Source organism: Rhodobaculum claviforme (assembly GCF_016653255.1).
GTDB classification, from domain to species: domain Bacteria; phylum Pseudomonadota; class Alphaproteobacteria; order Rhodobacterales; family Rhodobacteraceae; genus Rhodobaculum; species Rhodobaculum claviforme.
In genome coordinates this window covers 1-54479 of record NZ_NHSD01000299.1, presented here as the reverse complement: position 1 = coordinate 54479, position 54479 = coordinate 1, and the positions used below count along the sequence as shown (strand labels likewise).

General features: G+C 69.6%; 57 protein-coding genes (1 of these 57 running past the window's edge). 24 read left to right on the top strand and 33 right to left on the bottom strand.

The features are described 5' to 3' along the window. The 12 genes from CCR87_RS13810 to CCR87_RS13755 all read right to left on the bottom strand — a co-directional run. A protein-coding gene (locus CCR87_RS13810) for a hypothetical protein (protein ID WP_201158111.1) crosses the window boundary here: on the bottom strand, positions 1-204 show its 5' portion. It extends 51 nt beyond the left edge of the window; only the first 204 of its 255 coding nucleotides appear in the window; its start codon is at positions 202-204; its stop codon lies beyond the left edge, outside the window. A gap of 335 nt (positions 205-539) precedes the next feature. Further along, positions 540-1256, bottom strand: coding sequence for a hypothetical protein (locus CCR87_RS13805; RefSeq protein WP_201158110.1), 717 nt, complete (start codon positions 1254-1256; stop codon positions 540-542). Further along, a complete protein-coding gene (locus CCR87_RS13800; protein WP_201158109.1) occupies positions 1243-2028 on the bottom strand; it encodes a terminase large subunit in 786 nt (261 codons plus the stop codon). Before CCR87_RS13800 ends, CCR87_RS13805 begins: the two co-directional genes overlap by 14 nt. After that, the gene (locus CCR87_RS13795) at positions 2021-2632 is read right to left on the bottom strand and encodes a hypothetical protein (protein WP_201158108.1); all 612 of its coding nucleotides are present in this window, start codon (positions 2630-2632) and stop codon (positions 2021-2023) included. The genes CCR87_RS13800 and CCR87_RS13795 overlap by 8 nt, the downstream gene beginning before the upstream one ends. Continuing rightward, on the bottom strand, positions 2632-2853 hold the full coding sequence (locus CCR87_RS13790; protein ID WP_201158107.1) for a hypothetical protein: 222 nt from the start codon (positions 2851-2853) through the stop codon (positions 2632-2634). The genes CCR87_RS13795 and CCR87_RS13790 overlap by 1 nt, the downstream gene beginning before the upstream one ends. A gap of 2 nt (positions 2854-2855) precedes the next feature. Next, complete coding sequence (locus CCR87_RS13785; protein ID WP_040484839.1) at positions 2856-3236, bottom strand: hypothetical protein; 381 nt, start codon at positions 3234-3236, stop codon at positions 2856-2858. 142 nt (positions 3237-3378) lie between these two features. Further along, entirely contained in the window at positions 3379-3855 is a 477-nt protein-coding gene (locus CCR87_RS13780) for a hypothetical protein (protein WP_201158106.1), read from the bottom strand. Between the two features lies 1 nt (position 3856). Beyond that, the gene (locus tag CCR87_RS13775; protein WP_201158105.1) at positions 3857-5215 is read right to left on the bottom strand and encodes a DUF4055 domain-containing protein; all 1359 of its coding nucleotides are present in this window, start codon (positions 5213-5215) and stop codon (positions 3857-3859) included. A gap of 122 nt (positions 5216-5337) precedes the next feature. Beyond that, positions 5338-5562 (bottom strand): hypothetical protein, encoded by a 225-nt coding sequence (locus tag CCR87_RS13770; protein WP_201158104.1) that lies wholly within the window; start codon positions 5560-5562, stop codon positions 5338-5340. A gap of 736 nt (positions 5563-6298) precedes the next feature. Continuing rightward, positions 6299-8668: a DUF5906 domain-containing protein gene (locus tag CCR87_RS13765; protein WP_201158103.1), complete on the bottom strand. Its 2370-nt coding sequence runs from the start codon at positions 8666-8668 to the stop codon at positions 6299-6301. A 104-nt stretch (positions 8669-8772) separates the two neighbouring features. Then, positions 8773-9000 (bottom strand): helix-turn-helix transcriptional regulator, encoded by a 228-nt coding sequence (locus CCR87_RS13760; protein WP_201158102.1) that lies wholly within the window; start codon positions 8998-9000, stop codon positions 8773-8775. A 221-nt stretch (positions 9001-9221) separates the two neighbouring features. Beyond that, positions 9222-10349 (bottom strand): tyrosine-type recombinase/integrase, encoded by a 1128-nt coding sequence (locus CCR87_RS13755; protein ID WP_201158101.1) that lies wholly within the window; start codon positions 10347-10349, stop codon positions 9222-9224. Positions 10350-10638: 289 nt separating this feature from the next. Here CCR87_RS13755 and CCR87_RS13750 point away from each other — a divergent pair, with 289 nt between their 5' ends. From CCR87_RS13750 to CCR87_RS13735, 4 genes are all read left to right on the top strand, one after another. Beyond that, complete coding sequence (locus CCR87_RS13750) at positions 10639-11529, top strand: alpha/beta fold hydrolase (RefSeq protein WP_201158100.1); 891 nt, start codon at positions 10639-10641, stop codon at positions 11527-11529. Between the two features lie 49 nt (positions 11530-11578). After that, the gene (locus tag CCR87_RS13745) at positions 11579-13987 is read left to right on the top strand and encodes a ligase-associated DNA damage response DEXH box helicase (RefSeq protein ID WP_201158099.1); all 2409 of its coding nucleotides are present in this window, start codon (positions 11579-11581) and stop codon (positions 13985-13987) included. A gap of 128 nt (positions 13988-14115) precedes the next feature. Further along, on the top strand, positions 14116-14817 hold the full coding sequence (gene pdeM, locus CCR87_RS13740) for a ligase-associated DNA damage response endonuclease PdeM (RefSeq protein WP_201158098.1): 702 nt from the start codon (positions 14116-14118) through the stop codon (positions 14815-14817). Continuing rightward, positions 14814-15230: a PaaI family thioesterase gene (locus tag CCR87_RS13735; RefSeq protein ID WP_201158097.1), complete on the top strand. Its 417-nt coding sequence runs from the start codon at positions 14814-14816 to the stop codon at positions 15228-15230. The genes pdeM and CCR87_RS13735 overlap by 4 nt, the downstream gene beginning before the upstream one ends. Before the next feature lie 7 nt (positions 15231-15237). Here CCR87_RS13735 and CCR87_RS13730 read toward each other — a convergent pair whose 3' ends face one another. The 3 genes from CCR87_RS13730 to CCR87_RS13720 form a co-directional block, all read right to left on the bottom strand. Further along, the gene (locus CCR87_RS13730) at positions 15238-15567 is read right to left on the bottom strand and encodes an arsenate reductase family protein (protein WP_338048928.1); all 330 of its coding nucleotides are present in this window, start codon (positions 15565-15567) and stop codon (positions 15238-15240) included. After that, complete coding sequence (locus tag CCR87_RS13725) at positions 15564-15881, bottom strand: HPF/RaiA family ribosome-associated protein (protein ID WP_201158096.1); 318 nt, start codon at positions 15879-15881, stop codon at positions 15564-15566. Before CCR87_RS13725 ends, CCR87_RS13730 begins: the two co-directional genes overlap by 4 nt. Before the next feature lie 61 nt (positions 15882-15942). Continuing rightward, on the bottom strand, positions 15943-17523 hold the full coding sequence (locus CCR87_RS13720) for a lysine--tRNA ligase (protein WP_201158095.1): 1581 nt from the start codon (positions 17521-17523) through the stop codon (positions 15943-15945). An 86-nt stretch (positions 17524-17609) separates the two neighbouring features. Between CCR87_RS13720 and CCR87_RS13715 the strand changes: the two genes are divergently transcribed. Then, complete coding sequence (locus CCR87_RS13715) at positions 17610-18032, top strand: tellurite resistance TerB family protein (RefSeq protein WP_201158094.1); 423 nt, start codon at positions 17610-17612, stop codon at positions 18030-18032. Between the two features lie 10 nt (positions 18033-18042). Here CCR87_RS13715 and CCR87_RS13710 read toward each other — a convergent pair whose 3' ends face one another. The 8 genes from CCR87_RS13710 to CCR87_RS13675 all read right to left on the bottom strand — a co-directional run bounded on the left by CCR87_RS13710 (position 18043) and on the right by CCR87_RS13675 (position 26690). After that, positions 18043-19224, bottom strand: coding sequence for a trans-sulfuration enzyme family protein (locus CCR87_RS13710; RefSeq protein WP_201158093.1), 1182 nt, complete (start codon positions 19222-19224; stop codon positions 18043-18045). Positions 19225-19322: 98 nt separating this feature from the next. Next, positions 19323-19841: a gamma carbonic anhydrase family protein gene (locus CCR87_RS13705; protein WP_201158092.1), complete on the bottom strand. Its 519-nt coding sequence runs from the start codon at positions 19839-19841 to the stop codon at positions 19323-19325. Continuing rightward, complete coding sequence (gene gmk / locus CCR87_RS13700) at positions 19825-20484, bottom strand: guanylate kinase (protein WP_201158091.1); 660 nt, start codon at positions 20482-20484, stop codon at positions 19825-19827. The genes CCR87_RS13705 and gmk overlap by 17 nt, the downstream gene beginning before the upstream one ends. 21 nt (positions 20485-20505) lie before the next feature. Continuing rightward, entirely contained in the window at positions 20506-21396 is an 891-nt protein-coding gene (locus CCR87_RS13695; RefSeq protein WP_201158090.1) for a YicC/YloC family endoribonuclease, read from the bottom strand. Positions 21397-21459: 63 nt separating this feature from the next. Continuing rightward, the gene (locus CCR87_RS13690) at positions 21460-23079 is read right to left on the bottom strand and encodes an ABC transporter ATP-binding protein (protein ID WP_201158089.1); all 1620 of its coding nucleotides are present in this window, start codon (positions 23077-23079) and stop codon (positions 21460-21462) included. Between the two features lie 4 nt (positions 23080-23083). After that, positions 23084-24007, bottom strand: coding sequence for an ABC transporter permease (locus CCR87_RS13685; RefSeq protein WP_242512015.1), 924 nt, complete (start codon positions 24005-24007; stop codon positions 23084-23086). A gap of 3 nt (positions 24008-24010) precedes the next feature. Next, complete coding sequence (locus CCR87_RS13680) at positions 24011-24967, bottom strand: ABC transporter permease (RefSeq protein WP_420850177.1); 957 nt, start codon at positions 24965-24967, stop codon at positions 24011-24013. A gap of 157 nt (positions 24968-25124) precedes the next feature. Then, a complete protein-coding gene (locus CCR87_RS13675) occupies positions 25125-26690 on the bottom strand; it encodes an ABC transporter substrate-binding protein (RefSeq protein ID WP_201158088.1) in 1566 nt (521 codons plus the stop codon). A gap of 237 nt (positions 26691-26927) precedes the next feature. Between CCR87_RS13675 and rpiA the strand changes: the two genes are divergently transcribed. From rpiA to CCR87_RS13660, 3 genes are read left to right on the top strand one after another with little or no spacing between them, the layout of a single operon-like run. Further along, a complete protein-coding gene (gene rpiA, locus CCR87_RS13670; RefSeq protein ID WP_201158087.1) occupies positions 26928-27722 on the top strand; it encodes a ribose-5-phosphate isomerase RpiA in 795 nt (264 codons plus the stop codon). 37 nt (positions 27723-27759) lie between these two features. Further along, positions 27760-29133: a glutathione-disulfide reductase gene (gorA, locus tag CCR87_RS13665; protein WP_201158086.1), complete on the top strand. Its 1374-nt coding sequence runs from the start codon at positions 27760-27762 to the stop codon at positions 29131-29133. A 2-nt stretch (positions 29134-29135) separates the two neighbouring features. Further along, positions 29136-30293 carry an FAD-dependent monooxygenase gene (locus CCR87_RS13660; protein WP_201158085.1) on the top strand — a complete coding sequence of 386 codons (1158 nt, stop codon included), beginning with the start codon at positions 29136-29138 and terminating at the stop codon, positions 30291-30293. A 10-nt stretch (positions 30294-30303) separates the two neighbouring features. Here CCR87_RS13660 and CCR87_RS13655 read toward each other — a convergent pair whose 3' ends face one another. Then, positions 30304-31473: a geranylgeranyl reductase family protein gene (locus tag CCR87_RS13655; protein ID WP_201158084.1), complete on the bottom strand. Its 1170-nt coding sequence runs from the start codon at positions 31471-31473 to the stop codon at positions 30304-30306. A gap of 43 nt (positions 31474-31516) precedes the next feature. Further along, positions 31517-32515 (bottom strand): hypothetical protein, encoded by a 999-nt coding sequence (locus CCR87_RS13650; protein WP_201158083.1) that lies wholly within the window; start codon positions 32513-32515, stop codon positions 31517-31519. Between the two features lie 378 nt (positions 32516-32893). On the opposite strand from CCR87_RS13650, the gene CCR87_RS13645 reads away from it, so the two are divergent. From CCR87_RS13645 to CCR87_RS13625, 5 genes are all read left to right on the top strand, one after another. Further along, positions 32894-34114 carry an acyl-CoA dehydrogenase gene (locus CCR87_RS13645; RefSeq protein ID WP_201158082.1) on the top strand — a complete coding sequence of 407 codons (1221 nt, stop codon included), beginning with the start codon at positions 32894-32896 and terminating at the stop codon, positions 34112-34114. 103 nt (positions 34115-34217) lie between these two features. Then, positions 34218-35093 carry a phosphoadenosine phosphosulfate reductase gene (locus CCR87_RS13640; protein ID WP_201158081.1) on the top strand — a complete coding sequence of 292 codons (876 nt, stop codon included), beginning with the start codon at positions 34218-34220 and terminating at the stop codon, positions 35091-35093. Positions 35094-35233: 140 nt separating this feature from the next. Continuing rightward, positions 35234-35422 (top strand): RSP_7527 family protein, encoded by a 189-nt coding sequence (locus CCR87_RS13635; RefSeq protein ID WP_201158080.1) that lies wholly within the window; start codon positions 35234-35236, stop codon positions 35420-35422. A 58-nt stretch (positions 35423-35480) separates the two neighbouring features. Continuing rightward, positions 35481-36680 (top strand): RSP_2647 family RNA methyltransferase, encoded by a 1200-nt coding sequence (locus CCR87_RS13630; RefSeq protein ID WP_201158079.1) that lies wholly within the window; start codon positions 35481-35483, stop codon positions 36678-36680. Continuing rightward, positions 36673-37212 carry an RSP_2648 family PIN domain-containing protein gene (locus CCR87_RS13625; RefSeq protein ID WP_201158078.1) on the top strand — a complete coding sequence of 180 codons (540 nt, stop codon included), beginning with the start codon at positions 36673-36675 and terminating at the stop codon, positions 37210-37212. The genes CCR87_RS13630 and CCR87_RS13625 overlap by 8 nt, the downstream gene beginning before the upstream one ends. Here the strand turns inward: CCR87_RS13625 and CCR87_RS13620 are convergent. After that, positions 37209-37892, bottom strand: a complete 684-nt coding sequence (locus tag CCR87_RS13620; protein ID WP_201158077.1) for a M48 family metallopeptidase — start codon at positions 37890-37892, stop codon at positions 37209-37211. The two genes, CCR87_RS13625 and CCR87_RS13620, sit on opposite strands and share 4 nt — an antisense overlap. A gap of 277 nt (positions 37893-38169) precedes the next feature. On the opposite strand from CCR87_RS13620, the gene CCR87_RS13615 reads away from it, so the two are divergent. After that, complete coding sequence (locus CCR87_RS13615; protein ID WP_201158076.1) at positions 38170-38562, top strand: DUF4168 domain-containing protein; 393 nt, start codon at positions 38170-38172, stop codon at positions 38560-38562. A gap of 54 nt (positions 38563-38616) precedes the next feature. Here CCR87_RS13615 and preA read toward each other — a convergent pair whose 3' ends face one another. Together preA and CCR87_RS13605 are read right to left on the bottom strand one after the other, a co-directional pair. Further along, the gene (preA, locus tag CCR87_RS13610; protein WP_201158075.1) at positions 38617-39915 is read right to left on the bottom strand and encodes an NAD-dependent dihydropyrimidine dehydrogenase subunit PreA; all 1299 of its coding nucleotides are present in this window, start codon (positions 39913-39915) and stop codon (positions 38617-38619) included. Between the two features lie 52 nt (positions 39916-39967). Continuing rightward, a complete protein-coding gene (locus tag CCR87_RS13605) occupies positions 39968-41299 on the bottom strand; it encodes an NAD(P)-dependent oxidoreductase (protein ID WP_338048927.1) in 1332 nt (443 codons plus the stop codon). Between the two features lie 166 nt (positions 41300-41465). Here CCR87_RS13605 and CCR87_RS13600 point away from each other — a divergent pair, with 166 nt between their 5' ends. Continuing rightward, positions 41466-42548 carry a site-2 protease family protein gene (locus CCR87_RS13600; RefSeq protein WP_201158073.1) on the top strand — a complete coding sequence of 361 codons (1083 nt, stop codon included), beginning with the start codon at positions 41466-41468 and terminating at the stop codon, positions 42546-42548. Between the two features lie 25 nt (positions 42549-42573). Here the strand turns inward: CCR87_RS13600 and CCR87_RS13595 are convergent, their stop codons facing one another. Continuing rightward, positions 42574-43182, bottom strand: a complete 609-nt coding sequence (locus CCR87_RS13595) for a TetR family transcriptional regulator C-terminal domain-containing protein (RefSeq protein WP_201158072.1) — start codon at positions 43180-43182, stop codon at positions 42574-42576. A gap of 148 nt (positions 43183-43330) precedes the next feature. Here CCR87_RS13595 and aptA point away from each other — a divergent pair, with 148 nt between their 5' ends. Beyond that, entirely contained in the window at positions 43331-44656 is a 1326-nt protein-coding gene (gene aptA / locus CCR87_RS13590) for an omega-aminotransferase AptA (RefSeq protein ID WP_201158071.1), read from the top strand. A gap of 296 nt (positions 44657-44952) precedes the next feature. On the opposite strand, the gene CCR87_RS13585 is transcribed toward aptA, so the two are convergent. Then, complete coding sequence (locus tag CCR87_RS13585; protein WP_274609784.1) at positions 44953-45288, bottom strand: sulfotransferase family protein; 336 nt, start codon at positions 45286-45288, stop codon at positions 44953-44955. Between the two features lie 36 nt (positions 45289-45324). On the opposite strand from CCR87_RS13585, the gene CCR87_RS13580 reads away from it, so the two are divergent. The 8 genes from CCR87_RS13580 (at position 45325) to CCR87_RS13545 (ending at position 52606) form a co-directional block, all read left to right on the top strand. Further along, positions 45325-45621 carry a hypothetical protein gene (locus CCR87_RS13580; protein WP_201158069.1) on the top strand — a complete coding sequence of 99 codons (297 nt, stop codon included), beginning with the start codon at positions 45325-45327 and terminating at the stop codon, positions 45619-45621. Positions 45622-45728: 107 nt separating this feature from the next. Next, a complete protein-coding gene (locus CCR87_RS13575) occupies positions 45729-46982 on the top strand; it encodes a Zn-dependent hydrolase (protein WP_201158068.1) in 1254 nt (417 codons plus the stop codon). Positions 46983-47045: 63 nt separating this feature from the next. Beyond that, positions 47046-48497, top strand: a complete 1452-nt coding sequence (gene hydA / locus CCR87_RS13570) for a dihydropyrimidinase (RefSeq protein ID WP_201158067.1) — start codon at positions 47046-47048, stop codon at positions 48495-48497. Beyond that, a complete protein-coding gene (locus CCR87_RS13565; protein ID WP_201158066.1) occupies positions 48498-49295 on the top strand; it encodes an ABC transporter ATP-binding protein in 798 nt (265 codons plus the stop codon). An 8-nt stretch (positions 49296-49303) separates the two neighbouring features. Then, positions 49304-49528: a hypothetical protein gene (locus CCR87_RS13560; protein ID WP_201158065.1), complete on the top strand. Its 225-nt coding sequence runs from the start codon at positions 49304-49306 to the stop codon at positions 49526-49528. Beyond that, positions 49525-50424 (top strand): ABC transporter permease, encoded by a 900-nt coding sequence (locus CCR87_RS13555; RefSeq protein ID WP_201158064.1) that lies wholly within the window; start codon positions 49525-49527, stop codon positions 50422-50424. Before CCR87_RS13560 ends, CCR87_RS13555 begins: the two co-directional genes overlap by 4 nt. 335 nt (positions 50425-50759) lie before the next feature. Continuing rightward, positions 50760-51575 carry an ABC transporter permease gene (locus CCR87_RS13550; protein ID WP_242512017.1) on the top strand — a complete coding sequence of 272 codons (816 nt, stop codon included), beginning with the start codon at positions 50760-50762 and terminating at the stop codon, positions 51573-51575. 38 nt (positions 51576-51613) lie between these two features. Next, on the top strand, positions 51614-52606 hold the full coding sequence (locus tag CCR87_RS13545; RefSeq protein WP_201158063.1) for an ABC transporter substrate-binding protein: 993 nt from the start codon (positions 51614-51616) through the stop codon (positions 52604-52606). On the opposite strand, the gene CCR87_RS13540 is transcribed toward CCR87_RS13545, so the two are convergent. The 3 genes from CCR87_RS13540 to CCR87_RS13530 all read right to left on the bottom strand — a co-directional run. Continuing rightward, a complete protein-coding gene (locus CCR87_RS13540; protein WP_201158062.1) occupies positions 52584-52925 on the bottom strand; it encodes a DUF7742 family protein in 342 nt (113 codons plus the stop codon). The two genes, CCR87_RS13545 and CCR87_RS13540, sit on opposite strands and share 23 nt — an antisense overlap. Beyond that, positions 52925-53635, bottom strand: a complete 711-nt coding sequence (locus CCR87_RS13535; RefSeq protein ID WP_201158061.1) for a DUF2793 domain-containing protein — start codon at positions 53633-53635, stop codon at positions 52925-52927. Before CCR87_RS13535 ends, CCR87_RS13540 begins: the two co-directional genes overlap by 1 nt. After that, positions 53628-54479 (bottom strand): GTA baseplate fiber-binding domain-containing protein (locus CCR87_RS13530; RefSeq protein ID WP_476748501.1); only part of this gene is annotated, 852 nt, incomplete at its 5' end. The genes CCR87_RS13530 and CCR87_RS13535, both read right to left, overlap by 8 nt.

The window sequence follows — 54479 nt, the reverse complement described above, 5'->3', positions numbered from 1 at the left end:
GGGCTCGTACTCGAGGATGGTGTTCAGCATATCGCGCAGCTCTTCGAGGGAGGGACGCATCGGCGAAGCTGCGAGTAGCTTGACGACTTCTGCCTCATCCTCGTCGTAGAGATTAAGCGTGTCGTCTCCGACGGATACTCCCACTTCCGCGCATTCCATATACGCAACAATGTGCAGCGCCCTGCGAATGGTCTCGTCCACCATAGCCGTCTCCTTTCGTGGCTATGATCGAAGGAGAGGACACCGGCCACGAACGGAGCCCAATCCCATCCGGCCGCTGGCTGCGGCAGAATTGGTCATGTCTGGAACTCCGTTGATGATGCGCGTGGGCTCGACCCTTTGCGCACCATCCTTTTACCCTTGATTCGGGCCGGAAGTCAACGGCTAAGTGTCTGAATCTCCTGCCCGTTTAAACGGTCTGACCACCGCTCTCGGCCTCCCCGCAGAGCGACGCGCAGCGCTGGGTGGCGCGAGTTCGCCCTACCGGCATAGGGGCCAACACCGACGCCCCCAGCGCTCCGTCAGCTCTCCGCAGCGCTCTACCAGTAGCCCCGCAGCGGCACCTGCCCGACATGCGCGCCGACCGAGCGATGGTCGGACAGCCAGAGGGCCATGGCGGTCGCCATGGCCATGTCGAGGTGGCCGTCTGCCATGTCGCCGTCGATCCGCAGGCGGCCGGATGCCGAGACCGTCATCTCGAAGGCTTCGAGCTCGGCTTGCAAGTCCGCGCGGCGGGCGAACGACCCGATCTTGAGCTCGCCGACATGCAGCGCGGAGTTGAGGTTGCCGAGCAGCAGATTGCGGGAGACGTTGTTGAACGTGACGCCGCGCTCGCGGGTTTCGTTCTCGTTGTCGCCGCCGACGATCTGCATCCGCGTGTGCTGGACGTTCTTGGCGTTCAGCAGATCGCAGAATGCGCGCCCCGGCCCCCCGGCGTCCACCACCAGATAGGCGCAGTCGGCCAACGCACGCTCCTGCATCAGGTTGCGCACCACCACGGCGAGCTCCGTGTAGGCCATGAGGGGGATGAAATCCGCCTTCACCACGACGCGACGCCGTGGGGCGAGCTCCTGGGCGTAGCGGGTCCAGCGCGGCACGCGCTCGTCGAGGATGATCGCATAGGCGTTGCGGTCGCGGCTCTGGGCGATGTCCAGCCCGATCAGGAAGCGGCGGTAGCCGGGCACCACCGTCACCGCCGGATCGTCGCAGGGCAGGATGAGGCGGTCGCCCTTCTGGACCAGATCAGCGAGTTGCATAGATGTCTCCCAATTCGAGCTCCGGGGTGTCGGTGAAGGCGCTCTCGATGGTGCGGGGGTCGAAGAAGGGCGTGCCGCCGCCACCCAGCCAGCGAAGCTCGTGCTCGACGGCGAACTGGACGGGGGGCATGAACTTCCGGTCGAATGTGACCTTCTCGGCCATGCGCGGGATGTCGGTGGACCGCGCCGTGATCTTCTCGATCTCGTCGTTCTCGACCCAGAGGCGATGGGCGAAGCCGCCCTTCCGGCCGGGCGTGGTGATCATGAGTATGCGACCACCGTCTTCCCTAATGGGAAGAGTGGCGTCGTATACTGCGTCCGGGATGAAGGCGCCTTCCTCATAGACGAGGATGCCGCCGTTCTTCACGCCCCAGCCGCGCGCGGATTCGCCGTCCTGCCCTGCGGGCACGCAGACGACGGCCGAGCCGTTTTCCAGCTCCATCACCTGCTGCGTGAGCCGGGTCTTTTGGATCGGCAGCGCCATCGCCTGCCACGCCTGCAAGCACTTCTTGAACAGCAGTTGCGACTGCGACAGCGTGGGCGACAGGATCAACACCGTCCGCTCGGGTGCAGCGACCGTCTGAGCCGCGAGCACGCCGGTGGTCTGGCTCTTGCCGATGCGACGTGACGCAAGGACCATGGCGAAGGGAGAGCGCGAGCGCAGCATGTCGCTCTGCCACGGGTCGCAGGGTGCGCCCACGACGCGCCGGAACAGGGCGGTCGGGTCCACCCGTTCTTCCAGCGTCCGCAGATAGAGGGCGAGGTCACTCAAGCCGCAGCCTCCGCGCCTCCACAAGCTGGCGGAAGGTGTCGAAGGCGTCGGGGTGGGCCTCGAACACCTCGAACAGCACGCCTTGCAGCTTCGCCCACTCGGGCGACTCGTTGATGGACAGGACGATGGTCGTCTTCTCTTTCAGCGCCGTGTAGGATTTCAGCAGCCGCTCGAACGACTGGCCCTGATCGCGCAGAAGCTGCGAGAGGGCGGGCGCGAGGTCTTCCACGTCGCGCCCGTCACCGAGGCGGTTCTTGAGCTCCCGATAGAGGTCTTTCTGCTCCTTGATGACCTCGCGCAGCCCTTTCTGGATGTCGTCTTGGGCCGCGTTGATCTTCTCGTCCACCTCTTCGGATTCCACCCGTTGCGCCTCGGCCATGACCACGCGGGCGACATCCGGGGTGCAGAAGGCGTCCTTGAAGCGCTGGATGGTGCAGTAGGACACGCCGATGCGCCGCGCGATCTGGACCATCGAGCGGCGGCCCAGCACAATGTCGCAGACGATCTCGGCATAATCCGCGCGGTTGCGGATGACGTTCGGCCGACCGCCGCCCTTTTCCTGCGGGATCGCCCGCTTGATCACGTCCATCCGCAGCGCAGCCATCAGGAGAGGGACTCCACCCAGCGCTTGAACCGCCGCAGAATTGGCATGGCCCACGGCCACTGGACGAGAAACTCCCCGAAGAAGCGCTGCTCATGGGCGCCGAAGGCGTCGAGCACGACGCCGCGCGCGACCTTGCGCTCCGTGATGCGGTTCTCCGGGTGGCGGTAGCTGTCGCGGACGAACTGATCGGCGACCTGATCGGCCAGCGTGTCGAGGTCCATGGTCAGCCCTCCCGCACGATCTGCAACGGTACGCCCGCCTTCTCGGCCTGCGCCTTCGCCGCGCGATAGATGGCCGGGTCGCGGGCCTGTTCGCGGGTGAGCTGGATCGGCTTCTTCGCGGCCGGGGGCGTGAAGGTCTGCGGCATGGTCGGGGACGGCTTGCCGACCGCTTCGAGAACCTGCCGCATCTGGTCGAGCAGCTCGTCCTTCTCGGCCGAGGCGCGGCGATGGTCCTTCACCTCGTCGAGCAGCTTGGTCGCGTTGTCCTTGAGGCCCGCGATCTGGCCCTCGACGTGCGGGGCCAGCGCCTCCACCAGCTTCGGCAGCGCCTTCTCGATGAAGGCTTCCATCAGGCGGGTGTTCTGTTCGTCTGCGGTCGTCATGTTGCATCTCCAGAATGCGAAAGGGTCGGCGCAGGTGAGCACCGACCCCTCCTTCGTCACCCTGGAGTTGCGGCCCCGCCTGCGCCGACATGATCGGAAGCGCTGCGGGGGCGCTCAACCTCAGATTGAGGTGGCGAAACGGTTATCCGAGGTAGTTGGCGAGGATGTCCACGACCTCGTCACGGGTGGAGGGGCGCTGATCGGTGGCAAGCTGGCGCAGGCGGACCTCGCGCCGTGCCTGTTCCGCGCGGCGCTTCGCCTGTCTGCGGCGCTTCTCCGCAAGCATCTGCTCGCGGTGCCGTGCCTGCCTTTCGACCGCTTCCCGCCTGTCCGCGACGATCTGACGGGCGGCCGCCAGCCCGGCCGCATTGCCGACGTGATCGAGCGGCGCGCGACCGTCCATGATCGCCAGCACCTTGTCGCGGAGGTAGTCGGGATCGAGACCGGCGGCGACCGCGAACTCTTCGCGCCGCCGCGCCCACGGCCCTTCCGTAGCCGTCAGGAAGTCGAAAGCATCCTCTCGGTGCCGCCGCGTGTCCCACTCGCCCGGTATCGTCGGGGTCAGCAGGTCTTGCACGGCCCGCAGGATGATGGCCGCGAACAGCTCGCGCTCGGCCATGTCACGATGCGACGGGCAGCCGCAGCATCGTCGCGCCCATGTCGCCGCCCTCGTCGGCGATCATCTCGCGCTCTTGCTCGAACGTGCGGTCGGGCGAGGCGACCTCGCCAGCTTGCAGGTTCTCGTAGAGGGTGCGGTGGCTGATGCCGCCCGACTGCCAGAGCTTGACCAAGCCCTCGATCTGCCTGCCGTTCAGCGTGGCCTCGATGAAGTCGCGGCTCATCTCGACATGGGCCTCGGTGGGCGGCGCGCCCACCCATTCCGCCGCGATCCGAAGCAGCTTGTTGATACCCGCCTCGACCGACACCACCGTGCCATGCAGCAGCGACAGCTCGCCCCGTGTCCGCTGCGTGGCCGTCTCGATGCTCTCATTCCGGTTGACCGTGGTGGTCAGCATCCGCGCGCCGAGCTGCGCCATGACCTCGATCTTCTCCTCCATAAGCTCTTTCATGGCGGAGACGCCCGCGCCCGTGAACTCGAGCATCCCGACCTGCGCGCCCTCGGGCAGCACCCACAGCGCCCCCGCGCCGATGGCACGCGGGATGCGATCTTCGGTCAGCGACCCGGACACCCACGGGGTCGGGGCCGAGGTCAGGAAGATGGCGTGCTCGCGGTCGCAGGAGTTGCGGAAGTGGGACAGTGCGACCCGGCACAGCCCCGAGAACGGCGGGCGCACGTCGGACGGCCGGATGCCCTGATGGCTGACCACCAGGAAGGGGATGAAGTCGAGCGCCCGGCCGTTCACCTGCGGGATGATGCCCTCTTCGATGTCCACGCGCTTCTCGGACGGCCCCTGACGGACGAAGCGGCGGATCTGATAGATCGAGTCCTCAAGGGCCAGCTCCAAGAACACGTCCGCGCCGTCGTGCCGCTCGTCTGTGGCCAGCACGACCCGGACCACTTCGAGCATCCCGTCCACATAGGCGGTCTCCACCTCGTCGATGTTCTCGGCATTGAAGCCGACGAAATGGGGCGTGGTCAGCGCCGTGTTCCCGGCCCTCGGGAAGTCGAGCAGCAGCCCGTAGCGACCCATGGCGAGGACTTCGCGCACGATGTCTTCCACCATGATCTGGAACGGGGCCTTGTCCACGGTGGCGCGCAGGCGCAGGGGTTCGAGGCGGGCGGGCAGGTGCAGGATGGGGTCTTTGCGCAGCGCGAGCCCCGTCATGAGGCGCAGCGTGGCCGCTGGCGCGTCGTAGAAGCTGCCACGGGCAAGATAGGCGACATAATCGTCCGGCTGCATGGCCGAAGGTTTCGGGGTGTAGAGCTGCCCCGCGTCCCTGATGGCCTGCTCGCCGTCGAGGCAGGCGCGGATCAGGCGGTATTCGGATTTCAGGCGGTCGAATCTGACACGGGGCATGGCATGGTCCTTCTGTTCTGGCGGCCCCCGGAGGGCGGGAGGCGCGCAACCCCAAGGGCCGCCAGTGCTCACGCGCGCATGTCGAACATACGGGGAACGGACGGGGCGGCGTTAGCGGAGTTTCAGGTGGAGCACAGGGCGCGCGTCCTGAGCGCCGCGTCCATGTAGGTCTGCTCGGCCGCAAGGAGGGCATGGGCGTGGCTGTCCGAGGGGTCTGCCTGCTGCACGACGAACGCGGCAAGCAAGCGACCGAGGGCTGCGCGGCGGGCGTCGGTCAGTCGGTCGAGCTCATCTTGCTCGGCCTTGGAGAGCAGGCGTGCGGGCGCGCCGTTGATCATATGAACCATGGGGTCTCCGTCTGCTGATGATGCTGCACGATGCACGGCGCGGGCCGGGGCCGTCGACCACGGTTTCGGATGGCGGTGGGGCAGAGGCGGGTGTTGGGGGGTCGGAGACGGTGGCAGAAATTTCTCCGACCGTGGGCCGCGGGATCGGCACAGAGATCAGGGGGGTCGATTTCTGATACCTTCGCCGCCATGTGCGATGCACGGGCACGGGCGACCACAGCATATTGTGCCTCTGCCTGTGCCCGCCGCAACTTGCTGCATACTGCGGCAGCGTTGATGCTCGGACAAGATACGTCATGCCAATGGGATCAAGAGGTTAGCGGCGAGTTTGTAGGTCTCTCGCAGGCAGAGCATCGTCGGCGCCGTCAGCGGCGAGCGTGCTCCACCTCGGAGGGAACCGCCCGAGTTCGGCGCAGCACGTCGCGCGACCCCACATCCGGGCTTGCCGGGCCACGTCCGGGGCGTCCGGGCTTGCTCGCGAAGCAGGGGCAGGCTAACCGACAGAGCGACCAGCCAATTCCGGGCTTGCCGGGCTTGCCGGGCCAGAAGTCAGTCAGAGGTCGCTCACGTCGCATCCATGGGTCAGGCCCCATCGCGCCCTTTCGCGAGCGTGGCTCTCTGAACCCCGTCGAAAAAGCCCGGAATCCCCGGCAAGCCCGGAATCCTCTTTCCAATCAATGATATGGAATGCCGGGCCAGCAACGCAAGCCCGGCAAGCCCGGCCGTGGTCCGGATTTCAGAACGGAACCTCGTGGTCCACGACCTGGCCCTTGTCGATGACATACTGCTGCTCTACGGCCTCAGCGTCGCCGCCGTTCGGATCGGCCTTGATGCCCGCGGGCGAGTCCGGCTCGAACGGCTGCCACGCCTCCGGCCCCTCGTGCGCCCGCCGCGTGATGGCCGACACCATCGACCGCAGCTCGGGCAGCGGCGGCATCTGCAAGCCGTCATAGTCCTTCCGACTGACGACCACCGGCGTGATGATCCCGCTGCTGTCCGAGCGCATCTCGACCCGCTTGATCTTGATGCACCCCTTCGCCGTCTTGGCCCCGAAGCGCTTGCGCAGATCGTTGGCGAGCGACTGCTGCGACGACCACCTGCCGCCCCGCTCCTTGACCCGCTCGTAGGTCGCCCCTGATGCGACCCGCCCGTCCCCGCGCAGATCGTCCGGGCACGTCCCCGTCTCGACCATGTGGATCAGCACCTGCAACAGCGGGTCGCTGCTCTCCTTGTCCTCGGCCTTCGCCGCCGTGTGATGCGGCACGCCGATCAAGCCCCGATCCACCTTGTAGTCGAGCAGGAACCTAAGCACCGCGCCCGGATCGTTCTCGACCAGCGCGTAGTAAGGTTCCCACCAGTCACGCGCCGCGCGGCTGTCCGGGTCGTGGGGGCAAACCGGAAGCGACTCGATGATCGTCCAGCGCCGGTCATCGTTGTCGATGGCGACCGCGTGGCTGTCGTTGGTGGTCGCGATGACCCGGAAGATGTTCGGCGTGGTGAACGACTTCCGATTCTTGGGCTCAAACGTCCAGTCGCGCGCCGTGATCAGGTTCTTGAGCATGTTGGCCTGCTGCGGCGACCCCGTGAAGAACGCTTCCTCGCACAGCAACACCGTCTTGCCGACCAGCAGATCGTTGAACTGCTGCCCCACCCGCTGCGAGTTGGTCACCTCAAGGGCGAGCTCGCCGAGGGCTGCCTGCACGCACTTGCCGAGGAACGACTTGCCCGACCCCTGCGGCCCCCGGATCGCGAGGCCCGACCCCGGCCGCGCCGACCACGGCCGCTGCACGGCGTCCGCGACGAAGGTCAACACCCAGTGGGCGAGGTCCGTGTCGCCACGGCACAGAATCTCGACCACATACTTCTCGAACAGCGACGCATCGCCCGAGGTCGGCTCGACCGGCCATCCGCGGAACAGGTTGAACTTGTCGCCCGTGTAGCCGGGCGGGGCGAACGTGTAGCCGTTGAACTGCCGCCGCCCATCCCACTTCCGCCATGCGTTGCGCACGTCTTCCACGGGCTCGGTCAGGATGTTGAAGCTCTCCGTGTTGGACGGAAAGCCCGTCGTGGTGTTCAGAAACTCGACCTTGCCCTCCACATACATCAGCGCCCATTCGGCGTTGAAAGCCTCAAGCTTGCTGTCCGACACCCCCTTCTTCTTGCCCGGCCACGGCCCCTGATAGCCATGCCGAGTCGCGATGCGCCAGAACGACAGCGGCGAGTACTTCTTCGGCTTGAGCCCGTCCCACTGATCTTCGTCGCCCGGCTTGAACTTGGCCGACCCGCGCGCCCAAGCGACCCAGCGCTCCTTCGCCCATTCATCGTCCGCGCCGAACGCGGCGACGAGGGCGAGACCGGCAGCGCCCCATGACGTATAGTCGTCCACGTCATAGGCCTTGATGAACGCATCGAAGGCAGCGTCCCTCTCCCCTGCGCCCATCTCGGCTGGCTCGACCTCGTGCTCCGGCACGGGGACGAACTCCAAGGTCAGATCGTCGAGTGCGCACTGCTCAAGGGCTGCAAGCGTCCCGCGCCGCACGATGCGCATGGGCACGGACTCGCGGCCACACGGGATCGCCACGTTCTGCCATCCGTCGCCCTTCGGCAGCACCTCGACGCCATGCTCGACATGCGTGACCTTGCCCTTCGCGTTCCGCTTCTCGCCCTTCAGCTTGCCCGACGTGACCGGGACGAACTTCTCGCGATCCGCCTCGACTGACGACAGAATGGCCTTCGCGTAATTCCACAGCCACTTGGGAGGTCGCGCCTCCTTGAACACGAGCCAGATGTGATAGCCATGCCCGCCGCCCGAACGGAAGATCAGGTGCGGGATGCCGAGGGATTCGAGGTGGAGCGCGACGGTCAGCGTCGGCATGAGCGCGACGCCCCTCTTGTCGTGGTCGTCGAAGTCGAGCACGAGGCAATGGGATGCGGTGCGGGCAGAGCCGATGCACATGTAGACGCCAAGGGCCTGACCACCGTTCAGATGGTCGGCCAAGGCCTTGGCGGAGATAGGCCCGTCAATGGCCCGGTAGCCGTCCCCCGTGTAGCGCGTGTGGCGTTCCCCGTGCGTGAGGGCGACAAGTCGATTGATGATGTTGTCCATGCCGATTTCAGGATGGACCTGCATCGCCGGTTCAGCGGCGCGTCGATCTCGCCTATAAGCGAGTTATCCCATTTCCGACGCGATGCGAACGAGCGGGGCAGGTCTCAGCCCTGCCCCCTCACCTTGTTGGATTCCCTCCACGGGTCCGTCTGGCCCTTGGAGATGAAGGCCTCGAGGTCCGACTTCTTGTAGCGGATGCGACCGCGGCCTGCGCCGATGCGATAGTAGCGGGGGCCGAGGCCCTCGAAGCGCCAGTATTCGAGGCAGGAGACAGAGCGGGCCAAGTATTCGGCGGCCTGTCGGGTATCATAGAAAGGGTCACGGTCAGCCATGACGACATACTCCAGGGATTGGGTTGGAGCCGTCGCCTGCGATTGTGACCCCGTCCTCGCCTCCCACCATATGTCGTGGGGCGCCGTGACACGCAGGCTCTCCCCCGCTCGGGTTATCGCGGGGCAGGAGCAAGTTCGGATAAAGTAGTGCGGCGTTTTCGGGCTTGCAAGATTTTTCTTCACTATTGCCCTGACAAATCAGGTACTTGCGTTTAAACGCCCTAGACGTGGAGCCCCTTGCGCTCCAAGGCACTGACAACGCGGGTCATTGGCTCGCGGAGTTTTTCGTGGTCCACCACAACATAATGGGCGCCTGTCACGGAAGTCGGCGTGTGGTTCAGCAGGCGGCCGACCGTCTCTTCGAGCAGCCCGGCCTCCGTCACGCCCACGGTCGCGAACGTCCGCCGATGGGCATGGGGCGACCATGTGATGCGCGCGGGGCTCTTGAGGTGTTTCGCCTGCCGCCGCCCGTGAAAGACGTATTCCGACTGGTAGGCGCGCATGGGGTCGAGGATAGCGTGGTGCGCGTCGAGCAGGGGCAGGTCGAAGGCGCGGCCGTTCTTCGTGCTGGGCAGATGCAGATGGTCGCGGCGCACCTGATCCCAGCGCAGCGTCCGCGCCTCGTCGAGCCGCAGGCCCGTGAACAGCAGGAAGCGATAGAAGGCGGTGTGAACCTCGTTTTCCAGCCCTTCGATCTCGGCCTTCCAGCGAGGCAAGTCGCTTATGATGACCCCTGACGGCGTTTCCTCGTGCCACTCAATCGCCATGGTCGGGCATTCGGGCAGGTCATGCACGCGGCGGGCATGGTTGTAGATGGCGCGGAAGGACTTGAGGACATGGTTGGCCGCGCGCTCGCCGCCGAACTGGGTCTCGCGGCCGAGCGCATCGCGGCCGACGCGCGGCTCCGAGATGCGCCTGTGCGCCTCGACGGCCATGCCCTTCGTGATCTCGTTCAGCGGCAGGTGCAGCCAGCTTTTCAGATGGATTCGCATCTGGGTCTCGACCGAGGTGCGGTTGTGGTCGGAGCGCAGCTTCGGGCGGGCAAGGTAGGTCTCAAGCGCCTGCTCGAGCGTCGGTATCTTCGCGGCTGTTAGGCGACGTGCGGCGACCCCGGACGAGTGTTCGACGGCGAGCTCCATGGCGACCATGCGCGCCTGCCCCGCGTTGATCAGCGGGAAGGCCCCGATCTTCGTCCGCTGCGTGCGCCCGCGAACATCCTTCTGGAAATAGAAGGTCTTGCTCGTCTTGCCGGTGAACAGAGCGAAGCCGCGCACCTCAGTGTCCCAGTACTTCGCGTCGGGCTCGGCCGTGCGGCAGAGCGTGTCCGTGATCTTCTTCCTGTGTGCCATGACGCAACCCCATTGCAGGCATTTTGTAGGCGCGCCGTTGCAACTCACTCGGACACGCTGCCGCAACACAACGCGGTTTCCTCAGTGTTTTCAACCGTCTTGTGAGGTCTTGGGGTTTGCTTCCACTGATGTCATCAGTTTGGGAAGCTGCTGCTCTACCATTGAGCTACACCCGCATCGACGCGCAGCAATAGCCGAGGCGTGCACGCTTGGCAAGCCGCCGCGCGGCGCATAGGCTGGAAGGGATGTATGCGTATTGCCCCCTGCGCCCCGCCTCGCGCGGACAGCCATGAGCCTGCCGGGATTTGTCAGCCGGCAGGTCGCGTGCGGCGCGGTGCGGCTGTCGGTGCACGAGGCCGGGCGCGGCGATCCGGTGGTGCTGCTGCACGGCTTTCCGCAGACCCACATGACCTGGCATCGGGTGGCGCCCGCGCTGGCGGAGCGGTTCCGCGTGATCGTGCCGGATCTGCGCGGCTACGGCGCGTCGGACGCGCCCGCGGACGATGCCGGGCACACGGTCTATTCCAAGCGGGAGATGGCGGCCGACGTGGTGGGGCTGCTGGATGCGCTGGGGATCGGGCGTGCCGCCGTGGTGGGTCATGACCGCGGCGCCCGGGTTGCCTATCGTCTGGCGCTGGACCATCCCGACCGCGTCCGACGCCTGGGCATCATCGAGGTCGTGCCGACGGGCGATTTCTGGGCCGCGTGGCACGCCGATCTGGCGCTGAGGGCGTGGCACTGGACGTTTCTCGCGCAACCCGCGCCGATGCCCGAGCGGCTCATCGGGGGCGATGCGGTGGCGTGGCTCGACGGGCTGCTGGCCAGCTGGACGGGCGATGGCACGCTGGACGCGTTCTCGCCGGCCGCGCTGGCAGCGTATCGGGCGCAGATCCGCGACCCCGCGCGGCTGGCGGCGATGTGCGCGGATTATCGCGCCGGCGCCACCACCGATCGCCGCCTCGACGAGGACGACCGCGCCGCCGGGCGGCAGATCACGGCCCCGCTGCGGTTCCTTTGGGCCGAGGGCGGCTTTCCCGCCCGCACCGGGGATCCGCTGGGCCTGTGGCGGGCCTGGGCACCGCAGGTGACCGGCAACGCCTGCGTCGCGGGACACTTCGTGATGGAGGAGAACCCCGCCGCGGTCCTCGCCAGCTTCGTGCCGTTCCTGACAGAGGGCTGACCTCCGCGGACGCTGGCGGCGGCACCCGCCGCGCGCTACCTGCCGGAGCATGGACGCGCCCACCCCCCTGCCCCCCCGCCTTGCCGACTGGTTTGCCGCGCGCGGCTGGCGGCTGCACGACCACCAGGCCGCGATGCTGGCCCGCGCCGGGGCACCCGCGCTGCTGCTGGTCGCCCCCACGGGCGGGGGCAAGACGCTGGCGGGGTTCCTGCCGTCGCTGGTGGAGCTGGCGGCCGACCCTCGGCCACGGCTGCACACGCTCTATGTCTCGCCACTCAAGGCGCTGACGGCCGACATCGGCCGCAATCTCCGGGCCCCGGTCGACGAGATGGGCCTGCCCCTGCGCATCGAGGATCGCACCGGCGACACCTCGCAGACCGCGCGCCGCCGCCAGCGCGCCGATCCGCCGCATATCCTGCTGACGACGCCCGAGAGCCTTGCGCTGCTGCTGAGCTATGACGACGCGCCACGGATGTTCGCGGGCCTGCGCCGGGTGGTGGTGGACGAGATCCACGCGCTGGCCGAATCAAAGCGCGGCGACCAGCTGATGCTGGCGCTCGCGCGGCTGGAGCGCCTCGCGCCGGGGCTGCGGCGGGTGGGGCTGTCGGCCACGGTGGAGGACCCGCCGGCGCTGGCGCGGTTTCTCGCGCGTCACCCCGACGCGTGCGCGGTCCTGCAGGCCGACCCAGGCCCCGCGCCCGACATCGCCATGCTGGACACCACGCCCCCTCCGTGGGCGGGCGGGGGCGCCCGGCACGCGATCCCCGCGATCCTGGAGCAGATCCGCGCCCATCGCACCACGCTCGTCTTTCACAACACCCGCGCCCAGGCCGAGCTGTTCTTCCACGCGCTGTGGATGGCCAACGAGGACGCGCTGCCCATCGCCATCCACCACGGCAGCCTTGCGCGCGACCAGCGCGCCCGGGTGGAGGCCGCGATGACGGCGGGCAAGCTCCGCGCGGTTGTGTGCACGGGCACGCTCGACCTCGGCATCGACTGGGGCGACGTGGACCTGGTGATCCAGGTCGGCGCCCCGCGCAACGTCAAGCGGCTGGTGCAGCGGATCGGGCGCGCCAACCACCGCTACAACGCGCCATCGAAGGCGCTGCTGGTGCCCGCCAACCGGTTCGAGGTCGTGGAGTGCCACGCCGCCCTCGCCGCCGTGCGCGAGGGCACGCTCGACGGCGATCCGCGCGGACCCGGCCCGCGCGACGTGCTGTGCCAGCACATCCTCGCGACCGCCGCCGCCGGTCCGTTCGACGCCGACGCCCTGTTTGCCGAGGTCACGACCGCCGGCCCCTATGCCACCCTGCCGCGTGCGGCGTTTGACGCCTGCCTCGATTTCGTGGCCACGGGGGGATACGCGCTGCGCGCCTATGACCGCTGGCAACGCCTGATGCAGGTGGGCGGGCGCTGGCAGCTGCGCGATCCGCGCGCCGCGCGCACCATCCGCATGAACCTCGGCACCATCATCGACACCGAGACCCTGCCGGTGCGGCTGAAGTCCAGCCGCGGCGGTGCCCCCCTGGGCGAGGTCGAGGAAGCCTTCGCCACGACGCTCACGCCCGGTGACACCTTCCTCATCGGCGGCCATGTGGTGCGCTACGAATCCCTGCGCGAGATGGTGGTGGAGGTCACGCGCCAGCCCGGCCGCGATCCCAGGGTGGCGGTGTTCAACGGCTCGAAGTTTGCCACCTCCACCGTGCTGGCGCAGCGCATCCTGGCCATGTTGCAAGCGCCCGCCTGGCCCGACCTGCCCGCCCACACCGCCGACTGGCTGGCGCTCCAGCACAAGGTCTCGCGCCTGCCCGCGCCGGACCGGCTGCTGGTGGAGACGTTTCCGCACGAGGGGCGCCACCACCTGTGTGTCTTCGGCTTTGCCGGGCGCAACGGGCAGCAGACGCTGGGCCTGTTGCTGACCAAGCGGATGGAGGAAATGGGCCTCGCGCCACTGGGCTTCGTCGCCACCGATTATGCCACGCTGATCTGGGGGCTGGAGGCCGTGGCCGACCCCGCCCCCCTGTTCGACCCCGACCGCCTGCGCGACGGGCTGGATCAGTGGCTGCAGGGCAACGCGGTGATGAAGCGCACCTTCCGCGCCGCCGCCATCGTGGCGGGACTGATCGACCGCACCACGCCGGGCAAACGCAAATCCCCCCGGCAGGCGACATTCTCCTCCGACATCCTCTATGACACGTTGCGCAAATACGATCCCGACCACCTGCTGCTGGACATCACCCGCGAGGAAGCGATGCGCGGTCTCGTCGACTTCGGCCGGATCGAGGAGATGCTCGCCCGGGTCCGGGGCCGAATCGACCACATGGCCCTCGGGCGCGTCTCGCCGCTGTCCGCGCCGCTGTTCCTCGAACCTGGCCGCATTCCGGTCCACGGCGCAGGCCGCGAGCGGCTGGTGGAGGCCGCCGCCGAACGCCTCATGGCCGAGGCCGGGTTGTCCTGAGCGGCCCCGCCCGTGCCGCGCCCTGCGACCCGCTGCGCGGGGCGCCGCCGCCGAGGGGGCTCGATGCCCCCGACGGCGGCGATGCTTCCCACTTGCCGGCCGCGGGCGGGCCGGGCATGCACCCCGGCATGAACGCCCACGCCTTTACCCTGTCCGGCGCCCGGCTGCGCGCCTGCGCTTCCGGCGCGCTGCACTGGCCCGAGCGCGGGCTCGTGGTGGTGTCGGACCTGCACCTGGGCCGGGCCGAGCGGATGGCACGGCGCGGCGGCCCGCTGCTGCCCCCCTACGAGACCGACGACACGCTGGCGCGGCTGGCCGCCGACCTCGCGGCGTTGCGGCCCGCGCATGTCATCGCGCTGGGCGACAGCTTCGATGATCGCCGGGCGGCCGAGGGGCTGAGCGAACCACAGCGCGCGCGGCTTGCCGCACTGCTGGACGGTCGGGTCTGGGACTGGGTGGAGGGCAACCACGACCCCGGCCCGCTGGCGCTGCCCGGCACCCACCGGGCCGAGGTGCGCCTCGGCCCGCTCACATTCCGCCACATCGCCCGGCCCGACGCGACGGCCGAGGTGTCGGGTCACTATCACCCCAAGGCGCGGCTGGCGCTGGGGGCCGCGCGGGTGGCACGGGCGTGTTTCCTGATCGACGGCGCGCGGGTGATCCTGCCGGCCTATGGCACCTACACCGGAGGTCTTGCGACCGAGGCCGAGGCGCTGGCGGGCCTGATGGCGCCCGATGCCATCGCGGTGCTGACGGGCACGCGCGCCCATGCCATACCGATGCCCAGACGCGCAGCCCGGCGCCCCCCCACCCGCAGGATCTCCCCATGACCCCCGAACACGCCCGTATCGCCGACAGCTTTGCGCGCCAGACCTTCATGGCAACGCTGCGCGCCGATCTGCTGGAGGTGGCGCCGGGCCGTGTCCGCATCGCAGCCCCCCTGCTGGCGGAGTGTGCGCAGCAGCACGGTGCCGGGCACGCCGGGGTGACCTTTGCGCTGGGCGATTCGGCGGCCGGTTACGCCGCGCTGTCGGTGATGCCCGAGGGACGCGAGGTGATGACGGTGGAGATGAAGATCAACCTGCTGGCCCCCGCCACCGGCCGCCGCCTCGTGGCCACCGGAGAGGTCCTGCGCTCGGGCCGTCGGCTGGTGGTGGTTCGCGCCAGCGTCGTGGCCGAGCGTGACGGCGGCCCCGTCACCGTGGCCGAGATGCTGGGCACCATGATCCCCGTCGACGCCTGAGGCGCGCTCAGAGCAGCGCGGCCTGCACCGGCGCACCCCAGCCCAGATGCCACGCATCCCCCGCCCGGATGACCGGGCGCTTCATCACCACCGGCGCCGCCGCCAGCAGGTCGGCCGGCGCCGCGTCCTGCACCGAAGGCTCCAGAGCGCGGAAGCTGGGCGCGCGGCGGTTGACCACCCCGTCACCCAGCGCCGCCACCATCTCGGCCCATTCGGCGGCCGTCAGCGGCGCGGCCCGCACGTCGCGAAAGGCGACGGTGTGGCCCGCCGCCTCCAGCGCGCGGCGGGCCTTGCGACAGGTGTCGCAGGTGGGAATGCCGTAAAGCGTGATGCTCACCGATGCGCCTTGAGCTTGCCCAGGTCGCGATCGAGGGCGTTGCGCATCTTGTCCACCGCGCCGGTCACGGCACTTTGCAGGTTGTCGGCGGTGTGGGTGACCGCGGTGGGCTGGCGATTCTCCAGCCGGGCCTCGACCATGCAGCGCTTGTCCTCGGGGCCATGCTTGGGGCCGTTCTCGTCGCCGATGTGCACCTCGATGCGGGTGATGTGCGACGACACCGCGCCCAGTTTCGAGGCAATCACGCCCTCGACGAAGCGGACGACGTCCTCGCGGCCCTGAATGGCGTTGTCGGTGTTGACCTGGATCTGCATGCTCTTGCCTCTCGTTGGATCGTCCTCCGCAGGTATGCGGGCCGCAGTCCCTGCGCAAGTGTCAGCCGGCAAGCTCTCCGGCCAATGCGCGCTCGATCAGGGCGCGGGTCTCGTCCACCCCGTAAAGCGCGATGAACCCGCCAAAGCGCGGCCCCTCGGACGCGCCCAGCAGCACCTCGTACAGCGCCTTGAACCACGCCCGCAGCGGATCGAACCCATGCTCGCGGCCCACGGCAAAAACCACCGACTGCAGCGCCTCCGCCTCGGGTGCGCCGTCCCATGCCCGCAGCCGGTCGGCGAGATCGACCATCGCGGCGCGTTCGCGGTCGTCGGGCAGGCGGAACACCCGCGCGGGCGCCACGAAGTCACGGAAGTAGCGCACCGCCCCTTCGGCAGCGGCATCCAGATCGGGGTGCGTCGCGGGATCGGCGTCGGGCGCATAACGGCGGATGAAGCCCCACAACGTGGCCGCGTCCGACGCCCCCACCACGCTGGCAAGGTTCAGAAGGGTTGCGAAGTTCACCACCATGCCGCTGGCGGGCGGCTGGCCCGCGTGGATGTGCCACACCGGATTGGCAATCTGCTGCGCCGCGTCCTGGTCCGGCCAGGCGCGCAGCTGCTGGTGGTATTCATCCACCGCGCGCGGGATCACGTCGAAGAACATCCGCTTGGCCGTGCGCGGCTTCTGGAACATGAAATACGACAGCGACTCGGCCGAGGCATAGGTCAGCCATTCGTCGATGGTCAGCCCGTTGCCCTTGGACTTGGAGATCTTCTCGCCGTTCTCGTCCAGGAACAGCTCATAGACATAGTGTTCCGGCGCCCGGCCGCCGAGGATCTCGCAGATGCGGTCGTAGATCGGCGCGTTGGTGGAATGGTCCTTGCCGAACATCTCGAAATCGACGTCCAGCGCCGCCCAGCGTGCGCCGAAATCGGGCTTCCATTGCAGCTTCACATTGCCGCCCGTGACCGGCAGGGTCCATTCGCGCCCCGTCTCGTCATCGAAGGTGACGGTGCCGTCCTTTGCATCCACATGCCGGATCGGCACATAAAGCACCCGCCCGGTTTCAGGGTGGATCGGCAGGAAGATCGAATAGGTCTGCTGGCGCTCCTCGCGCAGGCTGGCCAGCATCACCTCCATCAGCGCGTCATAGCGTTCGGCGGCGCGCAGCAGCACGTCGTCGAAGCGGCCCTCGCGGTAGAAGTCGGTGGCCGAGATGAACTCGTACTCGAAGCCGAAGGTATCGAGGAACCGCCGCAGCATGGCGTTGTTGTGGTGCCCGAAGCTGGCATGCGTGCCGAACGGATCGGGCACCGCCGTCAGCGGCTTCTGCAGATGCGCGCGCAGCCCCTCGGGGTCGGGGACATTGTCGGGCACCTTGCGCATGCCGTCCATGTCGTCGGAAAAACAGATCAGCCGGGTCGGGATGTCGCTGATCGCCTCGAACGCCCGGCGGATCATGGTGGTGCGCGCCACCTCGCCGAAGGTGCCGATATGCGGCAGCCCCGAGGGGCCGTAGCCGGTCTCGAACAGCACATGGCCCTTGGCGGGGGGCGCCTTGTCGTAGCGCTTCGCCAGCCGGCGGGCCTCCTCGAACGGCCAGGCCTTGGAGGTCAGGGCGATGTCGCGCAGGCTGGACATGGTCTCTCCGATCGGGCGGGATATGAGGGGCGGGGGATATTGCGCCGCCCCGCCCGCGTCAATATTCCGTGCGCCCGGAGGAGCCGATGCCCAACACCCCGCTTGCGCTGTCTGCCGAGGATTGCCTGGTGGCGATCATGATCGCGGTGTCCGCCTCGGACGAGGAGGTCGGCACGCCCGAGTTGCTGGCGATCCTGATGGAGGTCAACCACCTGCCGGTGTTCGCCGACTATGACGCCGACCGGCTGGGCGGCGTGGCGTCGGTCGTGTTCGACCTGCTGGAGGAGGAGGAAGGTCTCGGCGCGCTGTTCGGCCTCGTGCGCCAGCACCTGCCCGAACGGCTGAACGAGACCGCCTATGCGCTGGCCTGCGACGTGGCCGCCGCCGATGGCCGGCTGGCGCAGCCCGAGCTGCGCCTGCTGGAGGAGATCCGCCACGAGCTGGGCATCGACCGCCTCCACGCCGCCGCGATCGAACGCGGCGCGCGGGCCCGGCACATGCGGGTCTGAGGCGCGCCGCTCAACCGTGCGCGGCGGCGATGGCTTCGGTGAAATCGGCCAGCAGCAGGTCGATCTCCTCCACCCCCACCGACACGCGGAAGAACCCCTCGGTGATGCCGAGTGCGGCGCGCGCCTCGGGTGTCAGGCCCCGATGCGACGACGACGGCGGGTGCGACAGCGTGGTGCCCACGTCGCCCAGCGTGGGCGCGAATGCCAGCTGCGGCGCACCGCGCGTCAGCCGGTTGGCGGCAGCGCGCCCGCCCTCGACCTCGAAGCTGACCATGTGGCCGCCGCGATCACCCAGCAGGGCGCGCGCGCGGTTGTGGTCGGGATGGTCGGGGCGCGTGGGATAAAGCACCCGGCGCACCCCCGGCAGCCCGGCCAGATGATCGGCCAGCCGCGCCGCGTTCGCCTCGGCCCGGTCATAGCGGAGGGGGAAGGAATAAAGGCCCCGCTCGGCCAGCCAGCAGTCGAACGGGCTTGGCGTCATCCCGGTGGTGATGGCGAACACCCGGATCGCGGCCTGAAGCTCCGGGTCGCGCGCGGCCACATAGCCAAGCGTGGCGTCCGAATGCCCCGCCAGCAGCTTGGTCACCGAATGGATCACGATGTCGGCGCCTTGGTCGAACGGGCGATAGCCGCGCGGGGTGGTGAAGGTGTTGTCGACCACCAGCAGCACGCCGCGGTCGGCACAGACCCGCGCGATCCCCTCCATGTCCGCCACCCGCAGCGTGGGGTTGGAGACGACCTCCACCAGCATCATCCGCGTCTCGGGGCGGATGGCGGCGGCCACGGCGGCGGCGTCGGTGGGGTCCACCAGATCGATGGCGATGCCCATGCGCGGCAGATCCTCGCGCATCATGCGCAGGCTGCGGCCATAGAGCTGATCGCCGCCCAGCACATGATCGCCCGTGCGGCACACACCCAGCAGCACAGCGGCCACCGCCGCCATCCCGGAGCCGGTGATGAGGCCACCCTCGGCCCCCTCCAGCCCGTCGATCATGGAGGCCAGCACATCGGCGTTCGGATGCCCCTCGCGCGCATAGGCATAGCCCTGCGTGCGCCCCTCGTACTGGGCATCGAGCGCGTCGGGATCGGCGGCGGCATAGACCACCGAGGGCTGGATCGGCGTGCCCACGGGGCGGCTGGCGCTGTGCGGCCAGGGCGTGCGGCGGACGAGGGTCTTGCGATCAGTGGTCATCGGGGGCCCTTTGTGGGGTGGTTGAAACGGGCAGCGTCGGGCGGCATCATGGCGCGCTCCGGCACGCAGGCAGTGCGCCCCCTGCGGGGCTTGCGGCGTCACACCGGACGCAGGCCCGCGGCGTAGCGGCGCGCGTTCTCGCGGTAGTGTTCGGCCGACCACAGAAGACGCTCGCGCGCGGCGGCGTCAAGGGCGCGCACAACCTTGCCCGGCGCGCCCATCACGAGGCTGCCGTCGGGGATCTCCTTGCCCTCGGTCACCAGCGCACCCGCACCGATCAGGCAGCCGCGCCCGATCTTCGCCCCGTTCAGGATGGTGGCGCCCATGCCGATCAGCGTGCCCTCGCCGATGGTGCAGCCGTGCAGCATCGCCTTGTGGCCGATGGTGCAGTCCGCCCCGATCACCAGCGGAAAGCCCATGTCGGTGTGCAGCACCGCGGTTTCCTGGATGTTGGTGCCGCGGCCGACGTGGATTTCCTCGTTGTCGCCGCGCAGCGTGGCGCCGAACCAGACCGAGGCCTCGTCGTCCAGCACCACGCGGCCGATGACGTTGGCGTCGGGGGCGACCCAGACGCCGGTGCCCAGCGTCGGGCGGATGCCGTCAAGCTCCCAGACCATGGCGGGTCTCCTCGAATTCCTCGTTGAGGGTGCGCACAAAGCCCGACAGCCCCGGCTGGCGGTCGCGGCGCAGCCGTTCGGCGGTGACGATGGTGGTCAGCCGGCGCGCGGTCTCGTCCAGGTCACGGTTGATCAGGACATAGTCGTATTCGGCCCAGTGGCTGATCTCGTCGCGGCTCTGGGCCATGCGGGCGGTAATGACCTCGGCGCTGTCCTGGCCGCGATCACGCAGGCGGCGCGACAGCTCGGCGATGGTGGGCGGCAGGATGAAGATCGACACGCTGTCGCGCGCCAGCGTGGAGTTGCGGATCTGCTGTCCGCCCTGCCAGTCGATGTCGAACAGCGTGTCGCGCCCGGCCTGCACCGCGGCCTCCACCGGCGCACGCGGCGTGCCATAGAGGTTGGAGAACACCGCCGCGTGCTCCAGCATCTCGCCGGCCGCCACCATCGCCTCGAACTCGGGGCGGGTGCGGAAATGGTACTCGCGCCCGTCCACCTCGCCGGGGCGGGGGGCGCGGGTGGTGGCCGAGACGGAAAACGAGATCCCCGGGTCCCACCCCATCAGACGGCGCGCCAGCGTCGACTTTCCCGCCCCCGACGGCGAGGACAGGATGATCAGGAGGCCGCGCCGCGCATCACCCATGCCGTCCGTCCCCTCCCGGTCTTATTCCACGTTCTGAACCTGTTCGCGCATCTGATCGATCACCGCCTTGAGGTCAAGCCCGGCACGGGTCAGCGCTGCCGACTGCGCCTTGGCGCACAGGGTATTGGCCTCGCGGTTGAACTCCTGCGTCAGGAAATCGAGGCGCCGGCCCACCGGGCCACCCTGCCCCAGCAGATCGCGCGCGGCCGCCACATGGGCCCGCAGGCGGTCGATCTCCTCGGTGATGTCGGTGCGCGTGGCGATCACGGCCAGCTCCTGCTCCAACCGCCCGGGATCAGCCTGCGGCGCCTGCGCCAGCAGCGCCGCCACCGCGGACGCCAGCGCGCGCGCCTGTTCGGGGCGACGCGCGGCGGCAAGCTCCGCCGCCGCCTCGCTCAGCGCGGCGATCCGGTCGACCTGCGCCGCAAGGATGGCGCCCAGCGCCGCGCCTTCGGCCGCGCGCGCGGCGCCATGCGCGTCCAGCAGCGCCGGCAGGTCCGCCAGAAGCGCGGCCGCCAACGGCGCGGTGTCAGCCTCAGGCGCGGCCGTCTCCAGCACCCCGCGCAGGGCCAGCACCTCGGCCGCACTGGCGGGCGCAAGGCGCACATCGGCCGCCGCGGCGGCCTCCTCGGCGGTGCGCAACGCCGACAGGACCGCCGACAGCACCTCGGCGTTCAGGCGCGGCACCTCGCCCTCGGCCGGGCGCGTCAGCCGCAGCGACAGGCTGACGGACCCGCGCGCGATCCGCGCGGACAGCGCCGCGCGCACCCCCGCCTCCAGCCCGGCGATCCCGTCGGGCAGCCGCAGCCGCAGATCGAGCCCGCGGGCGTTCACACTGCGCATCTCCCACTGCCACGAGACCCTGTCCAGCGCGCCCGCGTGCGTGGCAAACCCGGTCATGGAGCTGATCATCGCCCTGTCCTTTCTTCTTCCTGTCCACGCCCCCGCCGCCGGTCATGGCGCACGGCGGGGCCGTCATCCCTGCCCCGCGTCGCGCCTGTCCAGGAGCCGGCCCAGCCAATCGGGATCCATCTCGGGCACCGATGCCAGCAGGCGCGCGGTATAGGGCGCGTGCGGGGGCGCGAACACCGCATCGCGCGGGCCGGCCTCCACCACCGCGCCGTGCTGCATCACCACCACGCTGTCGGCGATGGCCCGCACGGTCGCAAGGTCATGGGTGATGAACATGTAGGCAAGGTCGAACTCACCCTGCAGACGATCCAGAAGCCGCAGGATCCCCTCCTGCACGATCTGGTCCAGCGCCGAGGTCACCTCATCGCACAGGATCACGCGCGGCTCGGCCGCCAGTGCGCGCGCAATGCCCACGCGCTGCTTCTGGCCGCCCGACAGCTCGGACGGGCGGCGGTCGATGTGGGCGTCGGGCTCCAGCTCGATCAGCGCCAGCAGGGCGCGCACGCGTTCCGTCAGGGCGCGGCCACGCAGGCCCAGGTACATCTGCGCCGGCCGGCCGATGATCTCGCGCAGGGTGTGCTTCGGGTTCAGCGCGGTGTCGGCGCTCTGGTAGATCATCTGCACCTGGCGCAGGTCGTCGCGCGTCCGCTTGCGGTGGTCGGGCGCAAGCGGGCGTCCGTCGAACAGCACCCGCCCCGTACGCGGCGCCAGCAGGCCCGTGATCACCCGCGCGGCGGTGGACTTGCCCGACCCGCTTTCGCCCACCACCGCGACCGTGCGCCGGGGATGGATGTCGAAGCTGACCCCGCGCAGGACATCGACCCCGCCATACCCCGCGCTGACATCCCGGACCGAGACGACCGCCCCCCCTTCGGACGGGGGGCGCGCCGCGCGCTCCAGGGTGCGCACGGCCCATAACGAGCGGGTGTATTCCGCGCGCGGGGCCGCCAGCATGGCGCGGGTCGGCGCCTCCTCGACCTCGCGGCCGCGCAGCAGGACCTTGATGCGGTCGGCCATCTGCGCGACCACCGCCAGGTCGTGGGTGATGTAGATGGCCGCCGTGCCGAACTGCGCGACGATGCCCCGGATCGCCGCCAGCACCTCGATCTGGGTGGTGACATCGAGCGCGGTAGTGGGTTCGTCGAAGATGATGAGGTCGGGCCGGCACGCCATCGCCATCGCCGTCATCGCCCGCTGCAACTGCCCGCCCGAGACCTGGTGCGGGAACCGCCAGCCGATGCGGTCGGGCTCGGGCAGCTGCATCCGGGCATAGAGGTCGACGGCGTCCGCCTCGGCCTCGGCGCGGGTCATCACGCCGTGGCGCACGGGGGCTTCGCAATACTGGTCGATCAGCCGATGGGCGGGGTTGAAGCTGGCGGCGGCGGATTGCGCGACATAGGCGATGCGCCGGCCGCGCAGGCGCCGGCGCGTGGCGTCCGGGGCCGCCCGCAGGTCGATACCGTCAAAGCTGATGGCCCCGCCCGCGATCCGGCAGCCGTCGCGCACATGACCCATCGCCGCAAGGCCCAGCGTGGACTTGCCCGCCCCGGATTCGCCGATCAGGCCCAGGACCTCGCCGCGGTGCAGCGTCATGTCCACGCCGTCGATGATCGGCAGCCATGCGTCGCCCGCGCGCCCCTCGATGCGGATGTCGCGCATCCTCAGCAGTTCGGCGCGGGCCATGGCGTCACTCCCTCAGGCCGCTGGCGCGGTGCAACTGCCAGTCCACCACGAAGTTCACCGCCACCGTCAGCAGCGCGATCGCCCCCGCCGGCAACAGCGGCGTCACGTCGCCAAAGGTGATCAGCGTGGCGTTCTCGCGCACCATCGATCCCCAGTCGGCGGTGGGCGGCTGGATCCCCAGCCCCAGGAACGACAATGCCGAGATCGCAAGGAACACAAAGCAGAACCGCAGCCCGAATTCGGCCACCAGTGGCGCGGCGGCATTGGGCAGCACCTCGCGGAAGATCAGCCGCGCGCCGCCCTCGCCGCGCAGGCGGGCGGCCTCGATGTAGTCCATCACCACGATCCCCTGCGCGACCGCGCGGGCGATGCGATAGACCCGCGTGGCGTCCACCGCCGCGATCACCAGCACCAGCGTCAGGATCGAGGTGCCGAAGATCGTCAGCAGCAGCAGCGCAAAGATCAGCGACGGAATCGCCATCAGCACATCCACCGCCCGGCTGAGCGCGCCGTCCAGCCACCCCCCCACCACCGCCGCCCACAGCCCCAGCGTGGTGCCCACCATGAACGCCAGCGCCGTCGTCGCCAGCGCGATCCCCACCGTGTTGCGCGCGCCATAGATCAGCCGCGAGGCCATGTCGCGCCCCAGATGGTCGCTGCCCAGCCAGTGATCCGCCGACCAGGGCGCGAACTGCACCGTGACCACCGCACGCTCGCCATAGGGCGCCAGCAGCGGCGCAAGGATCGCCACCCCCAGGTACAGCGCGATCACCAGCATCCCGAAGCACGCCGTCAGCGGCGCACCGCGCAGGCTGCGCCGCAGCGCGCCGCGGCTGAGCGCCACAAGTGCCGCGCGAAACAGCCAGGCCGCCGCCGCCCCGCCGAGCACGACCCCCGCCATCACCGCCAGAAGCGTTGCCACCCCCATGCGTCAGCGCGGATGCAGCAGCCGCGGGTTCGACAGCGTCGAGACCACATCCGCGGCAAGGTTGAGCAGCACATAGGCCGCGGCGAAGATCAGCGCGACCGCCTGCACCACCGCGATATCGCGGCGCGAGACACTGTCGACGATCAGCTGCCCCAGACCGGGATAGACGAACACCACCTCCACCACCACGACGCCGGTGATGAGATAGGCCATGTTGATCGCGACCACATTGGCGATGGGCGCGATCGCGTTGGGCAGCGCGTGGCGGGTGATCACCCCCAGTGGCGACACCCCCTTGAGGCGCGCCATCTCGATATACGGGCTGGCGAGCAGGTTGATGATCGCCGCCCGCGTCATCCGCATCATGTGCGCGGTCACCACCAGCGTCAGCGTCAGCGCCGGCAGGAAGGTCCGCCACAGCCGCTCGGACATCTCCACCCCCGCGGGCACGCGCGCCATGGTGGGAAACCACCCCGACTGGCCCAGCCACAGGATCAGCACATAGGCCACGAAGAACTCCGGAAACGAGATCGCCGTCAGCGCGCCCGCATTCACCCCCCGATCGAACACCGAATTGCGCCACAGCGCCGCCAGGATCCCGAGGCCCAGCGCCAGCGGCACCGCCATCGCCGCCGCATACCCCGCCAGAAACAGCGTGTTGCCGAAGCGCACGCCGATCATGTCGGCCACCCGCCGGTCGGGGTTGGCCAGCGAGGCGCCGAAATCGCCTTGCAGCGCGCCCGACAGCCACGCCCAGTAGCGCACCCAGAACGGCTGATCGAGGCCGAGCTGCCGGCGGATCGCGGCCACCGTCTCGGGCGTGGCGGACTGGCCCAGGACGGCCTCGGCGAAATCGCCGGGCAACAGCTCGGTCGCGCCGAAGATCAGGATCGAGATCGCCAGCAGCGTCAGCAGCCCGAGGGCCAGCCGCTGTCCGACCATGACGGCTATCTGACGCACGCGGTCCCCTCCGTGGCACGCCGCCGGTCGTCCCGCCGCCACCGGTCCCACCGCCACGGACCCGGCGGTTGCGCGCCGGGTCCGGGACCTGCGGGCCGGGGCGGGCCCGGGCATGCAGCCCCGGCCCGGTCACACCCGGACCGGGGCGCGGGGCGGATCAGGCGAACCACCAGCGTTCGATCGCGCGGAAGCCGTCGAGCGTGGTGTTCGCGCCGATCACCTCGGGGGTCATCACCCGGTCCGACGCGGCCATGACGTAGTTGGCGAACACCGGGATCACGGTGGCGCCTTCGTCACGGACGATGGCCTGCATCTCGGCATACATCTCGGCGCGAAGGGCCTCGTCGAGTTCGGAGCGCGCCTGCAACAGCATCTCGTTGAAGCGCTCATGCTCCCAGAAGGTCTCGTTCCATGTCGCGCCGCTGGCGTAGCCGGTCGAGAACATCCAGTCCTCGGTCGGACGCCCGCCCCAATAGGACGCCACGAACGGCTTCTGCATCCAGACGTTGGACCAGTAGCCGTCGTTCGGCTCACGCACGACATCGACGGTGATGCCCGCGCGCGCGGCACTTTCGGACACCAGAACGGCGGCGTCGACGGCGCCGTTGAATGCGGCCTCGGCGGCCGACAGCTGCACCCGCAGCGTGTCCACCCCGGCCTCGCGCAGGTGAAAGCGGGCGCGGTCGGGATCGTACATCCGCTGCTCCAGGTCATCGGCATGGAAGCGGTTGGACCGCCCGATCGGGTGGTCGTTGCCCACCACGCCGTACCCGTTGAGGATGGTGCGAACCAGTTCCTCGCGGTCGAAGGCGTATTTCATCGCCAGGCGGATGTTGTTGTCGGTGAACGGATCGGCGCGGCTGTCCATCGGGAACACGTAATGCTGCGTGCCGGGCACCGAGATCAGCTTCACCCCCGGCGCGCGCTCCAGCAGGTGCACGGTGTTCAGGCTGACGCGGTCGATCACGTCCACCTCGCCCGACATCAGCGCGTTCTGGCGCGCCGCCGCGTCGATGATGGCATAGAGCGCGATTGCGTCGAAATGTGCGTGGCCGTCCTTCCAGTAGTCATCGAAGCGGGCAAAGGTGGCCTCCACCCCCGGATCGAAGGTCTGCAAGGTGTAGGGGCCACAGCCGATCCCCGCATCGGGGTTCACCCGGCCGTCGGCCGCGGGCAGGATCGGCAGGTGGTAATCGGACATGATGAAGGGGAAATCGGCGTTGCCGGCCTCCAGCCGGAAGATCACGACATCGTCGCCGTCGGTGGTGATCTCCACGATGGGCGCGATGATGGGCTTGGCGGCGGATTCGCTGTCCTCACCCCGGTGGTGGTTGATCGAGGCCGCGACATCCGCCGCCGTCACCCGGGCGCCGTCGTGGAACCGGACGCCGTCGCGCAGCTTGAACGTCCAGGTGGCGGCGTCGGCCGAGGCCTCCCAGCTCTCGGCGACCTCGGCCTCCAGCGTGCCGTCGGCGGCCACCACCGTCAGGTAGTTGTGCAGGCAGGCACCCAGCATCTGCACGAACACCTGATCCCACAGCGCCGGGTCCAGCCCGTCGCTGGTCGATCCGTGCCCCAGCCCCAGGCGCAGCGTGCCCCCACGCTGCGGGGTGGCGCGCGCCGGGCGCAGGCCCGCAGGCAGGATCAGCGCCGACGCCCCGAGCGCCGAGGCCCCCTGCAAAAGCCCGCGGCGGCTGAGGCCCTTGCCGATGAGTGACGACATGTAATGTCCTTTCGATGCTGTGGGGCGCCCCGACCCGGAGCGCATGTGTATCCATGGCCCGCAGGCCCGGTCGCAAGCCTGCGTTTTGGCGCGCATAGTCGCCAGCTTGCCCGCGGAACTCAACCCCGATGAGATGACAGGGCCATGACAGCCCCCCGCCCGCCGTGCCAAATCGCCCCTCGCGGCGCGGGACGCGATTGCCTATAACGCGCGCGATCCGCAAGCAGGCAGGCCCCCATGACCGAAGATACCGCCGATCTGTCCCCCGCCGACCGCGCCAAGCGTGCCGCCGCGCGCCGGTCGGTCGATTTCGTCCGCGACGGCATGAAGCTGGGCCTGGGCACCGGCTCCACCGCCGTGTTCATGGTGCGCGCGCTGGCCGAACGGGTGGCCGCGCAGGGGATGGACGTGACCTGCGTGCCGACATCCGAGGCCACCGCCCGGCTGGCCGGGGGGCTGGGGCTGCGGCTGAGCACGTTGGACGCGGTCGGGCGGCTGGACCTGACCATCGACGGCACGGACGAGTTCGATCCGCGGCTGGACCTGATCAAGGGCGGTGGCGGGGCGCATCTGCGCGAAAAGATCGTGGCGACCGCATCCGACCGGATGATCGTGATCGCCGATCCGGCCAAGCAGGTGGCGACGCTGGGCGCGTTCCCGCTGCCGCTGGAGGTGGTGGAGTTCGGCTGGCAGGTCACCCGCCGGCTGGTGGCCGAACTGCTGGCCGACCACGACCTGCTGGGCCAGACGGTCGCGCTGCGGATGGCCGGCGATGCGCCCGCGCGCACCGACCAGGGCAACCTCATCCTGGACCTGCATCTGGGCCGGATCGGGGATGCGCGGGCGCTGTCGCTCGCGCTCAACCAGATCCCGGGGGTGGTCGAGAACGGGCTGTTCCTCGACATCTGCGACATGGTGATCGTCGGACACCCCGACGGGCGGGTGGACATCCACGGCGCACACGGCATCGTCGCCCCCGGCCAGGACACCACCGACGGCATCGAGAACCTGTTTCGCGACGCGGACGCCTGAGCGCACCGCATCGCACCGCAAGACTCTGGAGGGGCGCATGGCCTTTGACGTGGACCTGTTCGTGATCGGCGGCGGCTCGGGCGGGGTGCGCGCCGCGCGCATCGCCGCAAGCGAGGGCGGCGCGCGGGTGGCGCTGGCCGAGGAAAGCCGCATGGGCGGCACCTGCGTCATCCGCGGCTGCGTGCCCAAGAAGCTGATGGTGTTCGCCTCGGCCTTTCCGGGCGCGATCGAGGACGCGCGCGCCTATGGCTGGGACGCGCAGGCGGGCGATTTCGACTGGCCGGCCTTTCGCACCCGGCTGCATGCGGAGCTGTCGCGGCTGGAAGGGGTCTACCGCACCAACCTGGAGCGCGCGGGCGTGCGCATCCACGACGCCCGTGCCACCGTGGTCGACCCCCACACCGTCCGGCTGGACGACGGCACCGAGGTCACGGCCGCCCACATCCTGGTGGCCACCGGCGGGCGCCCCTTCATCCCCGAGCCGTGGGCCGAGCTGCGCGCGCGCGGCCTGCCGGTGCTTGTGTCCGACGACATCTTCGATCTGGCGGCGCTGCCGAAGTCGATCCTGATCGTCGGCGGCGGCTACATCGCCTGCGAATTCGCCTGCATCCTGGCCGGGCTGGGGGTGGAGGTCACCCAGATCTATCGTGGCGCGCAGATCCTGCGCGGCTTCGACGAGGAGGCGCGCGGGCATCTGGCCGAGGCGCTGCATGACCAGGGCATCGCGCTGCATGTGGGCACCGACATCGTGACGCTGGACCCGGCCGGGGACGCCCTGCGCGCCAAGACCACCGACGGGCGCGAGCGGGACTTCGCCGCGGTCCTGTTCGCCACCGGCCGCCTGCCCAACACCGAAGGGCTGGGCCTGACGGAGGCCGGCGTGCAGCTCGGCCGGCGCGGCGAGGTCGTGGTGGACGAATGGTCGCAGACCGCCGTGCCCTCGATCTATGCCATCGGGGACGTGACCGACCGCATCGCCCTGACGCCCGTGGCGATCCGCGAGGGGCACGCCTTTGCCGACACCGTATTCCGGGGCGAGGCGCGCAAGGCCGATCACGAGCTGGTGGCGTCCGCGGTGTTCACCCGCCCCGAGCTCGGATCGGTCGGGCTGTCGGAGGAGGCCGCGCGCGAGCAGGAGCCGATCGAGGTCTATGCGACCTCGTTCCGGGCCATGCATTCCGCCTTTGCCGGGCGGTCTGACCGGGTGATGATGAAGCTGATCGTGGCGCAGGAAAGCCGCCGCGTGCTGGGCTGCCACATCATCGCCGATGGCGCGGGCGAGATGATCCAGCTGGCCGCCATCGCCATCAAGATGGGCGCCACCAAGGAGGACTTCGACCGCACCGTCGCTGTCCACCCCACCATGGCCGAGGAACTGGTGACCCTGCGCGCCCCGGTCCGCCGGAGCTGACGGTGGCACTGTCGGGGCAACGGGTCACGGTCGTCGGCGGCGGCGTTGCGGGTCTGGCGGCGGCGCTGGCGATGGCGCGGCGTGGCGCCCGGGTGCGGGTGCTGGAACAGGCCCCCGCCATCACCGAGGTCGGCGCGGGCCTTCAGATCAGCCCGAACGGCAGCGTGGTGCTGCGCGCGCTGGGGTTGGAGGCGGCGCTGGCGGCCTGTGGCTCCACCGCCGCGGCGGTGGAGCTGCGCGAGGGGCGCACGGGCGCGCGGGTGATGCGGCTCGATCTGGGCGCGCGGGGGGGGGCGTATCACTTCCTGCACCGCGCCGACCTGATCGGCCTGCTGGAGGCGGGCGCGCGCGATGCGGGCGTGGAGATCGTCACCGGCGCGCAGATGCTGCGCGTGGTGCCCGGCACCCCGCCCCGGCTGGAGATGGCCGACGGCACCGCGATGCGGGCGGACTTCGTGGTGGGGGCGGACGGGCTGCGCTCGGTGGTGCGCGGGGCGCTGAACACGGCCGAGGCCGCGTTCTTCACCCGTCAGGTGGCCTGGCGCGCCCTGATCGCGCAGGACCCCGATGCCCCGGGTGCCGCCGATCCGGTGGCGCAGCTGTTCATGGCGCCGGGGCGGCATCTCGTCAGCTATCCCCTGCGCGGGGGCGGCCTGCGCAACATTGCCGCCTTCGAGGAACGCGACGCCTGGGCCGAGGAGGGCTGGCACCACCGCGGCGATCCGGAGGCGTTTCGCGCGGCCTTTGCCGGGATCGGCGGTCCGGTGCCGGGCTGGTTGTCGGCGGTGCGCACGGTGCATGTGTGGGGGCTGTTCCGTCATCCGGTGGCGCGGGTCTGGCATGGACCCGGCTGTGCGATCATTGGCGACGCAGCGCATCCGACCCTGCCGTTCATGGCCCAGGGGGCCAACATGGCGCTGGAGGATGCCTGGAGCCTCGCCGCCGCGCTGGACGGCGGGACGCTGGCGGCATGGCAGGCCGTGCGGGCGCCGCGCTGCGCGGCCATCGTGGCCACGGCCGGGCGCAATGCGCGGCTCTATCACCTGTCGGGACCGGCGCGGGCGATGGCGCATGCCGCCTTGCGCGTGGGGGGGGCGGTGGCGCCCGGGATGGCGTTGCGCCGCTTCGACTGGATCTATGGCCACGACGTGACGGACTGACGGCGGCGCTTCAGCCCATCCGCCGCGCGAGCGGGCTCCACACCGCCGCCAGCCCGTGGCGGGCCAGCTTGCGCGCAAAGCCGCGGCGCAGGTCGGCATAGTCGACCTCGCCGGCCAGCAGGCGCACGGCGCGGCGTTGCAGGCCGGGGCGCGCGGCCACGAGGGACATCATCGGGCCATGTGTCAGCGGCCCGAACACCAGCGCCTGAAGGCGGCGGGCCAGCCGGATCTCGGCCTGGAGGGGCGCCAGCGCGCGGGCATAGTGGGACAGCGCGCTGTCCGGACGGCCGCCGGCCAGCGCGGCCGCCGCGGCCTCGGCCGCCAGCCGGCCCGAGGTGATGGCATGGGCGATCCCCTCGCCGGTCATCGGATCGACCAGCCCGGCGGCATCGCCCGCCAGCACCACCGCCCCGCGCCCGGGCACCGCGCGCACATCGCCCGCCGGCAGGAACGCCCCCTTGCACCGCAGCCCGGACGCGGCGACCCCGTGGCGGGCCAGATACGCCTCCAGCCGGGCGCGCAGGTCGGGATTGGCGCGGTGGATCCCCCCCACCCCCAGCGTCAGGGTGTCATGCTTGGGAAACGCCCAGCCATAGCCCCAGGGGGCGGCGTCGAAGTCGATCTCCAGCCAGTCGTCGGGGGGGGTGGGGGCCTCCACCTCCAGGGCAAAGGCGATGGTGGCGGGATCGAAGGCCCGGCCGAACAGGTGCCGCGCGACCGCGCTGTTGACGCCATCGGCGCCGATCAACACGCCATAGGACAGCCCCCCGCCCCCCTCCAGGGTGATCCTGCGCGTGGCGGTGTCGATGCCGGACAGCCGGGCACGCTCCACCGCGACGGCCCCGGCCGCGCAGGCCGCGCGCTGAAGACGGGCATCGAAGGCGCGGCGCATGGTCATGTGCAGGGGCGGCGCGTCCTCGATCCGGCCCAGGACGCGCGTGCCGGCCTGGAAACGCACCCGCGCGGTGGAGCGGAACAGATCCGGCGTGATCCCCAGCCCGAACACATCGCGCAACGCCGTCGCCGCGCGGCCCGTCACACCGCCGCCGCACAGCTTGTCGCGCGGAAAGACCGCGCGGTCCACCAGCGCCACCTGCAGGCCCAGCCCCGCGGCATGGCGCGCCGCCGCGGCACCGGCCGGACCCGCCCCGATCACCGCGACGTCATAGTGTGTGCGCATCGGCGCGCCCCCCTGCCCCGGTTGCCGCCACGGCCCGGCGGTCTCAGTCGCGCCGCGGGATGTAGCGCTGGGCCTCGGACTGCAACAGGTCCGCAAGGCAGCTGTCGCGCGCCTCGGCCCGTGCAAGCTGGGCGCGGCGTCCGCGCGCATCGACCGCCAGCAGGATCCGCCGCAGCAGCGACGACTGCCCCTTGGGGCTGGCGTGGAACACATCGGAGGGAATCAGCGCCTCGGAGGGGCTGCCGAACACCAGCAGCGCGCGGTGGCTGGCCAGCGCGTCATGCGCGGCCAGCGCACAGTCGCCGGGCGCGGCCGGGCAGCGCGTGGTGCACAGCGCAGCGATGGCGGCGGATTCGGGCGCCGACAACAGCCACTCGGCCAGCGCCCCGGGCGCCGGAGGCGTGCCGATGCGGGCGCGCTGCGGATCGCCCGGCGGGATCAGCGCAAGCTCGGTGCGCACGCGCGCGGCGGTGTCGGGGTCCTCCAGCCACTCGCGCCAGACGAGGAATCGCAGACTGTCGGGATAGCCCGGCGCATCGGCGATCCCGGCAAAGCCGCGCCGTTCGCGCACCGCCAGCGCCACAAGGGCCTCGCGCGCGGCGCGCGGCTCGTCGGCCCGGGCAAAGGCCAGCGGCAGATCGATCGGCGCATCCACCCGCCACAGTTGCAGCCACAGCCCGGCCACGGGAACCTGCGCGGCGGCGGCGGTCATCCAGCTGCGCCCCGACATCCCGCCGGGGGCGCGCATCAGCTCCAGCCGCGCGTCGCGCGACTGGTGCGACAGCCATGGCCCCTGCAGGGCGGGGGTCTTGTCGATCAGCGCCAGCAGAATCCGTGCCGCCGCATTGCCCCCCTGCGCCAGCGCGGCCAGATCGGTCAGGGCTGTGCCCTCGTCCTCGGCCAGCCACGCGGCGACGGCGTCCTGGAAAGCGGAGGCCTCCTGACCGGGGATTTCGGCGGTGGCGGGCATCGCCATGACAGCAAGGCCAAGGATGACCGAGGCGACCCGACGACGGGCCCCAACCCAGACGCTTGCAGGCATCCGCATCCCCTTATCCCTGACGCGCCCGAGGCGCCCGCGCGCACTATGGCGCAGCCGCCCGTCGGCAACAAGTCGCCGGTCGCAGGGGCCACGCCCCCCCGGCACCGGCGCCCCCGGGCCGCGGACACCCCTGCCAACAGGACGGCGGAGAAGAAAAAGGCACCGTGCGACGCTGGGTCGACGGTGCCAGGTGCCCAAGCGTCAGACGCCGGGGACAGGGAGGACATGGGCGCCGATGGGCAGGCCACCGGTCAACTTGAGTCCCGTTTAATTGCTATTGCGGGATGCCACTTTGATGCAGATCAAGATGCGCCGCGTTGCCCGCGCGTCCGCAGTGCGCTAAAACACCGTCAGACACAGACCCAGAAAGGCGGGCAGATGAACGACGCCACACCGATCCGGACCAAGGACGCCCCCGAGCTTGGCCATTTCGCCTGGGGGGATCCCTTCCTGCTCGAGGACCAGCTGACCGAGGAAGAGCGCATGCTGCGCGACGCCGCGCGCGCCTATGCGCAGGACAAGCTGCAACCCCGCGTCATCGCCGCCTATGCCGAGGAGCGCACCGAGCCCGAGATCTTTGCCGAGATGGGGGAGATGGGCCTGCTGGGCGTCACCATCCCCGAAAGCTATGGCGGTCTGGGGGCGGGATATGTCGCCTATGGCCTGATCGCGCGCGAGGTGGAGCGGGTGGACAGCGGCTACCGCTCCATGATGAGCGTGCAGTCGAGCCTCGTGATGTACCCCATCCACGCCTACGGCTCCGAGGCGCAGCGGCAGAAGTATCTGCCGGGGCTGGCCGCGGGCACGCTGATCGGGTGCTTCGGCCTGACGGAACCCGATGCGGGCTCGGATCCCGGCGGCATGAAGACCCGCGCCGAGAAGACCGCCACCGGCTATCGGCTGACCGGCACCAAGACCTGGATCTCCAACAGCCCGATCGCGGATGTGTTCGTCGTCTGGGCCAAGTCCGACGCCCATGGCGGCAAGATCCGGGGCTTCGTGCTCGACAAGGGCATGGAGGGGCTGAGCGCGCCCAAGATCGGCGGCAAGCTGAGCTTGCGCGCCTCGATCACCGGCCAGATCGTGATGGAGGGGGTCGAGGTCGGCGAGGATGCGCTGCTGCCCGGCGTGGAGGGGCTGAAGGGCCCGTTCGGGTGCCTCAACCGGGCGCGCTATGGCATCAGCTGGGGCGTGATGGGCGCGGCGGAATACTGCTGGCTTGCCGCGCGGCAGTACGGGCTGGATCGGGTGCAGTTCGGCCGCCCGCTGGCCCAGACGCAGCTGTTCCAGAAGAAGCTGGCGGACATGCAGACCGAGATCGCCCTCGGCCTGCAGGCGAGCCTGCGCGTCGGTCGGCTGATGGATGACGCGCGCGCAGCCCCCGAGATGATCAGCCTGATCAAGCGCAACAACTGCGGCAAGGCGCTGGACATCGCGCGCATGGCCCGGGACATGCACGGCGGCAACGGGATCGCCGGCGAATACCAGGTCATGCGCCACATGATCAACCTGGAGACGGTGAACACCTATGAGGGCACCCACGATGTGCACGCGCTGATCCTGGGCCGCGCACAGACGGGGTTGCAGGCGTTCTTCTGATCAGACGCACCGCGCGCCCCACCCCGCAGGCCGGCGCGCTTGCGGGGCGTGGCCCGCCGGTGCAGGGTGGAGGGCGCACAGCAAAGGGCCCGCGGCTGGCGCCATGCAGGACCCTGTGGTTCAGACACGCGTCCCCGGGGCGGGACAGACCGCGGAGTCGTGGCTGGCCGCGCTGTCTTCGGGCACCCGCGCCACGGATGAGCTGACCGCGCTGGGCATGCGCCATGCGGCGCTGCTGCGCCCGGCCGGACCGGTGCTGCTGGTCAGCTTCGACACCCTGCCGCAGGTCGCGCCCCCGTCGCTGGCGCTTGCGGGCCTTGTCCGGGACCAGGGATGGTCGCACCTGTCGGTTGTGGCCAACGGGGCGACGTGGTGGCGCGATCCTGCGGTGCACGCCCATTTCGACCGGCTGATCGACGAGGGCTTCTTCGAGACGTTCGACCGCGTGGTGTTCTTCGGCATCGGCATGGGGGGGTATGCCGCCGCCAGCTTCTGCGTGGCCGCCCCCGGCTGTGCGGTGGTGGCGATCCGGCCACAGGCGACGCTGCAGGCCCCGGCCACCGAATGGGACCGCCGCTTTCCCCACGCGCGACGGCTGGACTTCACCGACCGTTACAGCTTCGCCCCGGACATGGTCGAGGGGGCGGCCAGCGTGCTGCTCGTCTATGATCCCCGCGTGGCCGAGGACGCGATGCACGCGGCGCTGTTCACCCGCCCGCATGTGCTGCGGCTGCGCTGTCATGGCGCCGGGGCGCGGCCCGAGGTGGCAATGGCGCAGACCGGTCTGGTCGCGGAGCTGCTGCGCCTTGCCGCGCGCGGGGCGCTGCGGGCGCCGCTGGTGCATCGGGCGCACCGGGCCGCGCGGCGGCGCGACGCGGGGCATCTGCTTCGGCTCCTGTCGCAGCTGACGCTGCGGGGGCGCGGGCGGCTGGCCCGCCGGGTGGCCCGTGCGGTCCTGGACCGCGAGGATCCTCCCTGAGGAAAACCCGGCATGCGGATGCATGCGAAAGACTTTTTCATGCAGCCGGTGCATGGCGGGCCTGACGGATTGGCGGTGGTGTCCGAGGGGGCGGACGCCTAGATTTCTGCACATGCAAAGCAAACCCCGAGGAGGGTGACATGGACCGCCGCACTGCCACCGACGAGATCAGCTTCGAACTTCCCGAAAACCTTGATATGGTTGCCATCGAGCGCCGTGCCCGCGAACTGCGCGCCGAAGCGTTCGGCGACATGATGCGCGCGCTGGGCCAGATGGTCGCACGCCGCGCCGCAGCATTCCGCGGCGCCGGGCAGTCCCGCACCGCCTGAGACCGACGACCGGTCGCGCCCTCTTCCAGTGCCGCGACCGACCGCGTAAGGGGGAGGGATGAACACCTCCCCCCGCCCCACGGTGCGCTTGCGCCCAAATGCCGAAGCCCGCGCGCTGCGCCATGGCTTTCCCTGGGTCTATGGCGACGAGATCGTCACCGACCGCCGCACCCGCGCGCTTGCGCCCGGAACGCTGGCGGTGCTGGAGGACGCCGAGCGTCGGCCCATGGGTCTGGTCACGGTCAACCCGACCTCGCGCATTGCGGCGCGGATGATGGACCGCGATCCCGAGGCGCAGATCGACGCCGACTGGATCGCCGCCCGCCTGCGCACGGCGCTGGCGCTGCGAGACCGGCTGTATCCCGATCCGTTCTACCGTCTTGTCCATGCCGAGGCCGACGCCCTGCCCGGGGTGGTCATCGACCGGTTCGGGGATCTGGCGGTGATCCAGCCCAACGCCGCCTGGGCCGAGGCGCATCTGGAGCCCCTGGTGGCGGCGCTGGTGGCCGTCACCGGGGTCAACCGCGTGGTCAAGAACGGCCAGGGCCGCGCACGGGGGCTGGAAGGGCTGGCAGAGGAAACCGTCGTGCTGCGGGGCGCCGTGGACGAACCGGTCCCGGTGCGCATGAACGGCGCGACCTACATGGCCGATGTGCTGGGCGGACAGAAGACCGGCCTGTTTCTGGACCAGCGCGACAACCATGCCTTTGCCGCGCGGCTGGCCGGCGGCGGGCGGGTTCTGGATGTGTTTTCGCATGTCGGGGGGTTTGCGCTGGCGGCGCTGGCGGCGGGGGCGCACGGCGCGCTGGCGGTCGATGGCTCGGCGCCCGCGCTCGCGCTGGCCGAGGCGGGCGCCGCCGCCTCCGGGCTGGGTGATCGGCTGGAGACGCGGCAGGGCGATGCCTTTGCGGTGATGGAGGACCTGGCGAGCACGGAGGCGCGATTCGATCTCGTGGTGTGCGACCCTCCGGCCTTTGCCCCGCACCGCGGCGCGATGGATGCGGGCCTGCGCGCCTACGAGCGGGTGGCGCGGCTGGCGGCACCGCTGGTGGCGCCGGGGGGATATCTGGTGCTCTGCTCGTGCTCGCATGCGGTGGATCTGGCGCGCTTCCGGACCGCCAGCGGGCGCGGCGTCGGCCGGGCCGGGCGGCGTGCGCAGATCCTGCACACCGGCTTTGCCGGCCCCGACCATCCCACCCTGCCGCAACTGGCCGAGAGCGGCTATCTCAAGGCGCTGTTCATGCGGCTCGATGGCTGAACGACTCCTGCTGGACGCCTGCGTGCTGTATCCGTCGGTGCTGCGGGAGGTGCTGCTGGGCGTGGCGCAGCGGGGGGTGTTCGTGCCGTTGTGGTCGCCGCGAATCCTGGCCGAATGGGCACATGCTGCGGCCCGGCGCGGCGATGACGCGGGCCCGGCCGTGGCGCGGGCCGCTGCGGCCTTTCCCGGCGCCGAGGTGCAACCACAGGACGGCGTGGAAGCCACCCTTTCGCTGCCCGATCCGGGCGACGCGCATGTGCTGGCCGCCGCGCTGGCGGGGGGGGCCGAGGCGATCATCACCCTGAACCTGCGCGATTTCCCTGCCCGGAGCCTGGCCGCCCTCGGGCTGCGGGCCGAGGCGCCGGACACGCTTCTGATGCGGCTGTGGCTGGCCCATCCGGCCGCGGTCGAGGACGCCGTGGCCCAGGCCGTAACCCGTGCCGAAGCCATCGCGGGCACCGCACGCCCGGTGCGCGCGCTGCTGAAGCGGGCGGGGCTGCCACGGCTGGGCAAGGCGCTGGGCGCGTCCTAGCGGCCCAACCAGCGGGTCTCGTTGCCCTCGATCGCGCGGATGCGATCCTCGGTGCGGGGGTGCGACATCAGCCAGGCGGGGGTGCCACCGCCACCGCCCGTCAACGCCTCGAGCTTGCGAAACAGGCTCTTTTGCGGCGCGGTGCCGATGCCCGCCTTGATCAGCAGCGCCGAGGCATAGGCGTCGGCCTCGTATTCATCGGCGCGCGACAGCCGCGCGGCCAGCAGGGTCATCAGGCCGTTGGCCACCAGCGGCCCCACCACCGGCAGGAATCGGTTGAGCACGGTCGCGATCGCCACCCGCGCTGCGTTCTGCCCCGAAAAATCGATCATCCGTCGCCGCGAATGGCCCAGCGCAACATGGCCCAGCTCATGCGCGATGACGCTGGCCAGCTCCTCGGCGGTGACGGCCCCGGCGCGGTGCCGCTCGAGGAACCCGCGCGTGATGAAGATCCGCCCGTCGGGTGCCGCAAGGCCATTCACCGGCGCGATCTCATAGACGTGAACGCGGATGCGGTCGATCCCGACGGCACGCGCCATCCGGTCGGTCAGCCGCCGAAGGGCGGGGTCCGCCAGCTCCGTGGAGTTCGCGTCCAGCTCGCGCCCCGTCCGCCAGGCGGCGAAGGCGTGAACCACCAGCGCATAGGCAAGAGCCAGAAGGATTGGCGTGACATACAGCATGGGGTGAATATGGGGCGTGCACCGCCGGTCGACAACGCCGCCATCGTCGCAGCCCGCCCGCCCCCGGACCGTTCCGGCCTGCGCAAGGCCTGATCGGGCGCGGGGCCATTTTCGGCAAGACCCCGCCGGGCGGCGGGCAGGCGCAGCGGCAAGACCTCGCCGGTCGGGCCTTGTCGCGGCGGCGGGTGGTTGTCTGCGGCGCATGACCCCCTACCCTCTTGGAACGACCGCGGGCCCGGCCGGGCCTTGCGGAGCGGAACCGCAAACAGGAGACCACATGACCTTCAGGAACGCACTCGCCGCCACCGCGCTCGGGACGACCGTGATGCTGGGCGGGATGACCCTCGCCCCCGTCGCGCTGATGGCGCAGACGGCCCAGCCCGGCGCGGTCGAGGAGGTCAACGAGGACGAGCTGTCGGCCTTCGTGCGCGCCACCCTCGCGATGTCCGAGGTGCGCGACATCTACATCGAGCGGATCGAGACGGCCGAGTCCGAGGATCAGCAGCAGCAGCTGATCGAGGAAGGCAACACCGCCATGATGACGGCGCTGGAGGACGAGCCGGGCATGAGCCTGGAGCGGTACTTCGAGATCAACGAGGCCGCCCAGACCGATGCCGAGCTGAACGAGCGCATCGTCATGCTGTTGCAGGAAATGGCCAGCGAAGGCTGATCGACCCCGACCTTGCGCCGCCGCCCCCCGCCGGGGCGGCGGCTTTTTCATGCCTTACTCGGCGGCGCGCGACATCGGATTGTTGGGATGGGTGGTCCAGTCGGCATGCCCGTCGCCCACGACCTGCCCGGTCCTGGGGTCCAGCGTGCCGGGGGCGAGGCGCTCCATCGTGATGCAGTCCTCCACCGGGCAGACGTCCACGCACAGGTTGCACGCGACACATTCGGCGTCGATGACCTCGAACACACGGCCGGGCTTCATGGCGATGGCCTGGTGCGAGGTGTCCTCGCACGCGGCATAGCAGCGCCCGCACTTGATGCAGCTGTCCTGGTCGATGCGCGCCTTGGTCACATAGTTGAGGTTGAGGTACTGCCAGTCGGTGACGTTGGGCACCGCGCGGCCCACCAGATCCGACAGCGCCATCCCCTTGTCATCCAGGTACAGCGACAGCCCCGCCGTCAGCTCCTTGATGATGCCAAAGCCATAGGTCATTGCCGCGGTGCACACCTGCACGTTGCCCGCGCCCAGGGCCATGAACTCCGCCGCGTCGCGCCAGGTGGTCACGCCGCCGATGCCGCTGATCGGCAGGCCGCGGGTTTCCGCGTCACGGGCGATCTCGGCCACCATGTTCAGCGCGATGGGCTTGACCGCCGGGCCGCAATAGCCGCCGTGCGTGCCCTTGCCGTCGATCATCGGCTCGGGGCTGAAGCTGTCGAGGTTGACGGACGTGATCGACGACACGGTGTTGATCAGCGACACCGCATCCGCGCCGCCCGCCCTGGCCGCGCGGGCAGGAAAGCGGATGTCGGTGATGTTGGGCGTCAGCTTGACGATCACCGGCATGCGGGTGTGTTTCTTGCACCAGCGCGCGACCATCTCGATGTATTCCGGCACCTGGCCGACGGCGGCGCCCATGCCGCGCTCGCTCATGCCGTGGGGACAGCCGAAGTTCAGCTCGATCCCGTCGGCGCCGGTGTCCTCGACCAGCGGCAGGATGGTTTTCCAGCTGTCTTCGTCGCAGGGCACCATCAGGCTGACGACCATCGCCCGGTCGGGCCAGGCGCGCTTGACCGCCTTGATCTCGCGCAGGTTGACCTCGAGGGGGCGGTCGGTGATCAGCTCGATGTTGTTGATGCCCAGCACCCGGCGGTCTGCGCCATAGACCACGCCATAGCGCGGACCGTTGACGTTGACGACATGCGGATCGAGGCCCAGCGTCTTCCACACCACGCCGCCCCAGCCCGCGCGGAACGCCCGCACGACATTGTATTCCTTGTCGGTGGGCGGCGCCGAGGCGAGCCAGAACGGGTTGGGTGAGCGGATGCCGAGGAACTCGGAGGCGAGGTTGGCCATGGGTCGTCTCCCTGAAAGCGGGTGGCGGGCGGCCCCGCAGGGCCGTCCCGGCTCAGGCGGTCAATGCGGCGTGGATGTCCTCGGCCGCGTCACGGCCCTGGGCGACGGCGGTGACGGTCAGGTCTTCACCGCCGGCGGTGCAGTCACCCCCGGCCCAGACGCCGGGCACCGAGGTGCGGCCCGCCCCGGTCACGGCGATCTTGCCGCCGTCGACCTCCAGATCGCCGGGTGCGCCATCGAGGGTCTGGCCGATGGCCTTGAACACCTGGTCGGCGGGCAGGCGAAAGGTCTGGCCGGTGGGGCGCAGGCCGTCGGGGGTGTCCTCGGTATAGGCGAACTCCACCTCGCGCACGGCGCCGTTGCCATGGACGGCGACGGGGCTTGCGTTGGTGATGACGCGCACGCCCGCGGTCTGCGCATGGGCGATCTCGTGGGCCGAGGCGCTGAGGCGCCCGGGCCCGCGACGATAGACCATCGCCACATGCTCCGCACCCAGCAGCTTCGACTGCACGGCCGCGTCCACCGCCGTCATGCCGCCGCCGATCACCACCACGTGCCGCCCCACCGGCAGCACCGACAGATCGTCCGTCTGGCGCAGCTCGGCGATGAAATCGACGGCGTCGCGGACGCCGTCGCGGTCCTCGCCCTCGGCGCGCAGGGCGTTCACACCGCCCAAGCCCATCCCGAGGAACACCGCATCATGCTCCGCCCGCAGCCCCTCCAGCGTGATGTCGCGCCCGATCGCCTGGCCGGTGCGGATCTCGATCCCGCCGATGCGCAGCAGCCACGCAACCTCGTCCTGGGCAAATCCGCCGGGCGTCTTGTAAGCCGCGATGCCGTATTCATCGAGCCCGCCAGGTTTCTCGCGCGCCTCATAGACCACCACGTCGTGGCCATGCATGGCCAGCCGATGCGCACAGGCCAGACCCGCCGGCCCCGCGCCAACCACGGCGACACGCTTGCCGGTGGGCTCGGCGCGCGCGTAAGGATGCCCCCCCGCCGCCATCAGCGTGTCGGTGGCGTGGCGCTGCAACCGCCCGATCTCCACCGGCTTGCCCTCGGCGGCCTCGCGCACGCAGGCGCCCTCGCACAGCGTCTCGGTCGGGCAGACGCGGGCGCACATGCCGCCGAGGATGTTCTGGTCGAAAATCGTGCGCGCCGCCGCCTGCGGCTGGCCGGCCTGGATCTGGCGGATGAACAGCGGGATGTCGATTTCGGTCGGGCAGGCGGTGACGCACGGCGCATCGTGGCAGAAATAGCACCGGTCCGCTGCCACCCGCGCCTCGTGCGCATCGAGCAGCGGGTGGATGTCGGCAAAGTTCTCGGCGATCGTGGCGGGTGCGAGCCGCCCGGCCACGATGCCGGGGGTCTGGGGTGTGGACACTGGCAACCTCCCGGGTTGGCTGGCTTCTTTGAACCCGAGGCTGACATGGGTCATTTTTTTTATCAATTGGTAAAATATCGCCCCCCCACGAAACCCGGCGCCTGCGTGTTGCGCCCCGGACCCGGGCGCCTAGGTTCTGTGCAGCAAGAGTACGCGGAGACGCCCCATGACCTGGTCCTTTGCCATCGGCCGTCTGCTCGGCTCGGAACTGCGCGTGCATGCGACGTTCTTTCTGCTGCTGCTGTGGGTGGGCACGGTGGCCTTTGTGGCGGCGGGGCCGGTGGCGGCGGTGGTGAACATCGCGTTCATCCTGGTGCTGTTCGCCTGCGTGGTGGCGCATGAATATGGCCATGCGCTGATGGCACGCCGCTACGGCATCGCCACGCCCGACATCACGCTGCTGCCCATCGGCGGCATGGCCCGGCTGGAGCGCATGCCCGAAAAGCCGCGCCAGGAGATCGCGGTCGCGCTGGCGGGACCGGCGGTGAACATCGTGATCTTCGTGGTTCTGGTGGGGGTGTTCCGCGTCGATCTGACCGCCGATGCGCTGATGCAGATCGAGGACCCGGCCGAGGGCTTCCTCGCCCGGGTCGCGATGGTGAACCTGTTTCTGGTGCTGTTCAACATGCTGCCGGCGTTCCCGATGGACGGGGGGCGGGTGTTCCGCGCGGTGCTGTCGATCTGGCTTCCACGGGTTCGCGCGACGCGCATTGCCGCGCACGCGGGCCAGGCGATGGCGTTTCTGTTCGGGTTTCTGGGGCTCTATACGGCCAACCCGCTGCTGGTGCTGATCGCGGTGTTCATCTTCATCGCCGCCGGGGCCGAAAGCAGCTTTGTCGCGATGCAGGATTTTGGCCGCCAGACCGGGGTGCGCGCGGCGATGATCACCAACTTCGAGACGCTGGCCGAAGATGCCTCGCTCAACGAGGCGGCGGCGGCGCTGATCCGAACCACGCAGCACGAGTTTCCGGTGGTGGACCCGACCGGCAGGATGGTCGGGCTGCTCACGCGTCGCGCCCTCTATGCTGCCCTGACCGAGGAGGAGGGGCGGCGCGCGCGCCCCATCGCCCCCCACATCACCCGCGACGTGCCCACCGTGCCGCTGGGCGCGCCGCTGGAGGCGGCGATGGAGGCGATGGCCAGCGCCCGGAGCCCGGCGGTGGGCGTCACCGGACCTTCGGGCGGGCTGATCGGCTATGTCACCCACGAAAACATCGGAGAGCTGATGGTGGTGTCGGGGCGGGGCTGACGGCGCGGCCCCCCTCTGGCCGGGGTCAGGGGGCCAGCAGGCGGGTGAAGTGCATCTCCAGATGCTCCGCCGCACCGTCCAGCGGGTCGGCATCCTCGCCCCGGATCATGCGGATCTGGGCCTCGAAGTCCGCGTAGTGCTGGGTCAGCGCCCAGATCGAGATGATCAGGTGCACCGGGTCCACCCGCGCGATGCGCCCTGCGCGCACCCAGCCGCCGATGACCGCGGCGCGATCGTCGACCAACCGTTTCAACTCGCCCCGGATGAAACCTTGCACATGCGGTGCGCCGTGCAGGATCTCGTTTGCGAACAAACGGCTTTCACGGGGAAATTCACGCGACATCTCAAGCTTGCGGCGCACATATCCAAGGATCTCGCGCTGCGGGTCGCCGTCGGGATCGAGCGCGCGCAGGGGCGCGATCCATGCCTCCAGCAGGTCGGTCAGCAGCGCCCGATGGATCGCCGCCTTGCTGTCGAAATAATAAAGGACGTTGGGCTTCGACAACCCCGCGGCCTGTGCGATGCGGTCCAGCGTGGCGCCATCGAAGCCACGCTGCGCAAACACCTCCAGCGCCGCGTCGAGAATGCGGCGCCGGTTGCGCATCTGGATGCGGGTGGGAACCTGGACGGTCATCGGAGCCTCCGCGCCGGGGCCCCGCACGGCGCCCGCGTCATCTTGACTGCATGCCCCGCTCTGGTAGCGTCGTCGCAACACCGGTGTCAAACGACCCGCCGCACTGCAGCGGTCCCAGACCCGGCGTCCCAGTTGACAGGAGCATCCCATGGCCCTCGACCGCCCCGCCGCGCCCAATGACCTGAACGCATTCTGGATGCCGTTCACCGCCAACCGGCAGTTCAAGAAGGCGCCGCGCATGATCGTCGCCGCCGAGGGGATGCACTACACCACCTCGGACGGGCGGCAGATCCTCGATGGTACGGCGGGGCTGTGGTGCTGCAACGCCGGCCACAAGCGCCCGCGCATCGTGGAGGCGATCCAGACCCAGGCGGCCGAGCTGGATTATGCGCCCGCATTCCAGATGGGCCACCCGCGCGCCTTCGAACTGGCGAACCGCCTGGTGGACCTTGCGCCCGACACCATGGCGCATGCGTTCTTCGTCAACTCCGGCTCCGAGGCGGTGGAGACGGCGCTGAAGATCGCCATCGCCTATCACCGCGCGCGCGGCGACGGCGCCCGCACACGGCTGATCGGCCGCGAGCGGGGCTATCACGGGGTGAACTTCGGCGGGATCTCGGTCGGCGGCATCGTCAACAACCGCAAGATGTTCGGCACGCTTCTGGCCGGCGTGGACCACCTGCCCCACACCCACATCCCGGAAAACCGCTGGACCCGTGGCCAGCCCGAGCACGGCGCGCACCTCGCCGACGAGCTTGAGCGCATCGTCGCACTGCACGGCCCCGAGACCATCGCGGCCTGCATCGTGGAGCCGCTGGCGGGCTCCACCGGCGTGCTGATCCCACCCAAGGGCTACTTGCAGCGGCTGCGCGAGATCTGCACGAAACACGGCATCCTGCTGATCTTCGACGAGGTCATCACAGGCTTCGGGCGCCTTGGCAGCCCGTTCGCGGCGCAGCACTTCGACGTGACGCCCGACATGATCACCTGCGCCAAGGGCCTGACCAACGGCGTCATCCCGATGGGGGCGGTGCTGACCTCGGCCGCCATTCACGACGCGTTCATGACCGGGCCGGAGCACCTGATCGAGCTCTTCCACGGCTACACCTACTCGGCCAACCCGATCGCCTGCGCGACCGCGATCGCCTCGCTCGACACCTACCGAGAGGAGGGCCTGTTCGAGCGCTGCGCCGAGCTTGCGCCCTATTGGGAGGAAGGCCTGCACAGCCTGCGCGACTGCCCCCACGTCATCGACATCCGCAACATGGGCCTGATCGGCGCCATCGAGCTGGAACCGATCCCCGGAGAGCCCACCAAGCGCGCCTTCGCCGCCTTCCTCGAGGCCTACGACAAGGGCCTCCTGATCCGCACCACCGGCGACATCATCGCGCTGAGCCCGCCGCTGATCATCGAGAAAGCCCAGATCGATGAGCTGTTCGGGACGTTGCGGGGGGTTCTGCACGCGATCGCATGACCAGCCGGGTCACTTCAGGCAGCCGAGAGCGATTGCCTCACGCTCTCGGCGTCCCGACCGTTCCAGCGCGCGCAGGCCCGGCATCCGACCAAGCTTTTGCTTGACCCGCGGACACCAGCCGCAGGTACGAACAAGCCGACGCCAGACGCCAAGGCGGTTCGTGCCCCGCAGCCAGGCAAGATGGTTTGTAACGGGGCAAGCGGCACCAAGCCACTGGAGGCGTACCCCCTGTCCGTCGGGAGATCACCCACCCGCGCCACGACAAGGCGGATCTCTGCGGGCGTAAGCCTGTGATGCTACTGTTGGGCCAAAGACGGATCTGGCGGATCGTAGGTTGTGGTCGCACCATAGCCAAGCACCACCGGATCGAAGTCGAGGTCCACATGCGCGCAGATCTGGGTGAGCACACCCTCGGGGTCTGACACGAGATCTTCGTAACGCATGGCCAGGGTGCGATCTGCGGCGTGATGACCATGATCCTGCCCGTCACGCTCGGTCTTAAGCCATGTGTCGGCACCGAAATACACGTTGCCTGTCCACATCATGGCAATATTGGAACGTGCGACATCACTCGGATCGCGCAGAATGTGCACTCCTGGCGCGCCGGGCAACAACGCAAGCACCTTGGCCAGATTGCGATGCAGCGTGAGGACGGAAGACCTTGGCCCTTGGATGCAATCCAGGCGATCATCCGCTCAAGCGCGCCCAGCGCATCATCGTCCTCCGGCCCCCCCCTCAATTTGATTGCGAAAGCTTCGATCCTGATGCAGTCGGCTTCGGTCAATCACCCATCAGTCGGCGTCCTGCCCCCGATCGACGACCAGATAATCATGCTCACCGATGCACGCCCTCCAAGGATGGGCATCCAGCATCAGACGGAGCATCGCAGACCGGAGCGCAAGGGCGCAAAGACCCTCATGCAGCGGAGAAACATGTTCGTTTCGGATCAGTTAATGAGCCGCTGACATCCGAGCACCTTGCAGGGCGCAGCGCAACCGCCCAAGGGACGACTTGCGGCCCCCGCTTGTACCCGGCTACGAAGTCCCTAAGGTCATCGATCAAGGAGATGTACATGCCCGCACCCGCAAGCAACCTCAAGATCAATCCCGACCGCCTCTGGGACAGCCTGATGGAGATGGCGAAAATCGGTCCTGGGGTCGCCGGGGGGAACAACCGCCAGACCCTGACGGATGAGGATGCCGAGGGCCGCGCGCTGTTCCAGCGCTGGTGCGAGGACGCCGGTGGCAGTGTCAAGGTTGATCGTCTGGGCAGCATGTTTGCTGAATTTCCGGGCACCGATCCCGAGGCGCTGCCGGTGTATGTGGGCAGCCACCTCGATACGCAGCCGACGGGGGGCAAGTACGACGGAATTCTGGGCGTCCTGGGGGGGCTGGAGGTCATCCGCTCCATGCGTGATCTGGGCATCCGCACGCGCCGTCCCATCGTCGTCGTGAACTGGACCAACGAGGAAGGCACGCGGTTCGCACCCGCGATGCTGGCGTCGGGCGTCTTCGCGGGGGTGCATGACCTCGCGTTCGCCTATGGCCGCAAGGACGCCAACGGGTTGTCGTTCGAGGACGAACTCAAGCGCATCGGCTGGCAGGGCGAGGAGGAGGTGGGCGCGCGCAAGATGCACGCCTATCTTGAGCTGCACATCGAACAGGGCCCGATCCTGGAGGCCGAGGGCAAGGACGTGGGCGTCGTCACCCACGGGCAGGGCCTGCGCTGGATCCAGTGCACCGTGACCGGCAAGGCCAGCCACACCGGATCGACCCCCATGGCGGTGCGGCGCAATGCCGGCCGCGGACTGGCGCAGATCACGGAGCTGGTCCACGAGATCGCCATGAAGCACCAGCCCAACGCCGTGGGCGCGATCGGCCACATCGACATCCACCCCAACAGCCGCAACATCATCCCCGAAACCGCTGTCTTCACGGTGGATTTCCGCAGCCATGTGCAGGAAACGCTGGAGGCCATGGCCGACGAGTTGCTGGAGCGCGCCCCGAAGATCTGCGCGGATCTGGGTTGCACCTTTGCGCATGAGATGGCCGGCGCCTTCGACCCCCCGGCCTTTGACGAAACGCTGGTCGCGCGCATCCGGGCCGCGGCCGAGCGTCTGGGCTACAGCCACATGGACATCGTGTCCGGGGCCGGGCACGATGCGTGCTGGATCAACCGCGTCGCCCCCACGGCGATGATCATGTGCCCGTGCGAAGATGGCCTCAGCCACAACGAGGCCGAGGAAATCAGCAAGGACTGGGCCCGCGCGGGCGCCGACGTGCTGATGCACGCGGTTCTGGAGACGGCGGAGATCGTCGAAGGCTGACGCGGCGAACGGCAGGGGCGGCCAGACCGGACCGGCGGCCGCCCACGACAGGGAGACCGAAAAATGAGCACCGTCATCAGAAACGGAACCATCGTCACGCACGACCTGACCTGGGAAGGCGACGTGCGGATCGAGGGCGGCCGCATCGTCGAGATCGGCGACGGCCTCAAGGGCGACACGGAGCTGGACGCGACGGGCTGCTACGTCATGCCCGGCGGGATCGACCCGCACACGCATCTGGAAATGCCCTTCATGGGCACCTACTCGGCCGATGACTTCGACAGCGGCACGCGGGCGGCGCTGGCGGGCGGAACGACGATGGTGATCGACTTCGCCCTGCCCGCCCCCGGTCAGGCGCCGCTGGACGCGCTGCAGATGTGGCACAACAAGTCCACGCGGGCGCATTGCGATTACAGCTACCACATGGCTGTGACCTGGTGGAGCGAGCAGGTGTTCGACCAGCTGCCGCAGGTCGTGGCCCGTGGCATCACCTCGTTCAAGCATTTCCTCGCCTACAAGGGCGCGCTGATGGTCAACGACGAGGAGCTGTTCGCAAGCTTCCGCCGCGTGCGAGAAATCGGCGGTGTCGCGATGGTCCACGCCGAGAACGGCGACGTGGTCGCAGAGCTGCAGCGCAAGCTCATGGCCGAGGGCAACACCGGCCCCGAGGGCCATGCCTATTCCCGCCCGCCCCAGGTGGAGGGCGAGGCCACGAACCGCGCGATCATGATCGCAGACATGGCGGGCGTTCCGCTCTATGTCGTGCACACCAGCTGCGAGGAGAGCCACGAGGCCATCCGCCGCGCGCGCCAGCAGGGCAAGCGGGTCTGGGGCGAGCCGCTGATCCAGCACCTGACGCTGGACGAAGCCGAGTACTTTCACCCCGACTGGGACCACGCCGCCCGCCGGGTGATGTCGCCCCCATTCCGCGACAGGCAACACCAGGACAGCCTCTGGGCCGGGCTTCAGGCGGGATCGCTGTCAGTGGTGGCCACCGACCACTGCGCCTTCACCACCGAACAGAAGCGCTACGGGGTGGGCGATTTCACCCGGATTCCGAACGGCACCGGGGGCCTGGAGGACCGGATGCCGATGCTGTGGACCCACGGTGTAGCCACGGGGCGGCTGACGCCCAATGAATTCGTCGCCGTGACCTCCACCAACGCGGCCAAGATCTTCGGGATGTACCCGCACAAGGGCACCATCGCCGTGGGCGCGGACGCCGACATCGTGGTGTGGGACCCGCAGAAGTCCAAGACCATCACCGCCGCGAGCCAGCAATCGGCCATCGATTACAATGTGTTCGAGGGCAAGGAGGTGAAAGGCCTGCCGCGCTTCACCCTCAGCCGCGGTCGGGTCATGGTCCATGATGGTGAGCTGCGGGGCGCCGAGGGCCATGGCCAGTTCGTCGCCCGCAAGGCCAACGGCGCCGTCAACACCGCGCTGTCGACCTGGAAGGACCTGATCGCCCCGCAACCCGTGCCGCGCAGCGGCATTCCCGCCAGCGGGGTCTGAATGTCCGACGCGCCCACCACCACCCCGGTGATCGAGGCCCGGGGTCTCGATCTCGTGTTTGAAACCGCCGATGGTCCGGTCCACGCCCTCAAGGACGTGGACCTGACGATCCGAAAGGGCGACTTCGTGTCCTTCATCGGCCCCTCGGGATGTGGCAAGACCACCTTCCTGCGGGTGATCGCGGACCTCGAGCACCCCACCGGAGGCACCGTCACCGTGAACGGCATGACGCCCGAGGCGGCACGCAAGGCGCGCGCCTATGGCTATGTCTTCCAGGCCGCGGGGCTTTATCCGTGGCGCACCATCGGTGGCAACATCCGCCTGCCGCTGGAGATCATGGGCTATTCCCGCGCCGAGCAGGCCGAGCGGGTCGCCCGCGTGCTGGAGCTGGTGGAGCTGTCGGGGTTCGCGAAGAAATACCCCTGGCAGCTTTCGGGCGGCATGCAGCAGCGCGCCTCCATTGCGCGCGCACTCGCGTTTGACGCCGACATCCTGCTGATGGACGAACCCTTCGGCGCGCTCGACGAGATCGTGCGCGACCGCCTCAACGAGGAACTCCTGCGGCTGTGGCACCGCACCGAGAAGACCATCGGCTTCGTCACCCACTCCATCCCCGAGGCGGTATACCTCTCCACCCGGATCGTGGTCATGTCGCCGCGTCCGGGGCGGATCACCGACGTGATCGAAAGCCCCCTGCCGCGCGAACGCCCCCTCGACATCCGCGACACGCCCGAGTTCATCGAGGTCGCCCACCGCGTCCGCGAGGGTCTGCGCGAGGGTCACGGGCGCGAGGAGTAGGCAGGGCGATGGCCGACCGAACCGATCTGAAAGTCCGGGTCATGGATGCCATCACGGCCGCCGGCGGCGAGGCCTGTCTGGTCGATGTGGCGAAACACCTCCGGAATGAACACGAGACGGAGTTGCGCGCGTCAGGGGATCTCTTTTTCACATGGCAGCATGACATGCGGTGGGCGGCAACCCTTCTGCGAAAGGAAGGCAAGATGGGCAAAGGAGGGACAAAGGCACCATGACCCGCTCGATCCTTCCCGTGCTGACCGTCGTCACCGTCATCCTCGCGATCTGGTATGCCGCCTGTATCCCCGTGAACGCGCAGTGGACCCGCGATCAGGCCGCGCGGGCGGGCGTGGAGCTGACGCTGCGCGACATCGTCGCCGACACCCTCGGACAGCAGCGGCCCCGCCTGCCTGCCCCGCACCAGGTGGCGCAGGAGCTCTGGGCCTCCACCTGGGTGGAGGAAACCCAGGGCCGCCGCGGGATCGTCAACACCGGCACGCTGTCCAACCGCAGCCTGATCTTTCACGGCTGGGTGACGCTGTCGGCGACGCTTCTGGGCTTTGCCATGGGCACCGCGATGGGGTTGGTGCTGGCCATCGGGATCGTGCACAACCGGGCAATGGATCGCTCCGTCATGCCTTGGGCGATCGCCAGCCAGACCATTCCGATCCTCGCGCTGGCGCCGATGATCATCGTGGTTCTGAACGCCGTTGGCATCACCGGGCTGATACCCAAGGCGATCATCGCAGCGTATCTGTCGTTCTTTCCGGTGGTGGTGGGCATGGTCAAGGGGCTGCGCGCCCCGGATGCAATGCAGCTTGACCTGCTGCGGACCTACAACGCCTCGGGGCCCGAGACGCTTTTGAAGCTGCGGTTGCCGGCGTCGATGCCGTATCTGTTCGCCTCGCTCAAGATCGGGATCGCGGCATCGCTGGTGGGGATCATCGTGGCGGAACTGCCCACCGGCGCGGTCTCGGGGCTGGGGGCACGGCTGCTGGCCGGCAGCTACTTCGGACAGACGCTCCAGATCTGGTCGGCGCTGTTTGCCGCCGCGATCGTCGCGGCCTCGCTCGTGGGGTTGGTCGGACTGGTGCAGCGCATCACACTGCGCCGCATGGGGATGGCGACATGAGCGTTCGGGAAGATCTGTCAGGGACGCTCGGCGGCCCGGTGCCGCGCGCGGGTGTCGTGCAGCTCTGGGCCATGGCGCTGGCGCTGACCGGGGCGGTGGCGCTCTGGCTCGGGGCCGATCCCGCAGCGGCCCCGGCGCCGTCCGCGCTGGCGTGGCTGCTGGTGGCGACCGTCGCTGGCGGCATGGCGACCACCGGGCGGCTCCGGCTCGTTCCCGCGCTGACGCTGGTGCCTCTGGCGCTCGGGCTCGGGGGCTACGCGCTGGTGCGCCACGCCGCACCCCCGTCGGGCCCGAGTGTCTGGCTCGCGGTGGCGGCGGTCTGGCTGGGGGCGTGGATGCTCGTTGCCTGGCTGGCCGAGATCCGCCCCCGCGCACCCGCCATCCAGCGGACCCTCGGGTTGATCATTCCGGTTCTCTTCGGGCTGACCCTGCTCTGGTTGTGGGAGGTCGTGGTCCAGGGCGCCGGCGTGCCGCGGGTGATCCTGCCGCCGCCGTCGCTGATCGCAGCCCGGATCGCCAGCTCCGCGCCGATCCTCTGGGTCGATTTCGTACAGACCTTCGTCAAGGGGGCGCTGTCGGGCTATGCCATCGGCTGCGCCGCCGCGCTGGTGTTCGCGGTGCTGGTGGATCGTTCCGATTTCCTGCGCCGCGGGCTTTTGCCGGTGGGCAACTTCGTCGCCGCGTTGCCCATCATCGGGACCGCTCCGATCATGGTGATGTGGTTCGGCTTCGACTGGCCGTCCAAGGCGGCGGTCGTGGTCGCGATGGTGTTCTTTCCGATGCTGGTGAACACCGTGCAGGGCCTCGCCTCGGCCGACCGGATGCAGCGGGACCTGATGCACACATGGTCTGCCAGCTACTGGCAGGACCTGTGGCGCCTGCGCCTGCCCGCAGCGATGCCGTTCATCTTCAACGGGCTCAAGATCTGCTCGACCCTTGCGCTGATCGGCGCCATTGTTGCCGAATTCTTCGGCTCGCCGACGCGCGGGATGGGCTTTCGCATCTCCACCGAGGTCGGGCGGTTGCAGCTCGACATGGTCTGGGCCGAGATCACCGTGGCGGCGATCGCAGGATCTCTGTTCTATGGTGTATGGGCGCTGCTGGAGCGTCGGGTGACCTTCTGGCACCCCTCGCAACGGCGCCGCGGATAAAAAGGCCCCACCAACGGGGCCCCAACAAGGAGGCACTGATGAAGACCATCAAACTGACCGCAACGGCGCTTGCCGGGGTGCTCGCAAGCGGCGGCGCCTGGGCCATGGACGACGTGACGCTCCAGCTCAAGTGGGTCACGCAGGCACAGTTCGGCGGCTACTATGTGGCGCTGGAAAACGGCTTCTACGAGGAGGAGGGACTCAACGTCACCATCCGCCCCGGCGGTCCCGACATCGCCCCCCCGCAGGTGATCGCCGGGGGCGGCGCGGATGTGATCGTCGAATGGATGCCCGCCGCGCTGGCCGCCCGCGAAGCGGGCCTGCCGCTCGTCAACATCGCCCAGCCCTTCGCCAGCTCCGGCATGATGCTGACCTGCCTTGCCGATACCGGCATCACCGGTCCCGAGGACTTTCCGGGTCGCACCCTGGGCGTATGGTTCTTCGGCAATGAATTCCCCTTCCTCAGCTGGATGAGCACGCTGGGCATCCCCACCGACGGCGGCGACGACGGGGTGGAGGTGCTGCGCCAGGGCTTCAACGTCGACCCCTTGCTGCAGCGCCAGGCCGACTGCATCTCGACCATGACCTACAACGAGTACTGGCAGGTCATCGACGCCGGCATCTCCGAAGATGAACTGGTCACCTTCAAGTACGAGGATCAGGGCGTCGCCACGCTGGAGGATGGCCTTTACGTCCTCGAGGATCGCCTTGAGGATCCCGAGTTCGTCGACAAGATGGCCCGCTTCGTGCGCGCCTCCATGCGGGGCTGGGACTGGGCGCTGGAAAACCCCGAAGAGGCGGCCATGATCGTGCTGGAGTTCGACGACACCGGCGCACAGACCGAGCAGCACCAGATCCGCATGATGCGCGAGGTGTCGCAACTGACCGCCGGCTCCAACGGCGCGCTCGACCCCGATGACTTCGAGCGCACCGTGCAGACCCTGCTCGCCGGCGGCTCCGACCCGGTGATCTCGGAGCATCCCGGCGACGCCGCCTGGACCCACGCCGTCAGCGACCTCGCGTTGCAGTGACACAAGGACCCGCCCGGCCGTCCGCGTGACGGGCCGGGCGGGCCACCCGTCGGCGCAAGGCCACCAGAACCGCGACCAGACAGTCCAGATACTCGGGATCGTCCAGCGCGGGCTCGTCCTGCCGCGTCCAGGCGGCACTGGCCGCCAGCAGGCTGCCGGTGCCAAAGTCCGGATGGACGCGCCCGGTGACACGCCGGTATCGGTCCGCAAGATCCGCCGCCCGCAAAAGCTCGGCCATCACACGGCCGCGGCGCACCTCGGGCACGCACAACAGCACCCGCGCAGCAGCCACGACATCGCCATGCAGGACCGGCCGCATCAGAGCCCCGGCAGGCTGGGTTCGTAGTAATGCACCGCGATGCGCACCCGCCCACCGGCAAAGCTGCCGCCCGTCGCACTCAGCACCAGCGGCGTCGCGGCGTAATGCGCCATCGGCGTTCCCAGCAGGCCCCGCGCAAAGGCCCCGACCTCGCGGCCCAGACCACTGCCGTACCGGTCCGGCGCCCCCGCCACCCCCAGACGCCATGTCGCAAGCGAGCCGGTGATCGACTGCGTCACGCGGGCGGTGACGGCAAGCACCAGCACATTCGCCGGGATCACCGCATCGCTCTGGGAGACCGAGCCCGGGGCGACCACGTGCTCGAACTCCTTGACGCGCATGAACGATCCCGCCCCGCTGGGCGACAGCGCCAGCACCCCTCCGCGCCATGCCGCCCCGTCAAAGACCGCCTGCGCGCCCTCCTCCGAGATCCAGGCGCGCCAACCACGCCGGGGGGTGGCGAACACCCAGCCGCCGCCCAGGCGGATGGCGATGCGACCGCCCTGCCCGGCCCAGTCGCCGGTCGGATCGACGCCAAGACCCCAGGTCGCTCCCTCCTCGGCCTCGGCGGGTGGCGTGTTGGCGCCGCGCGCCTCCAGCACCAGCATCGACAGCGCATCGAGGCGGGCCAGCGCCTCGTTGACGGTGACATGTTTCTGCGCCTGCGCGGGTTGCAGCAGCGGCAAGGCCAGCAGCGGGGTCCTAGTCATCGGTGTGCGTCTCCGTAAAGGGGCCGGGGCCATGGGTGTCGGAAATCTGCGCAACAGCGACCGTGAGCGGCGCCCCGGCGCCATCCGCGGCCTGCTCTGCCAGGCTGTAGCGCCAGTGCGGCCGGTCGACGTCGGTCGAGCGCACCACCGCACCGCCTCGCAGGACCCGCACGCGATAGCGCTCGCGCACCTCACCGAGGGGGACATCCTCGCCGGTCCAGCTGTCGCCACCGATGCGCGTGCGCCGGACCCAGGTCACATCCAGCGCGCCATCGGTCCGCCACCGCGCCTCCAGATGCGCCGGTGCATAGGGTCGCTGGCCGATCCCGGCAAAGACCGCCATCAGCTCGGCATAGGTCGCATCATCGAGGGGCCGATCCGCCGGACCGATGCGATACCGCCGCGCCACCCCGACCAATCCGGGCGCATGCGCGATCTGCTGCGGTGCACCGTCCAGCAGAACCACCAGACTGCCCGGGGGCCAGACGTCGGGCATCACCGCATCGGTGCCGGCCTGCCCCCGCAACCGGTCACGGATCTCCCACAGGTTCGTGGCCACAAGTTCGGCCCGGGCGAACTGGAAGACCTCCCAGCCGTCCACCGTGCCATCGCCGATGGCCATGGCATTGACGCCGGACAGCACCGCCTCCTCCGGGGCCGAGGCCAGAGCCGCGTCCATCATGCGCACCCGAAGCGCCGCCCCGCGGTCCCACAAGCCAGGCCGTGCCCGCACCAGCGGTGTCTGCGTGATGCCCACCGCCGCGCGCCGCGCAATGGTGGTGTTGAGGGTGAACGCCCCGCCCGGCGACGCGTGGAACACCGCCGCAGGTCCCGACCACCCGGC

What these genes read in the sequence shown, in the direction of transcription:
- CCR87_RS13805 (WP_201158110.1), bottom strand. Translation starts at nt 1,256, where the DNA reads ATGCAACTCGCTGATCTGGTCCAGAAGGGCGACCGCCTCATCCTGCCC.
- CCR87_RS13795 (WP_201158108.1), bottom strand. Translation starts at nt 2,632, where the DNA reads ATGGCTGCGCTGCGGATGGACGTGATCAAGCGGGCGATCCCGCAGGAA.
- CCR87_RS13790 (WP_201158107.1), bottom strand. Translation starts at nt 2,853, where the DNA reads ATGGACCTCGACACGCTGGCCGATCAGGTCGCCGATCAGTTCGTCCGC.
- CCR87_RS13785 (WP_040484839.1), bottom strand. Translation starts at nt 3,236, where the DNA reads ATGACGACCGCAGACGAACAGAACACCCGCCTGATGGAAGCCTTCATC.
- CCR87_RS13780 (WP_201158106.1), bottom strand. Translation starts at nt 3,855, where the DNA reads ATGGCCGAGCGCGAGCTGTTCGCGGCCATCATCCTGCGGGCCGTGCAA.
- CCR87_RS13775 (WP_201158105.1), bottom strand. Translation starts at nt 5,215, where the DNA reads ATGCCCCGTGTCAGATTCGACCGCCTGAAATCCGAATACCGCCTGATC.
- CCR87_RS13770 (WP_201158104.1), bottom strand. Translation starts at nt 5,562, where the DNA reads ATGGTTCATATGATCAACGGCGCGCCCGCACGCCTGCTCTCCAAGGCC.
- CCR87_RS13765 (WP_201158103.1), bottom strand. Translation starts at nt 8,668, where the DNA reads ATGGACAACATCATCAATCGACTTGTCGCCCTCACGCACGGGGAACGC.
- CCR87_RS13760 (WP_201158102.1), bottom strand. Translation starts at nt 9,000, where the DNA reads ATGGCTGACCGTGACCCTTTCTATGATACCCGACAGGCCGCCGAATAC.
- CCR87_RS13755 (WP_201158101.1), bottom strand. Translation starts at nt 10,349, where the DNA reads ATGGCACACAGGAAGAAGATCACGGACACGCTCTGCCGCACGGCCGAG.
- CCR87_RS13750 (WP_201158100.1), top strand. Translation starts at nt 10,639, where the DNA reads ATGAGCCTGCCGGGATTTGTCAGCCGGCAGGTCGCGTGCGGCGCGGTG.
- CCR87_RS13745 (WP_201158099.1), top strand. Translation starts at nt 11,579, where the DNA reads ATGGACGCGCCCACCCCCCTGCCCCCCCGCCTTGCCGACTGGTTTGCC.
- pdeM (WP_201158098.1), top strand. Translation starts at nt 14,116, where the DNA reads ATGAACGCCCACGCCTTTACCCTGTCCGGCGCCCGGCTGCGCGCCTGC.
- CCR87_RS13735 (WP_201158097.1), top strand. Translation starts at nt 14,814, where the DNA reads ATGACCCCCGAACACGCCCGTATCGCCGACAGCTTTGCGCGCCAGACC.
- CCR87_RS13725 (WP_201158096.1), bottom strand. Translation starts at nt 15,881, where the DNA reads ATGCAGATCCAGGTCAACACCGACAACGCCATTCAGGGCCGCGAGGAC.
- CCR87_RS13720 (WP_201158095.1), bottom strand. Translation starts at nt 17,523, where the DNA reads ATGTCCAGCCTGCGCGACATCGCCCTGACCTCCAAGGCCTGGCCGTTC.
- CCR87_RS13715 (WP_201158094.1), top strand. Translation starts at nt 17,610, where the DNA reads ATGCCCAACACCCCGCTTGCGCTGTCTGCCGAGGATTGCCTGGTGGCG.
- CCR87_RS13710 (WP_201158093.1), bottom strand. Translation starts at nt 19,224, where the DNA reads ATGACCACTGATCGCAAGACCCTCGTCCGCCGCACGCCCTGGCCGCAC.
- CCR87_RS13705 (WP_201158092.1), bottom strand. Translation starts at nt 19,841, where the DNA reads ATGGTCTGGGAGCTTGACGGCATCCGCCCGACGCTGGGCACCGGCGTC.
- gmk (WP_201158091.1), bottom strand. Translation starts at nt 20,484, where the DNA reads ATGGGTGATGCGCGGCGCGGCCTCCTGATCATCCTGTCCTCGCCGTCG.
- CCR87_RS13695 (WP_201158090.1), bottom strand. Translation starts at nt 21,396, where the DNA reads ATGATCAGCTCCATGACCGGGTTTGCCACGCACGCGGGCGCGCTGGAC.
- CCR87_RS13690 (WP_201158089.1), bottom strand. Translation starts at nt 23,079, where the DNA reads ATGGCCCGCGCCGAACTGCTGAGGATGCGCGACATCCGCATCGAGGGG.
- CCR87_RS13685 (WP_242512015.1), bottom strand. Translation starts at nt 24,007, where the DNA reads ATGGGGGTGGCAACGCTTCTGGCGGTGATGGCGGGGGTCGTGCTCGGC.
- CCR87_RS13675 (WP_201158088.1), bottom strand. Translation starts at nt 26,690, where the DNA reads ATGTCGTCACTCATCGGCAAGGGCCTCAGCCGCCGCGGGCTTTTGCAG.
- rpiA (WP_201158087.1), top strand. Translation starts at nt 26,928, where the DNA reads ATGACCGAAGATACCGCCGATCTGTCCCCCGCCGACCGCGCCAAGCGT.
- gorA (WP_201158086.1), top strand. Translation starts at nt 27,760, where the DNA reads ATGGCCTTTGACGTGGACCTGTTCGTGATCGGCGGCGGCTCGGGCGGG.
- CCR87_RS13655 (WP_201158084.1), bottom strand. Translation starts at nt 31,473, where the DNA reads ATGCGCACACACTATGACGTCGCGGTGATCGGGGCGGGTCCGGCCGGT.
- CCR87_RS13650 (WP_201158083.1), bottom strand. Translation starts at nt 32,515, where the DNA reads ATGCCTGCAAGCGTCTGGGTTGGGGCCCGTCGTCGGGTCGCCTCGGTC.
- CCR87_RS13645 (WP_201158082.1), top strand. Translation starts at nt 32,894, where the DNA reads ATGAACGACGCCACACCGATCCGGACCAAGGACGCCCCCGAGCTTGGC.
- CCR87_RS13640 (WP_201158081.1), top strand. Translation starts at nt 34,218, where the DNA reads ATGCAGGACCCTGTGGTTCAGACACGCGTCCCCGGGGCGGGACAGACC.
- CCR87_RS13635 (WP_201158080.1), top strand. Translation starts at nt 35,234, where the DNA reads ATGGACCGCCGCACTGCCACCGACGAGATCAGCTTCGAACTTCCCGAA.
- CCR87_RS13630 (WP_201158079.1), top strand. Translation starts at nt 35,481, where the DNA reads ATGAACACCTCCCCCCGCCCCACGGTGCGCTTGCGCCCAAATGCCGAA.
- CCR87_RS13625 (WP_201158078.1), top strand. Translation starts at nt 36,673, where the DNA reads ATGGCTGAACGACTCCTGCTGGACGCCTGCGTGCTGTATCCGTCGGTG.
- CCR87_RS13620 (WP_201158077.1), bottom strand. Translation starts at nt 37,892, where the DNA reads ATGCTGTATGTCACGCCAATCCTTCTGGCTCTTGCCTATGCGCTGGTG.
- CCR87_RS13615 (WP_201158076.1), top strand. Translation starts at nt 38,170, where the DNA reads ATGACCTTCAGGAACGCACTCGCCGCCACCGCGCTCGGGACGACCGTG.
- preA (WP_201158075.1), bottom strand. Translation starts at nt 39,915, where the DNA reads ATGGCCAACCTCGCCTCCGAGTTCCTCGGCATCCGCTCACCCAACCCG.
- CCR87_RS13600 (WP_201158073.1), top strand. Translation starts at nt 41,466, where the DNA reads ATGACCTGGTCCTTTGCCATCGGCCGTCTGCTCGGCTCGGAACTGCGC.
- CCR87_RS13595 (WP_201158072.1), bottom strand. Translation starts at nt 43,182, where the DNA reads ATGACCGTCCAGGTTCCCACCCGCATCCAGATGCGCAACCGGCGCCGC.
- aptA (WP_201158071.1), top strand. Translation starts at nt 43,331, where the DNA reads ATGGCCCTCGACCGCCCCGCCGCGCCCAATGACCTGAACGCATTCTGG.
- CCR87_RS13575 (WP_201158068.1), top strand. Translation starts at nt 45,729, where the DNA reads ATGCCCGCACCCGCAAGCAACCTCAAGATCAATCCCGACCGCCTCTGG.
- hydA (WP_201158067.1), top strand. Translation starts at nt 47,046, where the DNA reads ATGAGCACCGTCATCAGAAACGGAACCATCGTCACGCACGACCTGACC.
- CCR87_RS13565 (WP_201158066.1), top strand. Translation starts at nt 48,498, where the DNA reads ATGTCCGACGCGCCCACCACCACCCCGGTGATCGAGGCCCGGGGTCTC.
- CCR87_RS13560 (WP_201158065.1), top strand. Translation starts at nt 49,304, where the DNA reads ATGGCCGACCGAACCGATCTGAAAGTCCGGGTCATGGATGCCATCACG.
- CCR87_RS13555 (WP_201158064.1), top strand. Translation starts at nt 49,525, where the DNA reads ATGACCCGCTCGATCCTTCCCGTGCTGACCGTCGTCACCGTCATCCTC.
- CCR87_RS13550 (WP_242512017.1), top strand. Translation starts at nt 50,760, where the DNA reads ATGCTCGTTGCCTGGCTGGCCGAGATCCGCCCCCGCGCACCCGCCATC.
- CCR87_RS13545 (WP_201158063.1), top strand. Translation starts at nt 51,614, where the DNA reads ATGAAGACCATCAAACTGACCGCAACGGCGCTTGCCGGGGTGCTCGCA.
- CCR87_RS13540 (WP_201158062.1), bottom strand. Translation starts at nt 52,925, where the DNA reads ATGCGGCCGGTCCTGCATGGCGATGTCGTGGCTGCTGCGCGGGTGCTG.
- CCR87_RS13535 (WP_201158061.1), bottom strand. Translation starts at nt 53,635, where the DNA reads ATGACTAGGACCCCGCTGCTGGCCTTGCCGCTGCTGCAACCCGCGCAG.